This window comes from Mesorhizobium sp. B2-5-11, assembly GCF_006440835.1.
Lineage (GTDB): Bacteria > Pseudomonadota > Alphaproteobacteria > Rhizobiales > Rhizobiaceae > Mesorhizobium.
Genome location: NZ_VFUK01000012.1, coordinates 57,672 through 115,342, shown reverse-complemented (window position 1 = coordinate 115,342; position 57,671 = coordinate 57,672). Strand labels below are relative to the sequence as shown.

The 57,671-nt window shown below is 60.5% G+C and carries 48 protein-coding genes (2 of these 48 cut by a window edge); 21 read left to right on the top strand and 27 right to left on the bottom strand.

Annotated features, from left to right (window positions below; all coding sequences use genetic code 11):
* The 3 genes in view from FJ490_RS27715 to FJ490_RS27705 are tightly spaced (at most 3 nt apart) and all read left to right on the top strand, a layout consistent with a single transcriptional unit that may run on beyond the window.
* Nucleotides 1-14, top strand: partial view of a DegT/DnrJ/EryC1/StrS aminotransferase family protein gene (locus tag FJ490_RS27715; protein ID WP_140513507.1) — the final stretch only. The gene continues 1,162 nt to the left of window position 1, outside the view; the window shows 14 of its 1,176 coding nt (coding positions 1,163-1,176); its start codon lies off the left edge, out of view; the stop codon is at nucleotides 12-14.
* Nucleotides 11-1,021, top strand: a complete 1,011-nt coding sequence (locus FJ490_RS27710; RefSeq protein WP_140728636.1) for a thiamine pyrophosphate-dependent dehydrogenase E1 component subunit alpha — start codon at nucleotides 11-13, stop codon at nucleotides 1,019-1,021. Before FJ490_RS27715 ends, FJ490_RS27710 begins: the two co-directional genes overlap by 4 nt.
* A 3-nt stretch (nucleotides 1,022-1,024) precedes the next feature.
* A complete protein-coding gene (locus FJ490_RS27705; RefSeq protein ID WP_140498448.1) occupies nucleotides 1,025-1,957 on the top strand; it encodes a transketolase C-terminal domain-containing protein in 933 nt (310 codons plus the stop codon).
* On the opposite strand, the gene FJ490_RS33370 is transcribed toward FJ490_RS27705, so the two are convergent.
* Nucleotides 1,874-2,521, bottom strand: a complete 648-nt coding sequence (locus FJ490_RS33370; protein ID WP_246676604.1) for a hypothetical protein — start codon at nucleotides 2,519-2,521, stop codon at nucleotides 1,874-1,876. The genes FJ490_RS27705 and FJ490_RS33370 overlap by 84 nt on opposite strands.
* Between FJ490_RS33370 and FJ490_RS33365 the strand changes: the two genes are divergently transcribed.
* The 3 genes from FJ490_RS33365 to FJ490_RS27690 all read left to right on the top strand — a co-directional run bounded on the left by FJ490_RS33365 (nucleotide 2,468) and on the right by FJ490_RS27690 (nucleotide 5,398).
* Nucleotides 2,468-3,058, top strand: a complete 591-nt coding sequence (locus tag FJ490_RS33365; protein WP_246676717.1) for a hypothetical protein — start codon at nucleotides 2,468-2,470, stop codon at nucleotides 3,056-3,058. The genes FJ490_RS33370 and FJ490_RS33365 overlap by 54 nt on opposite strands.
* 326 nt (nucleotides 3,059-3,384) lie before the next feature.
* Nucleotides 3,385-4,569 carry an acyltransferase gene (locus FJ490_RS27695; protein ID WP_140498450.1) on the top strand — a complete coding sequence of 395 codons (1,185 nt, stop codon included), beginning with the start codon at nucleotides 3,385-3,387 and terminating at the stop codon, nucleotides 4,567-4,569.
* Nucleotides 4,570-4,666: 97 nt separating this feature from the next.
* Nucleotides 4,667-5,398, top strand: a complete 732-nt coding sequence (locus FJ490_RS27690) for a cysteine hydrolase (protein WP_140498451.1) — start codon at nucleotides 4,667-4,669, stop codon at nucleotides 5,396-5,398.
* Between the two features lie 128 nt (nucleotides 5,399-5,526).
* On the opposite strand, the gene FJ490_RS27685 is transcribed toward FJ490_RS27690, so the two are convergent.
* The 5 genes from FJ490_RS27685 to FJ490_RS27665 form a co-directional block, all read right to left on the bottom strand.
* Entirely contained in the window at nucleotides 5,527-6,288 is a 762-nt protein-coding gene (locus tag FJ490_RS27685) for a Crp/Fnr family transcriptional regulator (RefSeq protein WP_140498452.1), read from the bottom strand.
* Between the two features lie 131 nt (nucleotides 6,289-6,419).
* Nucleotides 6,420-7,199 carry a response regulator transcription factor gene (locus tag FJ490_RS27680; protein ID WP_140498453.1) on the bottom strand — a complete coding sequence of 260 codons (780 nt, stop codon included), beginning with the start codon at nucleotides 7,197-7,199 and terminating at the stop codon, nucleotides 6,420-6,422.
* A gap of 440 nt (nucleotides 7,200-7,639) precedes the next feature.
* Entirely contained in the window at nucleotides 7,640-9,289 is a 1,650-nt protein-coding gene (locus FJ490_RS27675) for a GMC family oxidoreductase (RefSeq protein WP_140625472.1), read from the bottom strand.
* Nucleotides 9,290-9,433: 144 nt separating this feature from the next.
* The gene (locus FJ490_RS27670; RefSeq protein WP_318012505.1) at nucleotides 9,434-9,913 is read right to left on the bottom strand and encodes a MucR family transcriptional regulator; all 480 of its coding nucleotides are present in this window, start codon (nucleotides 9,911-9,913) and stop codon (nucleotides 9,434-9,436) included.
* 485 nt (nucleotides 9,914-10,398) lie between these two features.
* Entirely contained in the window at nucleotides 10,399-10,593 is a 195-nt protein-coding gene (locus FJ490_RS27665) for a hypothetical protein (protein WP_140498455.1), read from the bottom strand.
* Between the two features lie 687 nt (nucleotides 10,594-11,280).
* Here FJ490_RS27665 and FJ490_RS27660 point away from each other — a divergent pair.
* The 4 genes from FJ490_RS27660 to FJ490_RS27645 all read left to right on the top strand — a co-directional run bounded on the left by FJ490_RS27660 (nucleotide 11,281) and on the right by FJ490_RS27645 (nucleotide 15,437).
* Complete coding sequence (locus FJ490_RS27660; protein WP_140498456.1) at nucleotides 11,281-13,287, top strand: DUF4838 domain-containing protein; 2,007 nt, start codon at nucleotides 11,281-11,283, stop codon at nucleotides 13,285-13,287.
* Between the two features lie 757 nt (nucleotides 13,288-14,044).
* Complete coding sequence (locus FJ490_RS27655) at nucleotides 14,045-14,374, top strand: DUF768 domain-containing protein (RefSeq protein WP_140498457.1); 330 nt, start codon at nucleotides 14,045-14,047, stop codon at nucleotides 14,372-14,374.
* A 79-nt stretch (nucleotides 14,375-14,453) separates the two neighbouring features.
* Nucleotides 14,454-14,954 carry a metallophosphoesterase family protein gene (locus tag FJ490_RS27650; RefSeq protein WP_140498549.1) on the top strand — a complete coding sequence of 167 codons (501 nt, stop codon included), beginning with the start codon at nucleotides 14,454-14,456 and terminating at the stop codon, nucleotides 14,952-14,954.
* Nucleotides 14,955-15,131: 177 nt separating this feature from the next.
* A complete protein-coding gene (locus FJ490_RS27645) occupies nucleotides 15,132-15,437 on the top strand; it encodes a hypothetical protein (RefSeq protein ID WP_140498458.1) in 306 nt (101 codons plus the stop codon).
* 134 nt (nucleotides 15,438-15,571) lie between these two features.
* Here FJ490_RS27645 and FJ490_RS27640 read toward each other — a convergent pair whose 3' ends face one another.
* The 8 genes from FJ490_RS27640 to FJ490_RS27605 all read right to left on the bottom strand — a co-directional run bounded on the left by FJ490_RS27640 (nucleotide 15,572) and on the right by FJ490_RS27605 (nucleotide 24,152).
* Nucleotides 15,572-16,756, bottom strand: a complete 1,185-nt coding sequence (locus FJ490_RS27640) for an FAD-dependent monooxygenase (protein WP_140561295.1) — start codon at nucleotides 16,754-16,756, stop codon at nucleotides 15,572-15,574.
* Entirely contained in the window at nucleotides 16,753-17,475 is a 723-nt protein-coding gene (locus FJ490_RS27635) for a class I SAM-dependent methyltransferase (protein WP_140525311.1), read from the bottom strand. Before FJ490_RS27635 ends, FJ490_RS27640 begins: the two co-directional genes overlap by 4 nt.
* Nucleotides 17,476-18,561 carry a type III polyketide synthase gene (locus FJ490_RS27630; protein ID WP_140513489.1) on the bottom strand — a complete coding sequence of 362 codons (1,086 nt, stop codon included), beginning with the start codon at nucleotides 18,559-18,561 and terminating at the stop codon, nucleotides 17,476-17,478.
* A 446-nt stretch (nucleotides 18,562-19,007) separates the two neighbouring features.
* On the bottom strand, nucleotides 19,008-20,195 hold the full coding sequence (locus tag FJ490_RS27625; RefSeq protein ID WP_140525310.1) for an extracellular solute-binding protein: 1,188 nt from the start codon (nucleotides 20,193-20,195) through the stop codon (nucleotides 19,008-19,010).
* 34 nt (nucleotides 20,196-20,229) lie between these two features.
* On the bottom strand, nucleotides 20,230-20,991 hold the full coding sequence (locus FJ490_RS27620; protein WP_140525309.1) for a glucosamine-6-phosphate deaminase: 762 nt from the start codon (nucleotides 20,989-20,991) through the stop codon (nucleotides 20,230-20,232).
* A gap of 2 nt (nucleotides 20,992-20,993) precedes the next feature.
* Complete coding sequence (locus FJ490_RS27615) at nucleotides 20,994-22,046, bottom strand: LacI family DNA-binding transcriptional regulator (protein WP_224519138.1); 1,053 nt, start codon at nucleotides 22,044-22,046, stop codon at nucleotides 20,994-20,996.
* A gap of 211 nt (nucleotides 22,047-22,257) precedes the next feature.
* Nucleotides 22,258-23,442 carry a mannonate dehydratase gene (gene uxuA / locus FJ490_RS27610; protein ID WP_140561305.1) on the bottom strand — a complete coding sequence of 395 codons (1,185 nt, stop codon included), beginning with the start codon at nucleotides 23,440-23,442 and terminating at the stop codon, nucleotides 22,258-22,260.
* A gap of 35 nt (nucleotides 23,443-23,477) precedes the next feature.
* Nucleotides 23,478-24,152, bottom strand: a complete 675-nt coding sequence (locus tag FJ490_RS27605; protein ID WP_140686375.1) for a GntR family transcriptional regulator — start codon at nucleotides 24,150-24,152, stop codon at nucleotides 23,478-23,480.
* A gap of 229 nt (nucleotides 24,153-24,381) precedes the next feature.
* Here FJ490_RS27605 and uxaC point away from each other — a divergent pair, with 229 nt between their 5' ends.
* The 6 genes from uxaC (at nucleotide 24,382) to FJ490_RS27580 (ending at nucleotide 30,189) form a co-directional block, all read left to right on the top strand.
* Nucleotides 24,382-25,782, top strand: coding sequence for a glucuronate isomerase (gene uxaC / locus FJ490_RS27600; RefSeq protein WP_140728634.1), 1,401 nt, complete (start codon nucleotides 24,382-24,384; stop codon nucleotides 25,780-25,782).
* Nucleotides 25,783-25,784: 2 nt separating this feature from the next.
* Nucleotides 25,785-25,958 carry a hypothetical protein gene (locus tag FJ490_RS32865; protein ID WP_181165373.1) on the top strand — a complete coding sequence of 58 codons (174 nt, stop codon included), beginning with the start codon at nucleotides 25,785-25,787 and terminating at the stop codon, nucleotides 25,956-25,958.
* A gap of 158 nt (nucleotides 25,959-26,116) precedes the next feature.
* Nucleotides 26,117-27,292, top strand: a complete 1,176-nt coding sequence (locus tag FJ490_RS27595) for an extracellular solute-binding protein (RefSeq protein ID WP_140498552.1) — start codon at nucleotides 26,117-26,119, stop codon at nucleotides 27,290-27,292.
* 77 nt (nucleotides 27,293-27,369) lie between these two features.
* Nucleotides 27,370-28,437, top strand: a complete 1,068-nt coding sequence (locus tag FJ490_RS27590) for an ABC transporter ATP-binding protein (RefSeq protein WP_140498466.1) — start codon at nucleotides 27,370-27,372, stop codon at nucleotides 28,435-28,437.
* Between the two features lie 8 nt (nucleotides 28,438-28,445).
* The gene (locus FJ490_RS27585; RefSeq protein ID WP_140498467.1) at nucleotides 28,446-29,342 is read left to right on the top strand and encodes a sugar ABC transporter permease; all 897 of its coding nucleotides are present in this window, start codon (nucleotides 28,446-28,448) and stop codon (nucleotides 29,340-29,342) included.
* 1 nt (nucleotide 29,343) lies between these two features.
* Nucleotides 29,344-30,189 (top strand): ABC transporter permease subunit, encoded by an 846-nt coding sequence (locus tag FJ490_RS27580; RefSeq protein WP_140513473.1) that lies wholly within the window; start codon nucleotides 29,344-29,346, stop codon nucleotides 30,187-30,189.
* 88 nt (nucleotides 30,190-30,277) lie between these two features.
* On the opposite strand, the gene FJ490_RS27575 is transcribed toward FJ490_RS27580, so the two are convergent.
* The 5 genes from FJ490_RS27575 to FJ490_RS27555 all read right to left on the bottom strand — a co-directional run bounded on the left by FJ490_RS27575 (nucleotide 30,278) and on the right by FJ490_RS27555 (nucleotide 35,969).
* The gene (locus FJ490_RS27575; RefSeq protein WP_140728633.1) at nucleotides 30,278-31,294 is read right to left on the bottom strand and encodes a Gfo/Idh/MocA family oxidoreductase; all 1,017 of its coding nucleotides are present in this window, start codon (nucleotides 31,292-31,294) and stop codon (nucleotides 30,278-30,280) included.
* A complete protein-coding gene (locus FJ490_RS27570) occupies nucleotides 31,291-32,313 on the bottom strand; it encodes a Gfo/Idh/MocA family oxidoreductase (protein WP_140666420.1) in 1,023 nt (340 codons plus the stop codon). The genes FJ490_RS27575 and FJ490_RS27570 overlap by 4 nt, the downstream gene beginning before the upstream one ends.
* Before the next feature lie 7 nt (nucleotides 32,314-32,320).
* Entirely contained in the window at nucleotides 32,321-33,505 is a 1,185-nt protein-coding gene (locus FJ490_RS27565) for an extracellular solute-binding protein (RefSeq protein ID WP_140558028.1), read from the bottom strand.
* A 221-nt stretch (nucleotides 33,506-33,726) separates the two neighbouring features.
* Nucleotides 33,727-34,920 carry an extracellular solute-binding protein gene (locus FJ490_RS27560; protein ID WP_140513465.1) on the bottom strand — a complete coding sequence of 398 codons (1,194 nt, stop codon included), beginning with the start codon at nucleotides 34,918-34,920 and terminating at the stop codon, nucleotides 33,727-33,729.
* Nucleotides 34,917-35,969, bottom strand: coding sequence for an N-acetylglucosamine-6-phosphate deacetylase (locus tag FJ490_RS27555; RefSeq protein WP_140513463.1), 1,053 nt, complete (start codon nucleotides 35,967-35,969; stop codon nucleotides 34,917-34,919). Before FJ490_RS27555 ends, FJ490_RS27560 begins: the two co-directional genes overlap by 4 nt.
* A 111-nt stretch (nucleotides 35,970-36,080) precedes the next feature.
* On the opposite strand from FJ490_RS27555, the gene FJ490_RS27550 reads away from it, so the two are divergent.
* Nucleotides 36,081-37,322 carry an ROK family transcriptional regulator gene (locus tag FJ490_RS27550; RefSeq protein WP_181165372.1) on the top strand — a complete coding sequence of 414 codons (1,242 nt, stop codon included), beginning with the start codon at nucleotides 36,081-36,083 and terminating at the stop codon, nucleotides 37,320-37,322.
* Between the two features lie 1,108 nt (nucleotides 37,323-38,430).
* Here the strand turns inward: FJ490_RS27550 and FJ490_RS27545 are convergent.
* The 4 genes from FJ490_RS27545 to FJ490_RS27530 form a co-directional block, all read right to left on the bottom strand.
* Complete coding sequence (locus FJ490_RS27545; RefSeq protein ID WP_140672083.1) at nucleotides 38,431-39,129, bottom strand: ABC transporter ATP-binding protein; 699 nt, start codon at nucleotides 39,127-39,129, stop codon at nucleotides 38,431-38,433.
* A complete protein-coding gene (locus FJ490_RS27540; RefSeq protein WP_140672085.1) occupies nucleotides 39,126-40,961 on the bottom strand; it encodes a branched-chain amino acid ABC transporter ATP-binding protein/permease in 1,836 nt (611 codons plus the stop codon). Before FJ490_RS27540 ends, FJ490_RS27545 begins: the two co-directional genes overlap by 4 nt.
* Nucleotides 40,962-40,972: 11 nt before the next feature.
* Nucleotides 40,973-41,848 (bottom strand): branched-chain amino acid ABC transporter permease, encoded by an 876-nt coding sequence (locus tag FJ490_RS27535; RefSeq protein WP_140525296.1) that lies wholly within the window; start codon nucleotides 41,846-41,848, stop codon nucleotides 40,973-40,975.
* A 185-nt stretch (nucleotides 41,849-42,033) separates the two neighbouring features.
* Nucleotides 42,034-43,386 (bottom strand): substrate-binding protein, encoded by a 1,353-nt coding sequence (locus tag FJ490_RS27530; RefSeq protein ID WP_140673400.1) that lies wholly within the window; start codon nucleotides 43,384-43,386, stop codon nucleotides 42,034-42,036.
* A gap of 223 nt (nucleotides 43,387-43,609) precedes the next feature.
* On the opposite strand from FJ490_RS27530, the gene FJ490_RS27525 reads away from it, so the two are divergent.
* On the top strand, nucleotides 43,610-44,347 hold the full coding sequence (locus FJ490_RS27525) for a Crp/Fnr family transcriptional regulator (protein ID WP_140498481.1): 738 nt from the start codon (nucleotides 43,610-43,612) through the stop codon (nucleotides 44,345-44,347).
* Nucleotides 44,348-44,571: 224 nt separating this feature from the next.
* Nucleotides 44,572-44,844 (top strand): hypothetical protein, encoded by a 273-nt coding sequence (locus FJ490_RS27520; protein WP_140498482.1) that lies wholly within the window; start codon nucleotides 44,572-44,574, stop codon nucleotides 44,842-44,844.
* Between the two features lie 267 nt (nucleotides 44,845-45,111).
* Here the strand turns inward: FJ490_RS27520 and FJ490_RS27515 are convergent, their stop codons facing one another.
* Together FJ490_RS27515 and FJ490_RS27510 are read right to left on the bottom strand one after the other, a co-directional pair.
* Nucleotides 45,112-45,798, bottom strand: a complete 687-nt coding sequence (locus tag FJ490_RS27515; RefSeq protein WP_140525295.1) for a Crp/Fnr family transcriptional regulator — start codon at nucleotides 45,796-45,798, stop codon at nucleotides 45,112-45,114.
* Between the two features lie 47 nt (nucleotides 45,799-45,845).
* Nucleotides 45,846-49,598 carry an adenylate/guanylate cyclase domain-containing protein gene (locus tag FJ490_RS27510; RefSeq protein ID WP_181165371.1) on the bottom strand — a complete coding sequence of 1,251 codons (3,753 nt, stop codon included), beginning with the start codon at nucleotides 49,596-49,598 and terminating at the stop codon, nucleotides 45,846-45,848.
* Nucleotides 49,599-50,014: 416 nt separating this feature from the next.
* On the opposite strand from FJ490_RS27510, the gene FJ490_RS27505 reads away from it, so the two are divergent.
* Together FJ490_RS27505 and FJ490_RS27500 are read left to right on the top strand one after the other, a co-directional pair.
* Entirely contained in the window at nucleotides 50,015-54,142 is a 4,128-nt protein-coding gene (locus FJ490_RS27505) for a GMC oxidoreductase (RefSeq protein ID WP_140728631.1), read from the top strand.
* Nucleotides 54,139-55,842 (top strand): alkaline phosphatase D family protein, encoded by a 1,704-nt coding sequence (locus tag FJ490_RS27500; protein ID WP_140728630.1) that lies wholly within the window; start codon nucleotides 54,139-54,141, stop codon nucleotides 55,840-55,842. The genes FJ490_RS27505 and FJ490_RS27500 overlap by 4 nt, the downstream gene beginning before the upstream one ends.
* A 285-nt stretch (nucleotides 55,843-56,127) precedes the next feature.
* Here the strand turns inward: FJ490_RS27500 and proX are convergent, their stop codons facing one another.
* Both proX and FJ490_RS27490 read right to left on the bottom strand, forming a co-directional pair.
* The gene (gene proX / locus FJ490_RS27495; RefSeq protein ID WP_224619704.1) at nucleotides 56,128-57,180 is read right to left on the bottom strand and encodes a glycine betaine/L-proline ABC transporter substrate-binding protein ProX; all 1,053 of its coding nucleotides are present in this window, start codon (nucleotides 57,178-57,180) and stop codon (nucleotides 56,128-56,130) included.
* Between the two features lie 56 nt (nucleotides 57,181-57,236).
* Nucleotides 57,237-57,671, bottom strand: the 3' portion of a protein-coding gene (locus FJ490_RS27490; protein WP_140728629.1) for a proline/glycine betaine ABC transporter permease. The gene runs 504 nt beyond the window's last position; 435 of the gene's 939 nt are visible here — the last part of the coding sequence; its start codon lies off the right edge, out of view; it ends in the stop codon at nucleotides 57,237-57,239.

Here is a 57,671-nt window from a genome sequence, read left to right as displayed (position 1 = left end):
TCGAGGCAGCATGACAAAGGAACGCGCGATCAGGAAGGATGAAACCGTTCCAGCGTCTTCTCTGGCAGAGCTGCAGATAGTGACGTCGTCAGCAGCGCGGAACCTCACCCTTGCCCCTACAGAGCGTGGTTTGCTCGGATTCGAACTGCCAGCCGCGGTTCGATTTTATCAGCAGATGATGCTCATCCGGCTCGTGGAGGAGCGCTTGCTCGATCTTTTTTCCCAAGGTCTCCTGTTCGGCACGACGCACACGTCCATTGGACAGGAAGCCAATGCGGTTGGCGTGATAAACGCTCTTGACCGGGACCGCGACATTGTCTGGAGCAACCACCGCTGCCACGGTCATTTCATTGCCTATTCGGGCGAAGTCGAGGGCCTGATAGCCGAGATCATGGGGCGTGTAACCGGCATTTGCGGCGGACGCGGCGGCAGCCAGCACCTGTGCTTCCGCAACTTCCACTCCAATGGCATCCAAGGAGGCATCGCACCCGTCGCAGTTGGTAGTGCGCTGGCGCGAAAGGACGAGGGCGCCGTCGCAGTGGTGTTCCTCGGCGACGGCACGATGGGCGAGGGAGCCGTATACGAGAGCCTGAACCTTGCGTCTGTTTTCGCCGCCCCGGTGGTCTTTGTGATCGAGGACAACGAGATCGCGCAGACGACGCCCAAGCATCTGACCGTCTCCGGTTCGATCGTCGCCAGGGCCGAGCCGTTCGGCGTCCGCACATTCGCCTATGACGGCAACGATCCGATCGCGATATATGAGCTCGCCCAAGAAGCCGTAGGCTATGTACGCGCCGAATCCCGCCCTTGCTGGCTCTACTTGCGAACCGAGCGGATCGGCCCCCACAGCAAGGGAGATGATACGAGGCCGGCGGAGCGTCTTGAGCAAGCTCGAGCCAGAGATCCCATACCCCCGATGCGCCGGCGCGTTGCCAACGCCGATGAGATCGACGCCTACTGCCTGAATGTCGTGGACCGCGCGGTCGAATCCGCCGCCGCGGCCGCCTTGGCGCGGGGCTGATCCATGCGTGTCGTCGAATCTATCAACCGCGCGCTACACGATCTCATGGGAGCCGATCTCCGTCTGGTGATTTTGGGTGAGGATGTCCTTGACCCCTACGGTGGCGCCTTCAAAGTCACCAAGGGTCTTTCGTCAGCCTATAAGGACCGTGTCTGGACCACGCCGATCAGCGAAGGCGGCATTGTTGGCATGGCGGCAGGCATGGCCATCAAAGGCCGGCCTGTGATCGTCGAACTCATGTTCGGAGACTTCATAGCCCTTGCTGCCGACCAGATCATCAATCACGTCGCCAAGTTCCGTTGGATGTACAACGACCAGGTTGAGGTCCCCGTCATCATCCGCGCTCCCATGGGCGGACGGCGCGGCTATGGGCCGACGCACTCGCAAAGCCTGGAAAAGCATTTTTGCGGCGTGCCCGGGCTGACGGTGCTTGCCACTCACGAGTATGCCGATCCTGGTACGCTTCTGCATCGGGCCTTCGCGTCGCGATCCCCTCACCTGATCATCGAAAACAAGGTGATGTATTCCAGGCCCGTGCTCGGACCCGACGCGCTTCCACGCCCGGCGGATGCAGATGTCGTGATCCTGACATATGGAGGTTGCGTCGAGCACGCTGTCGCGGCCGCAAAGAAACTCGCGCAAGAGGAGGAAATCGCGACCACCGTGGTGGCCGTCGAACAGCTGTCGCCCTTCCCTGGCGATGAGGTCCGAAGCCAGGTCGGCAACTGCACGCGTGTGGTCGCGGTGGAGGAAGGCTCTCCCGGCTGGGGCTTCGCGTCGGAGTGTGCGCGCGCGCTGATCGGCCGGGTCAGGCACTTCAGCGCATTGACCGGGCCCGATCACCCCATTCCCTCAAGCCGCGACTGGGAGGACGATCTGCTGCCGGGTGTGAACGCCATCCAGGCGGCCTGCATCGAGCTGTTCCAGAAAGGCTAAGCGTACATGACCGTGCTTGTCGAAGCCCCGCGGGTTAACGCCAACGAGGACAATCTCCAGCTCATCGAGATTCGGGTCGCACAAGGTGAAAGGGTCGAACAAGGCACCATTCTTTTCGTGCTTGAGACCACCAAGGCCGCAGTCGAGGTAGATGCTCCGGAGGCAGGAACTGTCGGCCTGCTGGACATCAAGGTCGGTGACTTCGTTCCTGTCGGCGCAACGCTTTGCAAAATCATCGACGAAAATTCGAATGTCGTTGTCGGGGAGACCAGCGCGGCCGATGTCGGGGCCAGCGAAGTCGCGATAACGGCTAAAGCCCGCAAGGCCGCATCCGAGCTCGGGGTCAACCTTGCGGACGTCATTCCGTCCAATGGCCGCATTGGCGAAGCCGAGGTGCGCGCTGCTGCCGGTCGCCGATCCGCCGCCAAGAGAGCCGAACCGGGCGAGCCGAGTTCCGTCGCTTTCTCCAGGCGGGCCGTCATCATCGGCGGCGGCGGCCACGCCGCCTGTTTGATCGATGCTCTCGATGGTGCCGGATACGATATCCTGGGCTGCACCGATCAAGCGTTGCCCGCCGGCCACCACGTCTGCGGCGGTATTTCGGTGATCGGCACGGAAGACTGCCTGGAGCGTTTGCTTGCGGAGGGCACGCGCTATGCTTTCATCGGCATCGGAGGCGCCCAGTCAAGCCAGGTGAGGCGGGCAATGTATGAACGCGCCACCGCAATGGGCTTCGTTCTGCCGCCTGTGATCCATCCTTCCGCGATCGTCTCCAAGGCGACCAGGATTGGACATGGCTGCCATATTTTGGCCGGCGCGAGCATCGGTCCGCGCTGTGCGATCGGTAACAACGTCATCGTCAATCAGGGGACTATAGTCTGCCACGACAGCGTCGTTCAGGACAATGCGCACCTGACACCAGGCGCTATCATAGCCGGCGGAGTGGGCATCGGAGCCTTGACCGTCGTGGGAATGGGCGCAACGGTGCTCCTGGGCGTCCAGATCGGCGCCGACTGCCTGATCCACAACGGCGCGCACATCAGCGCCAATGTCGCAGACAACACCATCGTCGACGCGCAGGGCCGCCGCCATCTCCGCTAATGCATGTCGCCCAAGGCGATCTCCGGCTCGAGAAAGCGACATGGCGGGGCGGTTCGACGGGGCGGCTCTCGTGGCTGCGGCCGAGGGTTCGCCAATTCCGATCGGTGTCAGTCAAGCCGTACTTCGGTTGCGGTCCAGCGATCGCCCGCAATCAGCATCGGGCCTGGGTTAAATCAGTCCCGCAATGCGGCTGTTAGTCATCCGGTGGAGTTTTTCTGCGGCAGCCCACTACTTTTGGGCGGGGGTGTCCTTCGAATTCCCGAGCATTGCGAGACCTGGGATGGTGTACGGTGAAATGGTCTGCGGGATCCAACTTGAAGGCTCAGATGACCGTTGCACATCTCCATCCTCAGAACTCATCGGGTCCGCAGCATTTTCCCGTCGAAGCGTCAGCGAAGCCGGCTGGCGACAATTCGTTCAATGTAGCCGCGCATGGGTTGCGCGGCATTGCTTCTCTTATGGTCTTCTTCGCTCACCTCCTGGGCGGCACGGCGGAGCACGTCTACGCCTCCAATTCGGCCTATGTCGACCGCATTACGCCCTTCTGGAATTTCGGCACCTTCGGAGTCTGCCTTTTCTTCGTAATCAGTGGCTTCGTCATCCTGCCCAGTGCGATACGCTATAGTCCCGCTCAGTTTGCTGCCCGACGGTTCCTGCGCCTCTACCCTCTGTTTTTCGCGCTAAGCCTGCTTTTCATCTTGCTGAACGCAACCACCAACTTTTATCCCGAAACCAACAATCTCACAGCGGTTCTGGCAGGACTGACATTCCTGAACCTTGCAACCCATACCGAGCAATTGACGCCGAACGCGTGGAGCCTGACCTTCGAGGTCTGGTTCTATGTGTTTACGGCAGCGTTCGTTTTCCTGACGGTTCGTCGCCCAACCAGACTCGGCACAATTGCGCTCGGTCTTCTCGCGGCGCTCTTTATCGCCCGGTACCCGATCGCCTTGTATTTTCTTGCCGGCGGGCTGATCCGCCTTGCCTACGATCGATTTGAATGGGTAAACCGGGGCCGCCATCGGCTTGCCGAGAGCGGGGCGCTGGCAGCTTGCGTCTTTCTCGCCAGCCGCGGCCATTACGACTATCACTGGTCCGATTTCCAAAATGCCGAGCTTCCCTTGCTCATGGTCGCGACGGGGCTCTACTTCTGCCTTGCAGTGTCGCGGAACAGCTTGACGGCACTACTCCTTGGCAATCGGCTGCTTCGATACTTCGGAACGGTGAGCTACAGCCTGTATCTGGTGCATCCCTACACGTATCTTCTGACACGCTCGCTGTTTTCCCGCGCCCATCTTTTTTCCGGCAATGTTGTCCTATCGATGAGCGCCTTCATTTTGGCGGCGGCGGCGATCACCTGGGTGCTGACGCATTTCGCGAACCGAACGCTTGAGCTGTGGCCCTATGAGTTTGTCTATCATCAGAAGATCTATCGCTCGGCCTCGCAGCCAAGCGCGATGCGGCTTTGGCTGGCGTCAAATGCCAAACGTGCGGCATGGCTAAGGGGGTAGGATCGCCGTTGCGCGGCGGCCTGCGGCTTTTGAGGCGGATAGATAGCAGACTGGTCGTAACCACTGTTGTTAGGCTGCAAGCAGGGATGAGGACGAAATGCATCCATTTGTCATCGACGCCAAGCCTCAACCTATTTCAATTGATCCCGCTGACGCTGCCGTACTCGTCGTGGACATGCAGAATGACTTCGGCTCCAACGGTGGAATGTTCGACAGAGCCGGAATCGATATCTCCGGGATTCAACGGGCTGTAGGCCCTACTGCCAGCGTAATAGCTGCCGCTCGCGAATTGAGCATGCCCATCGTCTACCTGAAGATGGGATATCATCGCGACCTCTCGGACCTTGGAACGTCGGACGCCCCCAACCGTATTCGACATCTCCAGATCTTCGGGGTGGGCGCGAACATGACAGCCCCGGATGGCAGCGAGAGCCGGATTCTGATCCGCGACACCTGGGGAACAGAGGTCGTCAACGGCCTCAAGCCACAGGCAGGGGATGTCGTCCTCTATAAAACGCGATTCAGCGGTTTCTACGAAACCGAACTCGATTCTGTTCTGAAATCCGCAGGCGTCAAACACCTCATCGTGACAGGATGCACGACCAGCGTGTGTGTGGAATCGACAATTCGGGATGCCTTCTTCAGGGACTATCGCTGCATACTGCTGACGGATTGCACCAGCGAGCCCATCGCTTGGGACGCCCCAAGGAGCAATCATGATGCCTCGATCACGCTCGTTCAGATACTCTTTGGATGGACATCGACGTCCGACCAATTCCTGAAGTCGGTCGCAGAGCGAGTTCACGGTCGTCTTGAACTAGCCGAATGAGCAGGCGAAGCTGCCTATCAGTCGCCTTGGAGCACCGCGGCTGCCGCTCAGGGCCAGCGTAGATCAAGCCCAAACACAACCGACGTCCCGACCACTCTCGAAAGGTGCCCCGACGCATCGCCTACGATTTAGTCGTCCGACTTTGCCACAAGATCGGCGATACGGGATACATCAGGCACGTAAAGCTCTTTGGCGTGGCGCAGCACGAGTCCGATGTTTTGCAGGTAGCTCAACTCGCGTGCCACCGCCTCGCGGTGGGTGCCAATGCGGTGGGCCAGATCCGTATGGGTCGGGATAGGAGAAATCCTCGCCGAACCGTCGGCTCCGATGTCTTCAGCGCATAAGCGCAGCAACTCCTTATGCACCCGGGACCGAACGTTGAGCGTCGAAAGCTCAACGATGTGCTCGACAAGCACCTGCTGACGTTCCACCAACAATTGTACAACCGCATGCAGGGCTTCAGGATCCTGCTTGACTATGTCCAGAAAGGCACGACTGCCGATCGAAGCGATAGTGCATGGTCCCGCCGCTTCGACCGAATATGGCATCTGGATGTCGCCGCTCAAGGCAATTCCGTTAACAAGCGAGCCACGATGCGCAGGGGGGAGCGACACAATCTTGCCATTGCGGGTATAAACGAGCGCTCGAAGCTCGCCCTCGAGCAGAAAAAAAAGCCGGTCGACACTTTCGCCGGCCGGGACCAGGACGTCCCCTTCATTGAGATGCAACCAACGACAGCGGCGGTCTATCTCGATCAGCGTGGACGACTTAACATTGCTGAAATGCTCGATATTTTTCAAATCCGGCCCGTGCATATGGTTGGCATCAGCTACGGAGGTGATCTCCCCGTCAGTCTGCGGGCCTGGATATCGAACGGGCGGTTGTTTCATGCTGGGTAGCGCCCCCTTGCAAAGGTTCGCAGCCGCTTCCGTTGCGGCTGCTCCCCAAACTCAAGCAAATCACATCTACTAAAACGGTCCGTCAAGAACCATTACTCGTTGAGTGAGGCGGCACCCATATTTCAATTCCGTATGGCAATCCCTTCATACGGCGTTGTGTTGAGTATGTAGGCAACTTCGGTACGGTTTCTCGCACGAAGTTTTTTCATGACATTCCGAATGTGTACCTTGACCGTACTTTCACACATGTTGAGCTCGTACGCGATGACCTTGTTCGCCTTTCCTCGACGCAATGCCTCGATGACAGACATCTGACGCGAGGTAAAAGTGTTGTCTCCGTGCGGCTGCTGCTTGGTCGCGGACTGACCGTCGGTGACGGCGCGTCCTGAATGAAAGAGAACACTGGGCGGGACGAAAGTTCCGCCCGCCGCGACAAGCTGGATGGCCTTGGCGGCCACCTGCAACCTGACGCTGGTGGGAATATAGCCACGCGCGCCGTTTTCGACCACTTTGAGAATGTCCTCAAAGTTCTCGATATCCGATAGGATGACCACCCCTACCTCGGGCCTGGTCGCTTTCAGATGGCCTATCTGGGAAAGATGATAGTCCGCCTGGGAGTTCGACCACATCACACACATCAGGACCGTCGAAACTCTCTGCGTTTCTTCGGGATCCGCCATGTCGAACGCTTCGACCGACGCGTAATGCTGGATATGAAATGATGGCTCGATGATTTCGAGGCTTCTGCTGAAGCAGTCACACATCAAAGGCCGGCCATCGATGATTGCAATCTCGATTCCCTCTCCCGAGGACGGTGAGAGACGATTGACGTCGAGAATAGATGGATATTGATCAAGATCAGTTTTGTCCGTCCGATCATTCGCAGGCAAAAAACTTGTCATGACTCACCCCCGCGCAAATCTCGCCCCAACGGAGATTTCGCTTTTAAACCCATACCTTAACACTTTAGTAATAGCTTGTGGACCGGAGGTGGTGGTGTGACAAAACGCACAGCGCGGCCAAAATTTCGGTTTCCTCAAGCAATCAAAGTGAAAAAGTCGTGATTGCAGTATTATAGTTGGCTTCGAAGTCCATGCGCTTACCAATAGGGGGTAGCTACGGAAGTAGCGGTCATCCAGAATCGTTACGACAAAGAGCTGAACAGGGGTGGCTATGTGAGCCGTTGGTCAGACCTTCGCTCAAAACGCGCACACTTTCTCGGCAAAGCGTAAAATTACATTCAGGAGCCGGCATATTCCATATGGCGGACCTGCGGCATGAGACGTCGCAGCCTGCTCCCTTTCCTCGTCGATTGACCGCTTTGGCGAAGGTGGAGGCGAGCTTATTCGAGGCTTTGCCGCAAGTGCTGGCCCAGTCTGATAGCGAGCGCGACAATGGTGAGAGTGGGCATGTCGTTGCCTCCGGTCGGGAAGACCGAGCTGCCGGCGACGAACAGATTTGCGAGGCCGTGCACCTGGCACGAACTATCGACCACGCCGGTTCGCGGGTCGTCGCTCATCCTCGTCGTGCCCATGTGGTGTCGAACCCAGTGATATGGAATGTCTCGCTCCCCCGCCGGGTTTTTGTCCTGGCCTGGATGAATGGCGCTTCTATGCCCCAGCCGCTTCATCTCTTCAGTGATGATCGCCTGGACACGTTCAAGCGTCCGTCGGACGAGAGGCCCCACGTTCCATTGCAGCTTCACACGGGGCAGACTGAACTCGTCGAGCCTTGTATCGAGCGTGACGCGGCTTGCCGGATCCGGTTCTTGTTCCAGTATCGTGTCAAAATGAAAATGCCTTGCACGCCGACGTGAGTGCCAGATCCGTTCGAAACCTGCCGATATTGCTCCCGCCGGATGCATCAGGATAGTTCGGCCGCATTTGATAAGGTCGCGATGCAGCCGGCCTCTCCGCAGCCAGAAGGCAAGATACTGCAAAGCTTCGGAACCATCCATATGATTGACGCAAGGCCCAGGCTTGATCCATGTGCGGGAATCGAGGAGGCGCTCGCTTGCACGTATTTCGGGCCGCAGCGCCAGTCCGAATGCATCATTGGTGCCGCGGTTTTCAGGCGACAATCCGGTCGTGCGGGTCCAGGGCACGTGGAGGTCTATCATGTTGTCGGGCTGGCTGACTTGCAGGCTTCCCCATTTTACCCGGGGATGCTCCATGAAATAGCGGCCAACCAGGTCATACTGGTTTCCTATGCCATTCGGCGCCTGTCGGTTTGAGACAAGGAGCAGGCGCGCGTTTTCGATACCGCCGCAGGCCAGCACGAAAAATCGCGCAGCAATCTGGAATCGTTTGTTCGGCGTACTCGCTACCTCGATGGAGCGAACCCGCCTTCCGCAGTCGTCGGTGTCGAGCCGCAGCGCCGTGGCATGCAGCACGACCTGGACGTTTTTTGCGTCCTGAAGCTTCTTGCGAAGCGTTGCTCCGAGATCCGGAGTGGGACTGAGAAAGCAGCGTTCCGAAAAGAGCGGCCCGTTTTCAGGCATGACCGCGGAAGTCGGCCAATCGGTCAGCAGGTCGTCGATTCCGAGCAGGCGGGCTGCGGTCTCATAATGGGGTAGTAATGATTTATGGGCGACGGGCCAACCACTCAGGGGTATCCAGGGCCGATGCTCGAAATCGCCATGGTCCAACATCTTGCACCATCCGCCCCAACCAGCCTTGCCTGTGCTCCCGCCGAACTGACGAAGGCGGCAAAGATCAAGAGCTTCGTAAGGTTGACCCACGGACAGCCCGCGCGACAGCCGTTGGCGCCAGTGCTCGTACGTCATGCCACCGCTTTCGATGACGCATATGCGATGCCGCGTGCCTTCTAGTTGTGATGCTATCGCCAGGCCGGCGGCACCCGCTCCCACGATGCACACATCCGCCTCCAGGCGCATGCCTTGCGGAAACGCGTTGCAATCTTCAATCATGGCGTCGATCGGGCATGGTGTCGATCGGGACCAGCAATTGCACGCCTGTGAGAGCGTGGCCATTTGCGCCTTGCCCCCAGCCCCATTTGACTGTTGGTCCCGCTGGCATCGGGCGGGCACGTCAAATTTGTGATCCGAAGAAAACAAATGTCACGATACGAGCAACGGCGCGAGGACTGCCGGAGCCTCGCCCTGTGCTCCATTCGGTTAGCCTCTGGAAGTTCGGCCACTGGCATTCCGTTGTCCAAGCCTGATCCTCTTGGCTGCCTCCGAGCGCAACGCAGTTAAATTTGGCGCCACAATCGGATAATCCGGCGGCAAGCCCCATTTCTGGCGATATTGCGCTGGCGTCATGCCGATGGATGTAAGATACCGCTTCAAGGATTTCATGCGGCGCCCGTCCTCCAGGTTGACGATGAAGTCAGGGGTCACCGACTTGCGGATCGGCACGGCTGGAACAGGTTTCGGTTCGGGCTGGTGATCGCCCACGGCAAGCTTTTGCAAGGCACGGCCGACATTCTGGATCAGGTCAACCAGATCGGAAGGCGACGTCCGGTTTTTCCTGACATAGGCCGAAACAATATCAGCGGTTAGCTCAATGTGGTCGGCGGGGTCAGAGTCCATGAGTCCGCTCATTGCCTGAAGAAGGCTATCTTCCGTGGCCGAGGCGCGGAGCACGTTCTGCATCGCTCATTGAAGGATTGCCCACCGTCACAGGAGAATGCTCCTGATGCCCCGCTCCTTGCATGGCCCAATGCCATCCCCAGGTGCCGTTTGTGTCAATTGTCCCTTGGCGGCAGCCGATCCATCCAAAAGTGGTACCGCTTGGCAATCCCGATCCCGTGATGGCAGCGGCGAAACCGGCAACACCGGCGGCACAGCTAAGCCGGCAAGACCGCACTGATCCGATGCCGGCGCGCACATGTCGCGTACCGGTATCGACCGTCAAATCGATATCCAGCGCCGCCTCGCTGCGACGGCTCGACTTGTTCGCGACGGCTCGACTTGTTCAAGGCTGTCGTGTCTGGAGCTTCATGGCGCGCTTAAAGTCGCGATTGTCCACGCGGACAGCGCAAGACATCTCCAAGCCCGTAAGCCTTGAACAATGCTTGCGCCTTGCACTGCGCATGTGCGCTTGGACCTGAGCGGCGCGGCTTGACGAACCGCTCTTTCTACCACTCCGAGCCGGTATAGCCCGCAGCTTCCTTCCACAATGCGAGTGCGATGCTTGGCGAGCGGCCTTTCACTTCAATGTCTTTGCCGCGGTACTTTCCAGCCGCAATCCACACTGTCTTTGAACGCTGATAGATGTTGATGTCGAGGGCGCTGGCTAGAGCTTCCCAGTCCCTGCGTCTCGAAAAATCCATCCGACCCCCATCTCTCCATAATGTGGAGCAGTAACGAACATGGCGGATGAGAGTTCCCAGATCGTGAGGACTTCACCATTGGTTTGCGCAAATGGGTCGCACAGCGGTGAAAACTGCCTCCGCTGGCTACGCCAGCGGAGTATTGAATTGGGCGATATCCCCAGGCTGGAGCTATTTGGCCGCCTTTGCCGTCCTCTCCGCACCCACCAGACTTGCCAGCGGTTTTCACCAGATCCGCAGGTGCCATCCGATCGGGCCGGCCTCGGACGACCCGACCTTTGTCCGGAATCGGCAAAACGACGAGATGAAGAAGCCACTGAAGCACTCAGTGAGACTGTCAAAAGAATGTGTTCGATCATGATAAGCCTCCAAAAGAGGGCATTGCTTGTCCCGTGGAGATGGATAGTTTTTTCGAGAAAAATCGCGGATATCTCGATTAATTCTTTGAGCCCTTTAAATGAGATAGGACTCTGTGTGCACGTACCTACTATACAAAGAGAACCCTTACACACTGATCTTCGCCTTGGCCCCGAACTGCAGACTGGCGAGCAATGGATCGGCATGCGGGCAAGGGAAACGTGACGGCTGAAGCATGCAAAGCTTACTTGATACAAATTGTTGTGAACGCCCGTCCTCGTAAAAAGGGTCTACATTCTTGGATGCGCGCGCATAAGTGAGGTCTTTGGCATGGGGCCGTTATCGCGAAGGACGTTTGCACAGGGAACGGTTCTGGGCCTGTTACACTGGCTTGGCTTTACCAACCCTGGCAATGCGGCCACTCAATCTTCAGCTGGCGTAACGCTTATCGCCGGCGGCAGACCTGCGGCAACGCTCGTTATTTCGGATCAGCCGAGTGGCTCTGTTCACTACGCCGCCACGGAACTCGGCTGGCACATAGAAAAAGCGACCGGCATCCAACCTACCATCACAACTGAAAACCATGTCTCGCCGGCTGGCTTGCGTAACGCCGCCCATATTTTTCTGGGCGACACCCGGTTCGCCCGGGCAGCCGGAATCACATTCGGCGCATTGGCGCGTGAAACCTGTATCATCCGAACCGTCGGCAACCATCTGTGCATCGCCGGCCTCGATCATCCCGGCAGTGCACTCGACCAAAACACGTCCGCGGGCACCCTCTTCGGCGTGTACGAGCTCCTTGATCGCTATTTCGGTGTCCGATGGCTATGGCCAGGTGAACTGGGAACGTTTGTCCCAAAGGCACAGTCCTTGGTGATCCCCGCGCTTGATTACGTCGTTACGCCCCGGTTCATGCAGCGTCGCGTGCGCGCTGGGGCTGGCTTCACGAGCGAAGAACATCCCGAAATGGGTTTCACCGCAGCAGCGGCGAAAGAATATATGAAAGCCCAGGCCACGTTCCTGCGTCGCCACCGAATGGGCCGCAGAGTACCCACGAACTACGGTCACGCTTTCGTCGACTGGTGGCAGCGGTATGGCACCGAGCATCCCGAATGGTTTCAATTGGTCAGAGGCAAACGGGGCCCGGTGAGGCTGGGCGCTCGCTTCTCGATGTGCATTTCCAATCCGGGCTTGCGAGAAGAGATCGTCTCGCAATGGCGTGAGCATCGGAGCGCCTCTGCGGGACAGCCAACTTTCGTCAATGCGGTCGAGAACGACATCCCGGGGCAGTGCGAGTGCGAAATATGCAAAGCGCTGGATGGCCCAGAGCCGCCTGACTATCGAAAGTTCATTCCGTCGAAGTCGAAGATCGCCAGCAAGCCTTTCGTATCGGACCGCTATGCGCGTTCATGGCAAGCCATTCAGCGGATAGCCGCGAAAGACGACCCTAACGCGGTCGTGGTGGGATACGCCTATATGAATTACTTCGCGGCACCGACATCGGGAATCAAGTTGAACCCGAATATCCTGATCGGGTTTTGCCCATCGGCCTGGTACTATCCACGCAGCGGCGAAGAGCAGGACTGGATAAAAGACCAGTGGCGCGGATGGGCGGCAACGACTGCCCAGGTGTTCATGCGCACCAACTATTTCCTGGATGGCTACTGCATGCCGCACATATTCGCCGGCCAGTTCGCCGACGAGTTTCAGAACGCGGCGCGAAACGGGATGGTCGGAACCGATTTTGACTCGCTGACAGGCCATTGGGCGACGCAAGGTCCAAATCTCTATTTGTTGATGCGCCTGCAGACACATCCTGAGACTGCCGTGGAGTCATTGTTGTCGGAATATTATTCAGCCTTCGGACCTGCGGCCGACGACGTCAAAAGCTATTTTGATTATTGGCAGGCGTATACTTCGAACGCTCGCGCCCAGCTGCGGGAGGGGTTCGAGGCTCTTGGAGCATCTCGTTGGCGAAGCTGGGCGAAGGCGGCGCACGCTGTCTATCCAGAGGAGAGTTTCGCGCCGGCGGAAGCCTTGCTTGACAGGGCGGCAGCCTCCGCAATCCAAGATCCGGAAGCCTCGATGCGGGTGAAGTTTCTTGAGCTGGGATTGCAGCATGCGAAGCTGTGCTCGCGAGCGGCCAGCAAGCTCACGCTCGGCGATCCGCAATCCGCCTATGAGCGCGGAAAGCCGGAACTGGAAGCGTTGCTGCAATTTCGGCGATCATATGAGCATATGTGGATATCCAACATGAATCACTGCGCGTGGGTGGAGAGCCAGAGTTGGATCCTGCCGGGCTTTGCGATTCAATCTCCGGACCTTGATCCGGAATGATCCATCTATTTTGAAAGAAGATTTGCGGGAAGCTAGCTGGCCAAGCCGCGCGATATCGCGCCCTGGCCAGCTAGGGAGAGGTGGTCGGCGTTGTGCCAGGCACTGCCGACTGTGCTCGGTGCAGTTGCGGGAGCGCTTCTGTCCATGAACGGGGGGACTGCGTCAAGACAGGCGACAGACACGACAATCACCTCGCAATTTTTCCTCAATCGCCGGAGAGGACACGTCGTGCTGCGCGGAAGTCGGTGCCTGGCTCTGGTTTCCCGATGTGAGGCCGAGACTTGCCGGACTGCATTTTTCCTGTCGGCTTTGAGCTGTGTTACGTTGCCCTTGAACCGGTGGATCGGACCGAGGGGACTAGGGTCCGAAACCCGATTTTCATCCTGTTTGGCTGACACCTCCCATTGTTTTGGGAGCTGTGAACCACCTGGGCATTTCGCGATTCGAAGGCGAACCTTCAACCGCGCCCTAGAGTATTGTTAGGCCCAGGTACTTCCCACCTCCCTTTATAGAACGCGGGAAGTCTGTAACCTATGACTGCAAATTGTAAGCTGACAGTTTGGGGCTACTCCGTTCGGATACCGTGTGTTGCCGACGGCAAGGGCCGCGGCACCGATGGCAGCGGCAATGGCCATGCTCAACCGGCGCGTTCATCGGATCCCCGGTACCCAAGGTCAACGTCACAAGAGTCCGCAAAGTGTAGCCAGGAACATGGAACAACCGCTCTCAGCAGCAGTTGTCCGGTTCAGGAGGCAATATGAGCGCGACGATCGAGTTCTTTCGAACCTGGCTGCAGGAGAATGTCGGAAACCTGGCGACCGACACGCAAGTCAGCGTCGCGGTGTTGGCCCAGCAATTCGAGCAGGATGCGGACGCCGCAGGATACGGGCGCGAGGTTCGCGAAGAAGATATCGGCAACATAGAGGACGCCATCCAGCAGGCCCTCGACAAGGCGAACGCAGCCAACGGCCGGCAACCAGTTCCGGAGGAAGATGGCTCGCTTACGCCGATTATCGAAGGTCTTGAGGCTGCGGAGCCTGAACACTCAGCGTCTGCCGCCGGTGACGGCCGTAAGGAAGGAAGCTGACGAGCGCGTACAGCCGAATACCGGATCGTTAGTCCGGCGTATCGGGCTGGGTCGATCAGCGAGGGAAGTCGCGCGCAGGATGATCTTCTTCACGAGCGATACTCATTTCAACGATCCACGCATCCTGCGAATTGATCGGCGGCCGTTCGGCTCGCTGGCAACGCATGACGCGGCGCTGATGAGCCTCTGGAACGAGACCGTCGGCTCGGACGACGAGATCTGGCATCTGGGTGATTTTGCCCGCCCGAAGGCCGGCATCGAAAACATCCTGTCGCAGCTCAATGGGCGCAAGCACCTGATCATCGGCAACAATGACGGAAGCGATGCAACGCTCGCATCTGGCTGGGCCAGCATCCAGCACTATGCGGAACTGGTGGTGGACGGTACCCTCCTCGTCCTGTGCCATTATCCGTTTCGGACCTGGAATCAGATGGGCAAGGGATCGGTGAATTTGCACGGCCATTCGCATGGCAAGCTGAAGCCGCTTACTCGCCAGCGTGATGTCGGCGTTGACGTGTGGAATTTCCGGCCGGTTTCCCTGCCGATCCTGCTCAGCAAGCACAACCGTCGATCAGGCTGAGCGTGGCCCGTCGCCACTGACCGCAGTCGTCCTTTATACAGTTCTGGATGTGCTTCGCTCAGCATCAAAGCCGGACAAGAATGAAGATCGATCACGATTTTCCGTTACAGGAACAACAAGGACGGCGCTCCGTTGGGAAAGTGATCGCAACAAGCGATTTAACCAATGGAGGCACTTATGATGAAAACGATCTTGGTCGCATCCGCCCTGTCCTTAGCGCTCGCCACATCCGCCCTGGCCCAAACGAGCGGCTCGGGCAATGCCGGCGGTACCGCAGGCGGCGGCATGAACAACAGCGGCACGAGCGTCAACGGCTCCGGCAGCACCACGGGGACCGTCACAACTGATCCGAATGCGACGAACTCGACCACGACAACACCAAACGGCATGAATGACCGTTGCAAGGACACTGCGGGCAATGACGTCGACACCAATACCGCCAGCGGCACTGCCACCTCGCCGTCCCAAAATTGCAACAAATAGTTCCGCCAGCAGAATTCAGCTCAGGCCCGGCGATGACCGGGCCTGAGACATCATGTCGAATCGCAAGGCTGGGGCTATCGAAAGACGGAGTGCATGACCGCTATAGCGTCTTGGAGCACAAAGTCTTGAGCCTCTCAGTCGCACGCGATCGGCAGCGGTTTCGTCTTGCCGGTCAATCTGGCTCCCAGCGTCAGGCTGTTCGGGAAACCGCTGACGAACGTGTTCATCGCGGCAGCGGACATGGGATGGGAGGCAAGGCGCGCCAACAAGGCAGCCACGCGAATGCGGGTTGCAAATTGGCTGTTCCAGCCCTTCGAATAGCGGCGTCCAACAGCAATCCTTGCCGCTCGGTCCCAACGGGCGAACCTAGCCAGTTCATTGGCCAACAACCAGCCTGACTGCAAGGCCATCGAGATGCCTTCAGCGATGATGGGATGGGACTCACCGGCGAGGTTGCCCACCCGAAATATGTCGTTGGCAAAACATGGGCGTATGCCAGGCCGTATGGGACCTGCGGCGAGCCATTCGCCATCGAGCGTGGCATTCACGATCGTGGAGGCGACACGGGGACACGAAGCAAGGATATGCGCATGAACAGCTTGGGCTGCCGACGAGGCGTTGCCTTTTTTGCGTAGCCTGATCAAGGCGTCGCGGCGTATGCAGCACGACAGCGACATCCTGTTCCGGTCGGCCCAGACCATGCCGCCATAGCCGCCCGGAAATGCCAGCAGGGGCATGAGGTCGCGGTCGAGCTCAGCGCCGGTGAAATGAGCCTTGAATCCGAAAAGATCGTGCGGCGCGTTGGTTTTCGGCAGGTTCGTCGGAAGCCTTCCTTGTTCCCACGAGCCATGCGCGGCAATAACGACCGGCGCAACGAGAACTCCCTGATCGTGCTTGCTTTCGATCCGAACCATAGCGTTGTCACCATCGGTGGTGATCTCCGCCGCCCGCCAAGGCTGGAACACGTCGGCTCCGGCATCGCGAGCCGCATCCAAAAGCATGCCATCCAGAACGTCGCGCCCGAGCGCGCGTCCAAATGCATCTCCCGCGGCCCGCGGCATGCCCGCATCCGTGCCGGGACCCGATGCAAAAAGTGCAACCCGCTTGACCTCCGGACCGGCTTTGGCGCGAACCGCGGCGCCTCCGCCCAATCTATCCAATAGATCCAGATTGACCGCGGACATGAATTCCCCGCAAACTTTGCGGCGCGGGAATTCACTTCGCTCGACGATAGCAACGGCGCGCCCCTGGCCGCTCAAAGCCAGGGCCACCGAAGAACCACTTGGCCCGGCGCCTATGACGATGGCGTCGTACATCATGGCAAACCTTCCGAAGCGCGGTCGACGGCAAGGAAGGCATGGGTAAACGGTCCAATTCTGCGTTCTGCACACTGGCGCCTGAAATCCGGGGGCCATAGGCTGGAAAGCTCATGACCCGCAAAACCGGCGCGGACGCTTGCCGGCGCATCGTGCAAAGTCACCTCGTTCGCGCCAATGATATGCAGAAGCGAGCAGGCTCTTAAGGCAATGGCGTTTCGGCTCGGCTCGGTGGCGAGAAACACTGGCGCCAGAGGGCGAAGCGCCAAAAACAGGCGTTTCAGGGCTGCGTCCGGAAAATGGTGCAGAAACAAGTTGGCCGATACCACATCGAAGGCGCCGGCTCGGGGGCTTTGGATCCATTCGAAGACATCATCGATGATGGTTTCGACCCGCCAACCAAGTGCGTAGAAATCAGCGAACCGCCTGTCTGAAATGAGGTTGAACTGGTCAAGCATGACCAGGTCGACATCTGTCCAGCGCCGGGCGAGGCGCTTTGCGACGGAAAGCATGAATGCTCCATCGCCGGAACCAATTTCCAAAAATCTGGTCGGGCTTTTGCGCACGCTTGCCTTCAACAGGCTGGCCATGATCGCGCTCTGAAACATCAGTGCGTTTATCCAGGCGAGATCACGCCGCGAACCGACGGCCCTTGGATCGTCGGGAGGCAAATTGTCGAGCAGTTCCCGCTCGATCCGACGATGGTCGAGATCATTGGCCATTCAGGTATCGCCGGCTGTGTGGAACATCATCGTCTCGGTCGTCAGGCCAGGTCCGAATGCCATGGCACAACCCACACGGTCTTCCTTTGTGGCCTCGCGCAGCATTCGCTCGAGTACGAACATGACGGTAGCAGAGGACATGTTTCCGTTTTCACGAAGGACCTCGCGGGAGGTCGACAACGCGTCGGAACGGAGATTCAGCGCGCGCTCCACTGCGTCGAGAACGGAGCGGCCGCCCGGGTGGACGGCCCAAAGGTCGACGTCTGAAACGCTCCTGTTTCCCAGAATGCTGCCTATGTCTGTGCCGAGTGCATGGTGGATTGCGGCGGGAACCTCTCCCGACAACACCATGTCGAAACCGTCGTCATGTATGTTCCAGGTCATGAGGTCGCGGCTGCCGCCATCGACGAGCGCGTGAAAACTATCCAGTCCTATGCCAAAAGGACTGGCGCTTACCGACGCAGCCGAGCAGCCATCGCCCCACAGGCAGAACGAGAGCAGCTTTTCAAGGTCGGAGGTCTCCTTGAGGTGAAGCGTACAGAGTTCGATGCTGACCACCAGAACCCGGGCCTCGGGTTCCGACCGGATGATGTGTCGTGCCTGCTTGAGTGCGTTGATCGCTGCATAGCAACCCATGAAGCCGAGGATTGTGCGCTCGATGGAGGTCGGCAGGTTGCACCGGGCAATTATTTCCAGATCCAGGCCGGGGGCGGAAAACCCCGTGCAGGTGGTGACGATCAAATGTGTGATACGGCTCCTGTCCTGACCATGAAGGAGCTTCTCCACGGCCTGTTCAGCCAGAGCGGGCGCTGTGGCCGCGAACATCTCCATGCGCTTTGCCGTGCCTGGAAACGCGCCGCGTTTGAAAACACCCTCCAAATCGACACTTGGGCCTTCAGGATCATCGGCGGGCGCAAAGCACGAATAACGATGCTCTATTCCGCATCTGTCCGCCATGCGATCAAAGATCGCCCGGCGACGGGGATTTGCCGTCAACTGGGAACCGGCAAATTGAAGAAAGAAGCGGTGAACGCCATTCTCCGGAACGGCTGCCGCAATCCGGTTGATGAAAGCTTGAGCGGGCATCTTTTCCTCGGCCTACAGCTTTAGGCTGGTGTACCGCGGGCGGTGACTACGAACCCGACCGGGTCGGGACCAGCCCCTGAGAGGTGGTAAACACCCTCATAAACGTTCGGGACAGATGAAAGCTTCCCTCGTCCTCGACGATTTCCAAGGTGCCGGCCAATGGCGGCACCAAGCGCAATTGGAGGCATCCTCGGCGGCGCAGGCGGGCGAGCGTCGAATGTGGCACCGTACGCAACGGATGCCGCATTCGCATCAGGATGGATGGCACCGCGGCCGCCATATAGCCAGACGAGTCATCCATTCCTTGACCGGCCAAGGCCTTGGCCAGTCGACCGCGATCTCGGTCGGACCGGCGGGTTCCCCGGACCACCAGGGATCGTCAAGGCGGCTTAGCTATCATGGCAGCGGGGACAAACCGCTGTCGAATGGCCGTGCGCGGAGATACCCTATTTGGCGTTTTTGGCCCCGCCGATCTCCTTGTCCCACTTCTCGAACATGGCAACCAGCGGTTTGGCGTCGAGCGGCGGTTCGATCGGGTTGTCGGCGATCATCGCGGCATATTCGGGCCGGCCGAAACGCTTGATCGTGTCCTGGCTGTCCTGCGGCGCCATCTCTATCGGCACGTCCCTGATCGACGGGCCGGGGTACATGTAGCCGTGATCGTACATGAATGCCTGCTGCTCGGGCTCAAGGATGAAGGCGATCAGTTGCAGGAGAACGCCGAGCTTTTCGTCGGAAACGCCCTTTGGGATAGCCACATAGTTGGCGTCGCTGACCCAGTGGAAGCCCTTCAGGGTCGCAATCTTGTAGTCTTCGGGAACGATGCCGAGATAGCGCGGATTGATGTCCCATCCGGTGGTCGTGGCGATGATGTCGCGCGTGCCGTCACCCAGTTCCTTCATGGTGACGGTCGTGCCGGAGGGATAATAGTCGATGCAGTCGTTCAGTTCCTTGAGATAGGCCCAGGTCTTCTCCCAGCCGTCGATAGGATCCAGCGGATCCTTGTCGCCGAGCAGGTAGGGAAGGCCCATGACGAAGGTTCGGCCGGGGCCGGAATTCGCCGGGCGCGCATACATGAACTTTCCCGGATGCGCCTTGCACCAGGCAAGCAACTCTTCAGCGGTCCCAGGAAGGTCCTTGACCCGATCCGGCGCATATTCCAGGAGCGGGCCTGACGGATACCAGCTATCGACGAAGGCTTGGCCCTTCGCCATCTGCTGCATGGCATAGGCGCCCGGTAGGTAGCGCTCGTCGAGCTTGGGGAACATATCGGCGTAGTCGGGCAGGATCTGGGTCCACAATCCCTGGTCGATGCCCGCGGCAAGAGCGTCGTTACCGGTGAGCACGAAATCGATGTCCAACCGGCCTGCCGCCTGCTGGGCCTTGAGCTTGGCGGCAAGTTCGGGCGCGGGCGCCTGCGTGTAAACGAACTTCGAAATCAGTTCCGGATGGGTCTCGGCGAACTTTTCAAGCGCCCGCTGGCTGAGTTGCAGGTCGCCGGCAACGTCGACCACATTGATGACCAGCGGTTCCTTCGGCTTCGGGAACTCCTTGGCAAGCACGAAAACCGGCCTTGCCGCCGCGGCAACGCCAGCACCCAGGATCGTTAGAAGGGCATTGCGTCGGGTTGTCATTGGTGTCTCCTCCCTTTCTAGGTTGCGTGGACGGTTATTCGCCCACGGTGTCCGGCACTTCGCGAAGCAGAGCAGCCGATTGCGGATCGAGAAACAGGTGGCAGTCGGCATGCCTGCGCAAGATACCGGCCGGCACCATCGGCGAGATCGGCGCTTCGACCGTATCGCGCACCGCCTCGGCCTTGCGGCGGTCCGGCACCGCCAGCACGATCAGACCGCTTTTCATGATCTGGTTGACGGTCATGGAGATCGCCCTGTGCGGAACGTCTTCCAGCGTCGGAAACCAGCCTTCGCCGAACTGCTGGCGGCGGCAGCGGTCGTCCAGCGTTACCAGGTGGAACGGTGCGGTCGTCTCGAAGTCCGCGGGCGGATCGTTGAAGGCGAGGTGGCCGTTCTCGCCAATGCCCGCGAATGTCACATCGATGGGGTGACGCTCAATCAACGCATTGATGCGCGCCACCTCGGCACCTGGATCCGGCACGTCCCCGTCGATGAAATGAAAGGCCCCGAGCGACGGCAGCAACGCGGTGAAGCGCTCCTTGAGATAGCGCCGAAAACTGGCCGGATGCGTATCCGGCATGGCGACATATTCATCGAGGTGAAAGCCGGTGACGCGCGACCAGTCGATGTCATCCCGCTTCACCAGCGCGGCAAGTACCTCGAACTGGCTGGCTCCGGTGGCGACGACGATATTGGCCGCCCCGCGCGCCTCGATCGCGGCGCGGATCGACTGCGCCCCCAGTTCAGCGGCAGCGGCGCCCAGCAGCTTTTTGTCCGGTTTCACGTAAATTCGCATGATCACTCCGTGGTTGTAAGTCGATCGAGCCCCGCCGTTTCTCGCTGCGAGCACGGGGCCTGGGTTGTCGCCCTGATGACGAATTCGGTGACGAGATTGATGCGCTTGTGCGCGAGCGGCTTGCCTTGCAGCATAGCGACGAGAAGCTCGACCGCCTGCCTGCCGGCCTCCGCGCAATGGGTTGCGATGGACGTCAGGGGCGGGAAAAGGGTCGGCGCCAGTATGCCGTCGCAGCCGATCACGCTGTAGTCGCCCGGCACCGACAGGCCGCGCGCGGCAAGCCCGGCCATGATGCCTTGCGCCATGACATCGTCGAATGCGAGTACGGCGGTCGCGCCCGTCAGGACGAGTTCATCGACGCAGGCCTGGCCGGCCTCGAAGCTTGGCCGCGAGGTCGGAACCCGTACGATCTCAACCCCAAGCTCGGCGGCCCTCCTGGTCACGGTGCCGTAGCGCTGGCTGTTCGACCAGGAGAATGCCGGCCCGGCAACATAGGCGATCGATCTATGGCCCAGCGAAACCAGATGCTCCAGCGCCTGCCCATAGCTTGGCCCGCTATCGACCAGAAGCCGTACCATGCCGGGAATGTCGCGGTTGACGAGGACGCAAGGCCGCCTCCGCGCATGTTCAAGGATCTGTTTCGTGTGCAGGCGCGAAGAGGCGATGATGAAACCTTCTACCTGCGCTGACAGCTTGGTCAGGAGAATGTCTTCCACTTCCGGCGTCTCGTCAGAATCGCCGATAAACGTCGCATAGCCACATTCGCGGGCCGTCGCCTGCCCCCCACGCATCATCGCCGCGAAGAACGGGTTGGTGATATCGGGCACGATTAGCGCGATGTTGCCCATCCGGCCGGTGCTTAGTGCGCGCGCGGCATGATTGGGGACATAGCCGAGCCGCGCGGCGACCGAGTGAACCCGCGCGACCGTCTCGCGACTGAGAAGTTCCGGCCGGCTGAAAGCACGCGAAACGGTAGCCGAAGAGACGTTGGCGGCGTCCGCCACCTCGCTCAGCGTCGGTGTTGAAGATGAATTGTTCCGCCTTCGGTCAGGCATGCGCGTCCCCATGCAAGCGCTTGCATGAAAGCGCTTGCACGAAGTCGTGTCAAGGGTTGATTGGCCTAGAACAGGTCGGATAGTCGGGCTGTCCCCCGAGGCACTCCTCCACAGGCGGAAACCGACCTAATGCCGATCGACGTCAGACATAGGTCAGGATCGGCGCAGGCGGACCGAAGCCGCGCCGATCACGGTAGGCATTGCCGCGCCGTCAACCCTTCGACTGGAGCGCGTGGATCACGCCGCGCAGTTCCGCCAGACCGCGCAGGCGACCTATCGCCGGATAGCCCGGATTCACCGTTTTTGTGAGATCATCCAGCATGCGGTGGCCGTGGTCGGAGCGGAAGACGATGGTGTCGTGCGGTTCCCGTTTGCCGTCTTCGGCCAACAATTCGCGCAGTACCGCAACCATGTCCACGTCGCCGTCCAGATGCGCCGCTTCATGGAAGGTGCGGCCATCGCCTTCGCGCTTGGTCGCCCGCAAATGTGCGAAGGGGATGCGCGACGCGAAGTGCTTCGCCATCGCCGGAAGATCGTTGTCGGCGCGCACGCCAAGGCTTCCGGTGCAAAAGCACATGCCGACGGCCGGCGACGGAACTGCCTCGAAGAGCGCGTTGTAGTCGGCGGCGGTCGAGGCCACCCGCGGCAGACCAAAGAGCGAGCGGGGCGGATCGTCCGGATGCAGCGCAAGCCGGACGCCGCTGCTCTCTGCGGCGGGCGCGATCGCCGCCAGGAATTCGGTGAGATGGTGGCGCAGCCGGGCGGCATCGATGCCCGCATAACGCTCCAGCCGGTCGCGAAATTGCGGGACCGTCAACGGCTCCGTGGTCGAGCCCGGCAGCGCACTGGCGATGTTGGCGACGAGGGTCGCGGCCTCCTCTTCGCTCATCGCCTCGAAAACAGCTTTCGCCCGCTCGCGGTCCTCGTTCGAATAATCGGCTTCGGCTCCCCTGCGCTGCAGGATGTGCAGGTCGAAGGCTGCGAACCGGTCCTGGTCGAAACGCATCGCGGTCGCGCCGCTTGGCAGTTCGTAATCGAGATCGGTGCGGGTCCAGTCCACCAGGGGCATGAAATTGAAACAGATGATATGGATGCCGTTGGCCGCAACCGCTTCCATGCTGGCGATCCAGGCCTCGATCTCGGCTTTCGCCTCGCCGCCGTGGCGCTTGACAGCGTCAGGGACCGGTATGCTTTCAACGACCGACCAGACAAGCGGCGAGCGGTCGGACGGCGTATCCTCGATCATCGCCTTGCGCGTCGCCACCTCCGCCTTCGTCCAGGCACGCCCGATCGGGACTTCGTGCAACGCCGATACGATATCGGTGGCGCCGGCCTGACGCACGGCATCGAGCGGAACCCCCGCATCCGGCCCAAACCATCTCCATGCCTCGCGCATTCGTCATTTCTCCAACTATTTCAGGGCTGGTCGGCTCAAATAAACCAGTCGGGGTAGGCGTCGCGCAGTTGCTCGACATCGGGAATGACAGCGCCCAGATGGATTCGCATGGCCTCGCAGGCAGCCTTAACGTCATGCGCCGCTATAGCGTTGCGGATGACCGTATGCTCGCCAATCACATGGTCCATGCGGCCGAGCGCGGGCAGCGTCATGCGTCGCGCCCGGTCGATCTGCACCTTGACCGGCTTCAGATAGTTCCAGATGCCGGAATAGCTGGCTATTCCGGCAATCGCCTCGTGAAAGGCCTCGTCGGCCTCGTGAAAGCCGTTCATGTCCTGTCGTTCGGCAAGGAACCGCTGCCGCGCCAATATGTCGTCGAGCTTTCCCACATCGTTGCCGTTTGCGCATTGCGCGGCCTTTTCGACCGTGGCGCCTTCCAGCGCCTTACGGATGACGACGGCTTCGGGAATGAGCGAGATCGGTATCGGCGCGACGAAGGTTCCCGACTGAGGATAGATATTGACCAGCCCGTCTTCGACCAGGCGAATCAACGCCTCGCGCACCGGCGTGCGGCTGACACCGAAACGCTCGGTCAGCACCTTTTCATTCAAGGCGTTGCCGGGCTTAAGCTGCATGGATACGATCGCCTCGTGCAGTTCGCGGTATACTGCGGACGCAGCCGTCGTACGCACGATGCCCGGCCGACGCATCTTCGTTCGAACGGGGGCGGCGTCGCGGTCGGAGCCCGCAATGCCCGCATGCGCCTTTGCTAATGTCATTTCTCAATCCCCGATCTTCAATCAGTTGACATATTAATATATTATTCCTTACTGTTCGCCAATATCGGAACGCCGCTTCATCCCAAATTATGATCGCGCGCATTCAATCGCCCCTCCCTTCCGAACGCCGCTTTCGCGGCTCGACCGCAAGGATTTTGCAATGCCGCTTCATCCCGACAGGCTTTTTTCGCCTGACCCTACCGTCCGTTCCATCGCCAGGCGCCTCTATGAAGGCGTGCGTGCCTTGCCGATCATCTCCCCGCACGGCCATACCGAGCCGGATTGGTATGCGTATGACCTGCCGTTCCCGGATCCGGCCACGCTGTTCGTCAACCCCGACCACTACATTTTGCGCATGTTCTATTCCCAGGGAATGCGCATGGAAGATTTCGGCGTCCCGCGGCTGGATGGGGGGCCGATCGAAACCGATCCTCGCAAGATCTGGCGCCGCTTCGCCGAGAACTACGCCCTTTTCCGCGGCACGCCGACGCGGCTGTGGTTCGAGCATTCGCTGGCAACGGTCTTCGGAATCGAAGAGCGGCTCGGCGCGAAGAATGCCGACCTTCTTTATGACCGCATCGCCGAACAGCTCGAGCGGCCGGAGATGCGCCCGCGCGCGCTCTACAAGCGTTTCAACATCGAAGCCATCTCAACGACGGACACCGCCACCGATGCGCTTGCCGCGCATGATGCGATCAAGGCTTCCGGATGGGACGGCCGGGTTGTGCCAGCCTACCGGCCAGACGCCGTCGTCGACCCTTCGCGCAAGGGTTTCCATGCCGAGGTGGAGCGGTTCCTGGCGTTGGCCGGAACGCCGGCCAGCTATCCCGGCTATCTTGAGGCGCACCGAATCCGCCGTGCATATTTCAAGCAGCGCGGCGCGACGTCCACCGACCACGGCCATCCGAATGCCCGCACCGCCGACCTGTCGAAGGCGGAAGCAACGGCTCTGTTCAACCGGGTGCTGAAGGCCGATGTTTCGCCCGAGGATGCCGACCTGTTCCGCGCGCAAATGCTGACCGAAATGGCGCGCATGAGCGTCGAGGACGGCCTGGTCATGCAAATCCATCCCGGCTCTTTCCGCAACCACAACCCGCAGATTTTCGCCGAGTTCGGCTTCGACAAGGGCGCAGACATTCCCACCGGCACCGAGTATGTCCACGACCTCAAGCCGCTCCTCGACGCGTTCGGCAACGACACGCGCCTGACATTGATCCTGTTCACACTGGACGAGACGGCCTATGGGCGCGAGCTTGCGCCGCTTGCCGGGCATTATCCGGCGCTGCGCCTCGGCCCGCCCTGGTGGTTTTTCGACAGCCCCGAAGGCATGTACCGGTTTCGCAAGCTTACCACGGAGACAGCCGGCTTCTATAACACTGTGGGCTTCAACGACGACACCCGTGCCTTCTGTTCGATCCCCGCGCGGCACGACATGGCGCGCCGCGTCGACTGCAATTTTCTCGCGGAATTGGTGGCTGACCACCGGCTCGACGAGGACGAGGCGCAGGAAGTGGCGCACGATCTCGCCTACCGCCTGGCCAAGAAAGCCTATAGGCTCTGACCATGGCGCAGCGGCTTTTCAATCGGACCTGGGTGACCTGCCGGCCGGGATCGGGCGCGCGGACCGCAAAGATCGGCTTGGCTGCCCAACTGGCCGCCGTCTTCCTGCGGCTGAAGCAGGTCCTCGGCACCGATCTCCCGGCCGAGCCCATTTCGCAAGCCTGGGAACCGTATTGACCGATCTTTTGAACGACGGCGCCGCAGCCGCCGTGGCATGATTGGCGCAGCGGTTCATGCACGGAGCAGAAAGCGGTTGTTTTTGATGACTGGTAGATTAATATATCAAAATTGAAATCCTGCCGGACAAGACAGGACCAGCGGAGGAGATGAAGATGATCAAGATCACTCGGCGACAGGCAGTCGGCGGATTAGCCGGCATGGCGGCGCTTCCGGTTGCGCGCGCGTTTGCCCAGACCGCCAAGCTGCCGACCGCGCCCGTCACCATCAATATCGTCGATGTCGCCGGCAATCTGGCGCTAACCCAGAAGGCGATCGAGAATTACAAGACGGCCAAGCCGGAACTGATCTCGAACATCGTCTTCACCAAGGCGCCCGCCCCCGAGCTTCCCGGCAAGATCAAGGCGCAGCAGGCGGCGAACCGCGTCGATATCGACCTCGTGCTTACCGGAACGGATGCGCTGTCGGCAGGCCTCGAGATGGACCTGTGGGTCAAGCTGCTTCCTGACGATTCGGGCGCCTTGCCGAAGCTGGCCGATATCTATCAGGAGCCGGCAGCGCGCATGCAGACGCTGGCCAAGGACCACGGCGTCGTCGTCACCTACTACCCGTCCGGGCCGCTGCTCGAATACATGCCCGACAAGGTCAAGACGGCGCCGACCACGGCGGAGGAGCTTCTGGCCTGGGCCAAGGAAAATCCGAACCGGTTCCTCTATGCGCGCCCGGCCAATTCCGGCCCCGGCCGCACCTTCCTGATGGGTCTTCCCTATCTGCTCGGCGACAGCGATCCGAAGGATCCGGTCAAGGGCTGGGACAAGACCTGGGCCTATCTTAAGGAACTGCACAAATACATCGAATATTATCCGACCGGCACCGGTGCGCTGATGAAGGAACTCGGCGAAGGCACGCGCGACATGACGGTGTCGACGACTGGCTGGGACATCAACCCGCGCGTTCTCGGCGTCGTGCCGAAGGAAGCCAAGGTTGGGGCGCTGAAAGGCTTCCATTGGGTCGCCGACGCCCATTACATGTGCGTGCCGAAAGGGGTCAGCGACGAAAAACTGGCCGTGCTCAAGGACCTGATGGCATTCCTGCTGACGCCTAAGCAGCAGGCCTATACCTATGACGAGGGCTATTTCTATCCGGGCCCGGCGGTTAAGGATGTCACCCTCGACATGGCGCCGCAGGAAAGCCAGGATGCGATCGCCGAATTCGGCCGCACCGAATATGCCGACCTGATCGCCAACAACCCGATCGAACTGCCGCTGGAGCCAGCTTCGATGGTCACGGCATTCCGAATCTGGGACGAACAGGTCGCCGCCACCGCGAAATGACAAACCTTTGATTGTCAGCGCATAATAGGAACCGGGCATGCCGCCCGGTTCGCCTACAACAATGGGGCTACGAACGGATGCTGCTCGCCTCGTCGAAATTCGACGAACTCCGCCTCGATCATATGAGTCGAAAATTCGGCAGTATGAGCGCGCTGAGTGACGTTTCGCTGACCGTGCGCAAGGGGGAATTCATCGCCCTGCTCGGACCTTCGGGCTGCGGCAAGTCGACCGCACTGAACTGCATCGCCGGACTGCTTTCCACCACGGGCGGCAGCATCTATCTCGACGACAAGCGCATCGACCAGCTTAAGCCGGAAGACCGCGGCTTCGGCATGGTCTTCCAGAACTATGCGCTGTTCCCGCATATGACCGTCAAAGCCAACATCGGCTTCGGCCTGAAGATGCGCGGCACGCCCAAGGCCGAGATCACGCAACGCGTCGACGAGGCGCTGGGGCTGGTGCGGCTGGAAACGCAGGGCCACAAGCTGCCGGGTCAACTGTCAGGCGGTCAGCAGCAGCGGGTGGCCATCGCCCGCGCCATCGTCATCGAGCCGCCGCTGGTGCTGATGGACGAGCCGCTCTCCAACCTCGACGCGAAATTGCGCATCGAGATGCGTGCGGAAATCCGGCGCATCCACAACCAGCTCGGGGCCACCACCCTTTATGTGACGCATGACCAGGACGAGGCCTTGTCGCTTGCCGACCGCATAGTCGTGCTGCGCGATGGCCGAATCCGGCAGGTCGGCGCTCCGCGGGACCTCTATGAGAGCCCGGACCATCTCGACGTCGCCGAATTCATGGGTTACCGCAACCGGCTAACCGGCAAGGTCACCCGGCGCGACGGCGACATTGCCATGGTCGAAGTCGGCGGCGTCAGCCTTTCGGGCAGGCTGCGCGACGATCTCGCGGTTGGCGCGCAAGCCGTGATCGCCGCCAGGCCGGACGATGTCACCGTGAGCGACAAGGGCATCGGGACGCTTGATGCGAAGGTCGAAACCATCGAGTATCGCGGCCGGGAATTCGTCGGCACGGCACGCACCGAGGGCGGCCTCGAGCTGATCTTCCATGCCAGCCAGGCCGCGTCGGTCGGGAACACGGTTTCGCTCTCGATCGATTCTGCCCACGCCCTGATCTACGCGGCCTGAGGACGGCGATGTCGACGCTCGATCATACGCCCTCTCCTTCCCTGCGCCAGCGGCTGGCCTTGCACGGGATCGACGGCGTCACCCTTCTGGTGCTTCCGGCCGCCTTGTTTACGCTGGCGATCTTCGTCTATCCCTTTGTCTACGGCCTGCTCCTGTCCTTCCAGCCGAAGGAAGGGGGGCTCCTCGCCAACTACCAGCGTTTCTTCTCCGACCCGTTCCTTTACAACACCATTGCCACAACGCTGTGGCTGGCGGTGCCGGTCACCGTTATCAGCCTGGCGCTGGCGCTGCCCATCGCCTTTCGCGTTCGCCTGATGACGCACCAGCGTATGCTGACCACCATCCTCGTGCTGCCGGTAACGCTCGGCACGGTGCTGGTGGCGGAAGGCCTGCTCAACTATCTGGGACCGCAGGGCTGGTTCAGCCGCACGCTGATGTTGTTCGGCATCATCAGCAGTCCCGTGAAACTCACCAACAATTACTGGGGTGTTTTCGCGTCGCTGATCATCACCGGTTTCCCGTTCACGTTCCTTTTGACGCTCTCCTATGTGACAGGCATCGATCCGGCACTGGAACAGGCAGCGGCGACCCACGGCGCGCGCTCCTGGCAGCGGTTCCGCTATGTGTTCCTGCCGCTGCTGATCCCCGGCCTGGCCATCGCCTTCCTGCTTTCATTCGTCCAGGCCTTTGCCGTCTTTCCGTCGGCGGTTCTGCTCGGTGCGCCGGCCGGGCCGACCCGGGTCATCTCGATTGCGGCCTACCAGGCCGCCTTCGAGCAATATGACTACTCGATGGCCTCGGCAATCGCGATGATCATGGCCGGTGTGCAGTTGGTCATCGTCGTCGCCATCCTGATGCTGCGCAACCTGTTCTATCGGGGCAGCACCGCAGGCGGAAAGGGCTGACATGATCCGCGACACAACCATCGCCGCCAAGCTCTGGATCACCGCCATCTGGGTGGTGGTGGGTTTCTTCGTACTCAACCTCGCGGCGATGATTGCCACGGTCATCCTGTCGTCCTTCGGCACGCGCTGGCTGGGCACATGGATTCCTGCCGGCTTCACCACCCGCTGGTATTTCGCCGCCTGGGCGGAGTTCCAGCTCCACGATATCCTGATCGTAACCTTCCAGATCGCCTTCACCGTGGTCGCGCTTTCAGGCCTGCTCGGCGTGACGGCGGCCTATGCGCTGGCGCGGCGCGATTTTCCCGGCAAGAAGCTGATCATGCTTCTGTTCCTGCTGCCGCTTCTGGTCCCGCCGATCACCTTCGGCATTCCGCTGGCTACCGTGCTCTACCAATCGGGGGTCGGTGGCACCTTCTGGGGCGTGGTGCTGGCCAATCTCGTGCCGACGGTTCCTTTCGTCATCCTGGTGATGATCCCCTTCATCGAGCAGATCGATCCCAAGATCGAGGCGGCCGCGCGTGTCTTCGGCGCCAACACGTTCCAGCTCTTTCTCCATGTTCTGCTGCCGATGCTGATGCCGGGCATCTTGGCGGCGCTGCTGCTGGTGCTGGTGCGTACCATCGGCATGTTCGAACTGACCTTCCTGACAGCCGGGCCGACCAGCCAGACGCTCGTCGTGGCGCTGTACTATTCGGTCTTCGCCTCGGGCGTTCGCGCGGTGCAGTCGATCGACGCGATGGCGGTGGTGTATATGATAACGACGCTGGTCTGGCTGCTGATCGCATTGCGCTTCGTCAATCCGACGCAGATTGTAGCGCGGGCAAAGCAGCAGCCCGCCTCCGCCTGAAACAGGCTTTTCTTTCCGCCGCATGATGGCGGCGGAAAGCCACTCTCTCCAGGAATCCTGGAGCGTTCGAGGTTCGAAGGAAGCGCTCTTATACGAGTTGGTTGCTGGCCGGATCCGCACGGATGAGAGCTGCGATCAAGCGCTGTGTCTGGAGCGCCTCCTCACCCGTCACGACCGGATCGCGGTCTTGCGAAATCGCATCGGCGAAATCGTCAATCAGCGCACGATGCGCGTCATGGGGGAAGTCCATGATGGCTGCGCCGCTGCCTGTCTTCCCCTCCGCCTCGACGCGCTCTTCGCGCCCGTCGAGCCAGCCGACGCTCAGCGCACCGCCGGTCAGCGTGGCCGTGCCGAGCGAGCCGACAAGCTCCATGGTTTCAGGCGAGCCCGGATAGGCCGCCGTCGTGGCGAGCAGCGAGGCCGGCGAGCCGTTGCCGAGCCGCATCAGGGCGGTGACGTAATCCTCAGCCTCCATCCGGTGCAGGCCGGTCGTCCGCACCTGCGAAGCCACCACCTCGATCTCTCCCAGCAGAGAGCGGAAAAGGTCGATGGCGTGGATGGCCTGCGACAACAGCACGCCGCCCCCGTCCCGCGCGAAGCTGCCGCGGCCGCCGGTATCGTAGTAGGCCTGCGGCCGCCACCACGGAACCCGAAGGCTGGCCGCCTCCACCGTGCCGATGGCGCCGGAAGCCAGCAGTTGGCGCAGCCGCAGGCTGGCCGGCCGGAAACGGTGCTGCAGGACGACGCCGAGGCGCAGGCCGGCCCCGCGGGCCAGCGTGACCAGCTTCTCGGCGCGCGCCAGCGTCGTTTCGAGCGGCTTTTCGACGAGCACGTGCTTGCCGGCGGCAAGGGCCAGTTCGGCCACCGCCAGATGCGCGTTGGCCGGCGTCAGCACCAGCACCGCCTGAACCTCGGGATCGGTAATCGCGGCCGCAATATCGGTCGTCACGGGAAAGGAAAACTGGTCGGCAAAGGCTTCTGCCGTCGCCTGGCTGCGGCTGGCCGCCCATTTCACCTCGATCCTGCCCGCAAGATCGACGAGGCTCTTCGCATGCGGCAACGCCGCCGGACCCAAGCCGATCATGGCGATACGTAGCCTGCTCATCGCGCGTTCCTTTCCTGCCCCGTCACGACGACCGCCGCCGCCTGCGCCTCGAGCGCCAGCCGGCAGACCGTGAAGACATGCTCCTGCGTCATCGCCGTTTCGGTACGCTCGCGCACGTCGGCAAGCAGGCGCTCGAAATAGGATATCTTTTCGCCCGACGCATCGAAATGGCGCGTGCCCTTGCCATCGACGAGGAATACGTGGTCCGCGCCAGGTTTGCCGGCTATGTCGACATATTTCCTAAGCTCGATCGTGCCCTTGGTGCCGAGCAGGATCAGCCGTCCATCCCCCCAGGTCGGCAGCCCGTCGGCGGTGAACCAGTCGACGCGGATATAACCGCTCGCTTTGTCTCCCCGCAGGAGGATGTCGCCGAAATCCTGAAATGCCGGAATGTCAGAAGCGCCAAAATGGCCGACCGCACTTGAAACGACATTCGCGTCGGCGCAGCCAGTATAGAACAGGAACTGATCAATTTGGTGCGAGGCGATATCGACCAGGATGCCGCCGTAATTCACGGGATCGAAAAACCACGCCGGGCGTAGCGCACGGTTGAGCCGGTGCGGCCCCAGGCCCGTCACATGGATGACTTCGCCGATGGCGCCCTCCATCGCCAGCTGCGTCGCCAGCGTCGAGGCTCGGGTCAGGAGGCGCTCCGAAAAGCAGATCGAAAAGATGCGTCCCGTCTCACGCACGGTCTGCCGCACGGCGGCAAGCTGCTCGAACGTGGTCAGGCCGGGCTTGTCCGCAAGCACGTCCTTGCCATGCCGCATGGCCTCGACGGCAATGGCGGCCCGATCGGAGGGGACAGCCGCGGTAACGACGAGGTCGATGGCGGGATCCTCGATCAGGCGCCGTCGTTCGACCGGCGCGATCCGTGGAAAACGCTCGGCGATGCCGGCGGCAACCTTGGGATCGGTCGTCGCGGGATCGTAGCCGGCGCACTCGGCGCCGGCATCCAGAAGCCCACCGATCAGGTCATAGACGTGACGATGATCGATGCCGATCACGGCAAATCGCATTGGTCCGCTATTTCATCTTGTTGGCACCGACCTCGCGGTCCCATTTCTCGAAGGCGGCGACCAGTGCTTCCGGCTTTAACGGCGCTTCGACCGGGAACTTCCTGATCAGCTCTTCATATTGTGGGCGGCCGAACTCTGCGATGGCGTCCTGGCTTTCCTGCGGCGCGGCGCTGAGCGGTACGCCCTTGACCGCCGGGCCGGGATAGAAATAGCCCTTGTCGTAGGTGTAGGCCTGCTGCGCGGGTTCGAGCATGAAGGCCATGAGCTTGACCAGAACCGCGACCTTTTCCTCGGCGACGCCCTTGGGAATGCACATGAACTGCGTATCGGGCACCCAATGCGTGCCTTCGAGCGCAAACGTCTCGATCTCCTTCGGCACTATGCCCAACACGCGCGGGTTGATGTCCCAGCCGAAGGTGGAAACGATCATGTCGCGGGTGCCCTCGGCCAGCTCCTTCATCGTCACGGTGGTGCCGGAGGGATAGTAATCGATGCCTTCATCCAGCGCCTTCAGATAGGCCCAGGTCTTCTCCCAGCCATTGATGGGATCGGAAGGATTTTTGTCGCCGAGGATGTAGGGCATGGCCATCAGGAAGGTCCAGCCCGGTCCCGAATTGACCGGCCGCGCATAACAGAATTTGCCGGGATTGGCCTTCACCCACGCCAGCAGTTCGTCGGTGTTCCTGGGAATGGTCTTGACCCTGTCCGGCGCATATTCGAAGAGTGGGCCCGACGGCGAATAGACGACGGCGACACCTTCGTTCTGGCCGAAGTTCTTCTGCATCATCAAGGCGCTGTCGAGATAGACGTCCTCAGCCTTGGGCAGCACAGTGGGATATTTCGTCCACACGTCGATCCACAGGCCCTGGGTGATGCCGTCCGACATGGCACCCGGACCCGTCAGCACCAGGTCGATGTCGACCCGGTTGGCCGCCTGCTGCGCGGCGAGCTTGGCCGGCAGTTCGGGGGACGGCGCGCGCGAGAACGTGATCTTGGAGACGAGCCCCGGATTTTCCTTGCCGAATTTCTCGATTGCCGCCTGGGTAAGCTGCAGATTGCCCGCGACGTCAATGATGTTGAGCGCCACCGGCGAAGTGGGCAGGGCAAGCTCGTCGGCGAATGACCTGCCAAAGGGCAGCGCTGCAAACCCCGCCAATGCGCCGAGCGCCTGGCGGCGTGAAATCGTGAACATCGTCGTCCTCCTCATTTATTTTCTTGAAAGAGCGATATCTCCGCACTTTCATCCCGGCTCTCCCAGATGAATGATATATTAGTCTATTAGTATCGAATGCAACACAAATGACGCCCCGCTGCGCTGAAGGTCCCGTCGCGGACAGGCCGCGTCAGGCCAGTGCCTGGCATGCTGCACTATCCTAGTGCCAGCCCTCGACGCGGCCGGCCTTTGGCGAAGCATCAGGATTTCTTTGCGCCGACCAATTCGTCCCACTTTCGGAAGGCGGCGATCATCTTTTCCGGCGGCAGCGGCAGTTCGATGGGGTTATCGGCGATGAGGCTGGCATACTCGTCCCTGCCGAAACGTTTGACGATGTCCTGGCTGTGCTGCGGCGCCATGGAGACAGGCACGTTCTTCACCGCCGGGCCGGGGTAGAGATAGCCCTCATCGTAGGAATAAGCCTGCGCTTCGGGCGTAAGCAAAAATGCCATCAGATCAAGCACCACGGCGAGCTTGTCGTCGGAAATGCCTTTCGGAACGCACATGAAAAAGGCGTCCGAAACCCAATGGAAGCCCTTGAGCGTGCCGATCCTTGCCGATTCCGGCACGATGCCGAGGGCGCGCGGATTGATGTCCCATCCCGTGGTCGAAATGATGATGTCGCGGCTGCCTTCCCCGAATTCCTTCATGGTGACGCCGGTGCCCGCGGGATAATAGTCGATATACTGGCCGATCTCTGCCAGATAACCCCACGTCTTCTCCCAGCCGTCGACGGGATCCTGCGGATCCTTGTCGCCGAGCAGGTAGGGGAGACCCATCATGAATGTGCGGCCAGGGCCGGAATTGGTGGGCCGCGCATACATGAAGCGGCCCGGATTGGCCTTGGCCCAGGCTAGCAGCTCCTCGACCGAGCCGGGAACCTCCTTCACCCGCTCAGGGGCGTATTCGATCAGCGGGCCGGAAGGATAGTAGTTGACGACAACGCCATATCCCGCGCCCTGCTTCTTGTGCAGGGCCAGTGCGGCCGGTTCGTAATTGTCCTCGATTTTGGGAAACTTGTCGTTGAAATCAGGCAGAATCTTGATCCATGTGCCGTTGGCTAGGCCTGCCGCCAGACCGTCGGAGCCGGTCAGCACCATGTCGATATCGACGCGGTTGGCTTCTTGCTGCGCGCGCAGCTTTCCGGCAAGCTCGGTCACCGGCGCCTTGGTGAAGACGATCCGTTCGGTGCGCTCGGGATATTTCTTGGCGTAGTTTTCGAAGGCCGGCTGCGAAAGCGCCAGCGCGCCGCCCACGTCCATCACCGAAATGACGACCGGCGATGCCGGCAATTTGGGTGACTGCGCCCAGGCCCGCGTCGTGCCGGCGAGGAATGTACCGCCAATGCCGCCAAGGATGGTGCGGCGATTCACCTTGAGTTCACGAGCAGTCATGGTTGTCTTCCTTCCCATTTTGTCGTTTGCCGGTCGTATTCGCGTTCTTCTTCTCCGACGCGCGCATGGGTGATGGTCATGTCGGGCGCCCACTCGATCTCGCTGGCGGGCACGCGAAGGCCATGCGCGTCCAGCACCGGCTGCAGCAGCGCCATCACATTTGCCGAGGCCATATCGACAGCCTGTGCGAAACCGGCGATGCCCCAGCGCACCAGGTTGCGCACGGCGTCGTCCAGTCGCAGCGCCGACCCGGCGAGCCCGATGCCGCCAGGAACGCGGACCGAGCCATCGGCGCGGCTCTCGACCCGCATTCCGGCAAATTCGTAAGACCCGTGCGGCGCACCGGCCGCCGAAACGGCATCGGTAACCAGGACCGACCGGTCCAGCCCTTTTGCCCGGACCAGCGATTTCAACGCGCCTGGCGGAACGTGAATCCCGTCGGCGATGAATGTCGCGGCGAGACGGTCTTCGGCCAGTTGGGCAAACAGGGTATTGTCCAGTTTCGGCAAGGTTTGCGGCAGCCCGTTGCCGAGATGGGTGGAAAGGACAGCGCCAGCCGCCGCGGCCTGCGCCACGAGCTCAAAACCGCAAGCCGAGTGGCCGATCGAAACAAGAATGTTGTGCCGGTTCATGGCCCGTATGAAAGCAATGCCACCTTCCACTTCGGGAGCCAGCGTCGTCAAAAGGATCGGGCGCTTGAGCAGCGACTGCAGACGCTCAATGAGCGCAGGATCCGCAGCGGTCATCGCCGAGGCGGGATGGCATCCGGAATAACCCGGGGCGGGATTGAGGAACGGACCTTCCAGATGATAGCCGGGGCACATGAGGGGACCGAGGCGGCTTTCGGAGACAGCCTTGTCGAGAGCGCTGAACCGCGCCGACAATTCGTCCGGCCTTGCCGTGATGATCGTCGGCAGGCACGCTGTCACGCCGCACGCCAGGAGGGCCTCCAGCGCTTCGTCGAGTTCCGCCGCCGTCAGGGTCCCCGAGTTGAAATCGACGCCGGCGAAGCCATTGACCTGCATGTCGACCAGACCGGGAGTAATCATGTTGCGGCCGATCGCCAAGATTCCTTACGCGGAGAGTACACGGCTTGATACCGCTTGCAAGCCATTTTTGAATAGTGTTATCCAGAAATGCGAAAGGAAAAGAATCCGGGCATGTTGACGCTCTACACCGCGGATTTCGAGGACGCCCGCCAACGCGACTGCGCACGCGTCATCGCCAGCCTGCACGAAGGCGGCGGCAAATCCCGCGCCGCACTTGCCGCCGAGTTGGACATGACCTCGATGGCGATCTCGCGCGCCATCGCCGACCTCGTCGGCAGGGGCATCATCGAGCAAAGCGTCGGCCAGGTGAGCGGCCGTGGCCGCCCACCGGCGCAAATCGTTTTGAACCCCGGTTGCGCGGGCGCGACCGTCCTTCTTGTTTCCAGCCAGGAACTGGTTGGCGTCCTTGTCGATTTCCGCGGAAGTGTCCTCGCCCGGCAAACCGCCCATGTTCCGTCCGACGCCGATTCGGCCCGCATGACCGCGACGATGCGTGACCTTGTCGCCGGTCTGCTCGGCAGCTGCCCGTCTGGCATGCGTCATGTCGGAACGTCCGTTGCCGTTTCCGGCATCGTGGACGTGAAGACCCGGACGTGGATATTGACCTCGCGATGGCCGAACGTTCGCGATTTCGACGTCGGCAAGGCGCTCGATGGCATCACGCCGCGCGTGTTCCTGTTTCGCCAACTGGATGTCGAATTGAGCGCCCGATACGCCGTGCCGGGCATGGAACGACTGGAAGGCGCCTTCATTCTTCATTGGGGTTGGGGCATCGGCCTGGCCTATCGCGGCAGCGACGATGCGCCGATGCGCCAGGGCGGCCCCTTCGGCGAAATCGGCCATTGGCGTTTCAACGTGCTCAAGGATCGCCCCTGCGGATGCGGCAACCGGGGCTGTCTCGAAACAGCAGCTTCGCTGTCAGCCCTGTTGCCGGTCATACGGGAGATATATCCGTGGGCTTCAGGGGAGGAGGAACTCCTCTCCAGCCAAATCGAGACGATGGAGCTGACGGATATTCCCGAAATCCGGGTCGCCGTCGATCTTATGGCGCGCGCGCTGGGGAACGCCTGCAGGCTGCTTTTCCCCGAGAAGGTGTTCATCACCGGCCCGTTTACCTGCAATGCCGGACTCTACGAACTTCTACGCTCCCGCTTCGAGGCGGAAGGATTGATCGGCACCTTGCGCCTGCCGACCCTGATCTCCGATCGCTCCAGCCTGGACTACGTCGTCCAAGGCGCCGCGCAACCGCTTCATGAAATCGCCGTTTGCGTGCTGCTCGGCACGCCGCAGGGGAAACCGAATGGCGCAGGGCGGAGCCGGCGGAATGGAAAGCGGCAAAGGCCGATGCCCTGACGCGAAGCATCTGAATGATTGACGCTGCGGGTTCAGAGATCCGGGAGCAATCTCGATGCCCCACACCTCTCACGTCCTGTGGAGAATGCTGCGACGCCGCTCGGGCGAAGCTCACTGCCTCGCGGAGGTTTTTCGAGCCGGTTCTCACTAACGAGCCGCACAGCGAAACAGCCGCATTTAGCATGTCGCCAGCGTTTTCTTCTTTAGGCCAGGAGCGCATTCCCGCGCCGTTCCATCTCTGCCGGATCGAGGTCCTCCCTCCACGACGGGAGCACCCAGACGTGGCCGAAGGGATCGCGCACGGTGGCGGAACTGGCGCCATAGAACATATTCGTGGGTGGCTGATCTCTTCCGCGCCAGCCTTGACCGCGCGCCGCAGCAAGGTCGCGTTATCATCAGTGAAGATGTGAAGGCCAGCTGTGCAGCGACCAAGTGTCCGCGGCTCGCCGTATAGTCTCTCGTCCGGATCCCCGATCATGATCACGGCTCCGCAGATCAAAATCTCGGCGTGCATGATTTTGCCGTCTGGATGGGCAATTCGGAACAGTTCCATCGCTCCGAATGCCCGCTCATAGAACGCGATCCCATCCGACGCCCCGTTGACATAGATGTGAGGGACAATCGCGTTTCGATATCTCTCTGGTCGTTCAGTCATCTCGGTGTCCTCGCGCCAAATATCAGAGCGCTCGCTTGCGGTGCACAAGCCGGCGAAACACTCTTTACAAGACCCGGCGGAAGGCTCGCCTCAGTTCGCCCACCGCACCGCCGGAGACCATCAACCGTGCGTCGACACGATCCGTTCCGGGTTCCACGCGATCATCTGCTCGATTGCCGCCGAAGCCGGCGCCGGCTCGACTTGAAATTCCTCGAAAATCGAACGGTGCCTTTCTTTTCCAACACGGCAGGTCGGCAAAAATCCAGGCCGACTCCAACCTGGAGACTGTCCTGATATTTCCGGCGATCAGCGGCTGGTGCGCCAGAAGGAGATACGGTCCTGCAAGCGATAGCCCTGGATAATCGCCGGCATGAACCACGGATTGCCGCGATAGAGCGGGATGGCCGAAGGCGGTCGGAAGTCGAACGCATCCGTGACTGCTCGCCAATGCCTCTAGACGCCAAGATGGTGCAGCAGCAGCCCAGGCTGTGTCTTGAGCTCGGCGGCCGGGCCCTCATGGGCGATATGGCCGTTGTTGATGATATAAACGCGGCTCGCGAGCGCCAGCGTCGCGGCGATGTTCTGTTCCACCAGCACGATTGTCTGCCCTGCCTGGGCCAGTTCGCGGCAGGCGCGCACCAGATCGTGCACAATGACTGGAGCAAGTCCTTCGAAGGGTTCATCAAGCAGAAGGATCTTCGGGTTGCGCACCAATGCACGGGCTATGGCCAACATCTGCTGTTCGCCACCCGAGAGATCCGTGCCCCGGCTGGTGCGCCGTTCCTTCAGCCGTGGGAACATCGTGTAGATACGTTCCAGCGGCCAGCGGTCGTCGGCGGTCAATCCGGCCAGAATGATGTTTTCCTCGACGCTCAGGCTGCCGAAGATGCGCCGATTCTCGTGCACGAGCTGCATGCCTTCCCGAGCGATGCTGTGCGCCTTCCTGCCAACCAGCTCAACCCCGTCGAGCTCAACCGAGCCGGCTCGTGGCGTCACCACGCCCATCAGGCTCTTCAGCGTCGTCGACTTGCCCGCGCCGTTGCGCCCGAGCAGCGCCACGACCTCGTTTTTCTCGACCCTCAATGAGACGTCGAACAGAATGTGACTGTCGCCATAATAGCTGTTCAACGCCCTGACTTCGAGCAGGCTCATGCCACCTCTCCATGTACCCCGCCGAGGTAGGCTTCCTGCACCTTTGCGTTGGTCTTGATCTCAGCGGGCATGCCTTCGACCAGTACCCTGCCCTCCTGCAGGACGGTCACTTTCTCGACCAGCTCGAAGAGCGAATCCATGTCGTGGTCGATGATGATCATCGTGCGTCCACGCGCGATTGACTTGAGCAGCGCCACGGTCTCGACGCGCTCGCGCGGGCTCATGCCGGCAAGCGGCTCGTCAAGCAGGAGCAGGCTCGGCGACGTCGCCAGCGCAAGGCCGATTTCCAGCCGCCGCTTCTCGCCATAGGCCAGTTCCGAAACGGGCCGATCGAGCCGCGCCGTAAGGTTCACCAGCGCCGCCGTTCGCTCGACCTGCTCATTGAGACCGGGAACGCTGTGGATACTCTTGAACAGGTCAAGCCGGAACTTTCCACGCGCCTCGCCCAGCGCGGCAATCATCAGGTTCCGCCGCACCGTCAGGCGGTCGAACAGCTGGTTGATCTGGTAGCTCTTGGTGAGCCCGAGCTGGCACACCTCGGACACGCCCATGCCCGTAATGTCGCGGCCGGCCAGCATGATGCGGCCGGAGGTCGGCGCGATCTCGCAGGTGAGCATCTTGAAGAACGTCGTCTTGCCCGCGCCGTTGGGTCCAATGATGCCCCGTATCTCCCCATGATCGACACTGAAGTCGATGTCGCTGTTGGCTGTGATGCCGCCATAGCGTTTGGTTAGGCCCTGCACCTGCAGGATCGGTCCGGATGCTGGCGCAGTGCCATGCCGGCGCGCCGGCATCGGTTCGACGACCGTCACGACGTGCGGCGCACTCTCGACCGCGGTATTGGCCCGTTCGATGCGCTTGCGGCCGCCGGTCAACCCATAGAGATCGACGATCGCACCGACGATGCCGCGCCGCAGGAAACAGACCAGCAGCACGAAAACGATGCCGAGCACCAACTTCCATGTGGCGCCGAGATGCAATGTGTTCTGGAAAAAGTCGCTCAGATACAGCCACACCGTCGCGCCCACCAGCGGCCCGAACAGTGTGCCGGCACCGCCGATCGCCGTCTGCATCACGACCTGGCCGGACGTGTCGAACATGAAAGCGTCCGGCGGCATGAAGCCCTGTATGACGCCCAACAGGCCGCCGGCAAAGCCGGCATAGATCGCCGCAACCACGAAGGCCGTGAGCTTGTAGCCGTGTATGTCGTGGCCGAGCGCCGCGGCGCGGAGCGGATTGTCGCGGATCGCCGAAAGGATCGCGCCAACCGGCGAGCGTACGATGCGAAGTGCGACGACAATGCCGACGAAATACCAGAACGCCAGGAAGGTATACATCGTCCAGTCGGTGTTGAATTCGAGTACCGTGAAGCCGAGGTTGACGACCGGGGTTGGCACGCCAGGCAAGCCGTTCTCCCCGCCTGTGAATGCCGAGAGCGGATTGAACTCGACAAAGAAGAAGACTTCGGCGATCGCCACCGTGATCATGGCGAAATAGATGCCGGTGCGTCTCAGGGCGATCAGGCCGATCACATAGCCGACGACACCCGACACGACGGCGCCCATGACGATGGCAGCCATGACATAGGAGAAGCCGGTTTCAGTCAGGAGATAGGCGGCGAACATCCCGCCGGTACCGTAGAAGGCCGACTGGCCGAAGGACAGCAATCCCGTGTAGCCGAACAGGATGTCGAAGCCGATCCCGAACAGGCCCCATATAAGGATACGATTGATCGTGCTGGGCGAAAAGCCGAGATGGGGCAGCACGAACGGCGCCAGGACGAGCGCCAGCGCCGTCAGAAGCTCGACAAGGAAGGGATGTTTGATGTTCATGGCGACCGCATCTACTCGCGCCCTGCCGTGCCGAGCAGCCCGTGCGGGCGAAGCACCAGCACCAGAGTCATCGCCACGAACAGCATGACATAGGAATAACCGGGATTGAACATCGAGGTGATGCTGATGATTTCGCCGGCGATGAGGCCGCCGAGGATCGCGCCCGGAAAGGAACCGACGCCGCCGATCACCACGACCACGAAGGTCTGGACCAGTATGGCTTCCCCGACATCGGGCGCGATCGACACCACGGGTGCGTTGACGATGCCGGCGAAGCCGGCCGCCATGGCTCCGATGCCGAAGACGAGCATGAAGATCTTGTAGACGTCGATTCCAAGCGAATCGACCATTACCGAATCCTCGATGCCTGCTCGCACGATCATCCCGATGCGGGTGCGATAGAGCACGACATAGAGCATCAGCAGAGCCAGGGCGACGATGCCGAGGAGCGCCAATCGGTAGGTGGGATAGACCATGAAGCCCAGATGGGTGATGCCGACCAGCGAGGCGGGCGGCGGCACCGTGCGCGAGAGGCTGCCGAAGAAGAAGCGGATCGTCTCGACGAAAACGATGCCGAGCCCGAACGTAACGAGAAGCTGGTCCTCAAGCGGCCGCATGTAGAAATGGCGAATGATCAGCCGCTCGATCAACACGCCGATGATCATCACGAACAGCGATCCGGCCGCCACCGCGGCGAGGAATGAACCTGTGTAGGTGTAGGCGAGCCAGCCGGCATAGCCTCCGAGCATGAACATCGCGCCATGGGCAAGGTTCAGGACGCCGAGCGTCCCGTAGATGATGGTCAGCCCGGAGGAGATCAGCGCCAGAAGCGCGCCGAGCACGAGCCCATTGAAGCACTGCGAGATGAAATTTGCCCAGTTGATCACTCTGTGCCCACCTTAATCATGAAAAATATGCCCTGCCCTCGCGCCAGCAAGGGTTTGGTTGACAAGTCGCGAACAATCGACATTCCACCGACCGCCGGGAGACGAACCGTCTGAGTCCAGCCAGAGCCAGTCCCGGTGCGAGCGCCTTCTCCACCCGTGGCGGGCGGAGAAGGCGCTGCGGGATATCAGGTGTAGCTGCCCAGGTTGCAGCCGAACTCGTCAGGCTTCTGCATCAGCGGCGCGCCATCGACCACCTCGACCACGTTCCAGTAGTCGTCGTCGCTCTTCATGTCCTTGGGGTCCTTACCCTGGACGAGTACGACCGGTCGCACGCACTGATGGTCTTCCGGCCGATAGTGAACGTCGCCGACGAGTGAAGGGATGGTCTCACCCTTCTCGTATTGCTTGATGACGTCCGGCGGATAGAAGCTACCGGCCTGCGACACCATGCGCGCCCAATGAGCGAAGCTGACATAGGCATTTTCGGCGCCCCATTCCGGCCGATAACCGAACTTTTTCTGGAACGCGTCCACGAACTGCTTGGCGAGCGGATACTTGTCCTGCAGGGTCCACCAGAAATCGGTAGCGGCAAAAACGCCGGCTGTCAGTTCGGGGCCTACTTCCTTGGCAAGGAAGGGGATCTGGTAGGGGATGACCATCTTCATGCTCGGAGTCAGGCCGAACTGCTTGGCCTGCTGGATCGACAGCACCGCGTCGCGGCCCCAGTTGACGTTGACAATGAATTCGGCGCCCGAATTGGCGATGTTGGTCAGATACTGGCTGAAATCCTGGGTGCCTAGCGGCGAGACCTGGTCCGTCACCATCTCCCATCCACCCTGAGAGGTCAGGTAGTCGTTCACCGACTTGGTGACGGTGTGACCGTAAGTGTAGTCCGGCGTCATGAATGCCGCCTTCTTTCCCTTTCCGTAGGTCTTCAGAAGGATCGGGCCGATCGCGTTGGCTGCGGTCTGGCCGTAGAAGTTCTGGCGGAAGCCGTAGCGGACACAGTCCTTGCCTGTTGTGTCGTTTGAGCCGGAGATGCCCGCGACGTAGAGGATCTTCTCGCGCTGCGCGAATTTGTTGAGCGCAACCGCGACCGCCGATGAAGTCGAGCCAGTCATCAGGATGATGTTGTTTTGGTGGATGAAATTCTGCTCGAGCTCGACGGCCTGGTTCGGCTTGGCCGCGCTGTCGGCGGACAACAGCTCGACCTTCTTGCCGAGCAACCCCTTGTCGACTTTCGGCGCCAACGCCTTCATCAACTCATGGCCGTTGTTGATGTGGTCGACCGCCAGCTGCCAGCCCTTAAGTTCATCAGCACCCTGCACGGCATAGGCACCGGTGAGGGGCACCGCGGCTCCGATGTAGACGGTGTCGCCCGCCGACCCGGCCGGCCAGGTGCCTATCGCGGGCTTGTCGTCGGCTGCAAAAGCCGCAAAGCTGGATAAGGGCAGAACGGCACTACCGAGAAGACCTGCGCCCGCGTGCAGCATGGTGCGGCGGGATATATTGGAAGTATTTTGATCGTCGAGCGGCATCAGCTGTTCCTCCTTAGCGTGGAGCCGTCGGACGGCTCTCATTTGTTGTTCCCGCAAACCGGTTTTTTCCAGCGAAACGCTGAAAATGGCCTATTTGCATGGGCATTCGCAGTGGCGTAGGCCTGCCAGTCAATACAACTTTCGTTTGATAATTCTGTTCATTGATCTGGATTAATAAGCATAGGAAAGTTTCGTTGAAGGTCATGAACATTTGGAGCATGGCATGCCGCTGACCGGCCACCCGATCGTGACCCGACTGACACGTGCAATGAAGCTGGATTCGCTAGACATCAAACGTCTTGAGGCAATCTTCGAGCGCGATCTTACCATTCGGAAACGGGAGGAACTCGTCGTTCACGGCTCCGAGTTCCGAAACCTGTGCTTTGTTAAAGACGGCTACGCGATCCGCTACAGGTTGCTGCGCAGCGGCAGGCGGCAAATCCTGAAGCTCATCCTGCCCGGTGATGTCATTGGATTCCCGGTCAGCTTTTTCGATCGATCCACTTGTTCGGTCGTTGCCGTGAGCGAACTGACCTACGCCGTCTGCTCGTTCGACGCGTACATTCGTCTCTGCTACGAGCAGCCCCAATTCGGTCTGGTGTTAAGTTGGCTCGCCGCCCAAGAGGCAGCGACTTATGCGGAACACATCGTCAATCTAGGTCGGCGCACTCCGATTGAAAGGTTGGCGCACCTTTTGCTGGAGATTCACGCGCGTCTCCTGGAAGTCGAACGCGCCGACGAAGCAAGTTTCGATCTGCCGTTTTCACAGGAAATCATGGCGGACGCGCTCGGGTTGAGCGTGCCCCATCTCAATCGCATCATTCAGCAATTGCGCGCCGAACAGCTTATCACCAGCAACGCGCGCTTCATCGACTTGACTGATCTTGCGGGCCTTCGAAGACTGGCTCAGTACCAGCCGATGTCCCTCGTTCCGATCCCGGTGCTGAAGCAGCGGGAATGAAAAGCGTCCCGTCGATCATATTAGCACCCTGCGTGAATTCCTTCACATACAAATCTCACCCGCGGCGTACAAGAGATGACAGAGCAGGCAATTTAGTCTCTCTTTCGGACAGATCATAAAGAAAATAGCAAAGATCAAGCCCGAAGAGGAAGTTGGTTTTTAAACTAAGCCAATTTCGTTCTCATCACGAATTTTGTGATGCCATCAACCAAAGGGAGAGAAACATGTATAAGATCATTACAGCTGCGTCTGCATTCTTCATCCTCACGGTGCCTTCGTTCGCGATCGACTCGACCTTCGTCCACAGTCTGCGAGCCGACAATGGTGACTTCGAAGCCCCGGGTGACTTGAAGGGTCAACATTCATTGGCTTCAGAAGAAGCGGTGTATGGCTTCCCGACCGGGTCGATCGGATTGCCTGGTGGCGCTTCGAACTCCAAGTGCATGGGGGTCAGCCCACACCAGTACGATCCTGTCAGCCCGGACTGCCGGAATTGATCCAGATAAGAGCGGTGGCTAGCGCCACCGCTCTGCCTCCTTGAGCGGGTACCGACTGACCGACGGACTATTAAGAAAAGCCCGACCATAGATCGCGCGACAGCCGTGGCAGGTCCAATCGCCTGGGACGGCGTCAGGATGCTGAACGGAGGTTCCCAGTTCGTCACCACGACAGGTGGAGGACTATCCCTTCATGCCGATCCGGTCTTCGTTGCGCAATCTAATTTCGCGGCTCTGATGCACGCGCGCCGATTGCGAATGGCGACATCAGTCATCGTCCTGTGACTCGGCGATGTGACGAAGCGCACCGGCGTTCCTTATGCGCAGGCCACCACGCTTGATTGCGATGATCGAACGGTTGCGCCAATCGTTAAGTGTCTTGTTGACGGACTCGCGCGTGGCGCCCAGGAACTCCCCCAGTTCGGACTGGGAGATCGGTATCCAACCTGAGCCATCCGCCATAACGCCGGCCAAAAAGACCAGTCGTTTTGCCAGCCTGGCCTCAATGCCGAAGAAAGCCTGATCGCCAAGTTCGCCGCTGACCCAACGCAGCCGTGCGCACAAAAGCTCAATCATGGCGCGTGCCAGAGGTGGGTTTTTTTCGATGCGATCGAAGAGCTGCTTCCGACCGAGCGAGGCCAGATCGCAAACGGTCAGGCAAGTGGCGGTTGCGGTGCGCGGGCGCCCGTCGAGCGCGCCGATCTCTCCGACCAAGCTGTGCGAAAGCTCGATATTGGCCACCAGCTTCCGGCCTCCCGGCGAATACATCGAGATCTCCACCGTCCCGCTCATCACCCCGTAAATACGATCGGATGGATCTTCCTGGACGAAGAGAATCTGGCCCGCCGCGTGGCGTTCAACCTTGCAGCCGCCGAAAAGAAGATCGAACAGGCGCGGATCGATCCGTGCAAGGCGCGGGAGATCATTTCTTTCGTTCGCGCCGCCAAAAGCCATGTCGCCCCCAAGTTACCGATCGGATAACTCCAACGCAGGAGAGTATCTTAGATCTTGTCTTGCCGGCGCCTCAGCTCGGCCGCAATGATCGACTGATCCCTGCGTAACGAGAGGCGCCGCGCAGCCGCGAGTGCTTGCCGCCAAGTAGAGACGGCGCGGTCACCGCGCCCGTCCAGCCAATGGGCCACGCCGACCCACAGCCCATACTGAGCAGTGCCGACAGGAAACGCGCGGCGGTAACGCTTGAGCTCATGCAGCGCTTGGCGCTCCCAGTGGCGCCACTGGTCGTACTCGCGCGAGAGGCCTACCTCCCTGCCGCGCAGAAGCACTTCGCACACGCCGGCAATGCCGGGCAGTGTGCTGTGCACAGTCGGGCGACGCATCTCGCGCAGCAGGCGTAGCGTCTCGACCACAGCCCGAAGGCTCTCAGCATGGAGCCCGACCCGTGCAAGCGCGAGCGCAAGCGACCCTTTGGCGGAGACCAAGTCGGCGAGATCGGCGGATCCGACCATAGCGGACGTGGTCAGCCGAAGGATGTCGACCGCTTCACGGGGGCTATCCGTGTGGAGCACACACAACGACTTGCATCGGAGCGCCCAAATCTCTTGCTGGAGGTTTCCGCTGTTCTGCGCGCGGGAGAGCAGCGCCTGGGCGGTGTACTCCAGCGCACCCGATTCACCGCGGTAGTACATTGACCAGAAGCGCATGGCCTGGGCGTTGCACCAACTTAGTTGATCGCCCGCCTTTAGACACAGCTCTTGAGACTGATCCAGACGACGATCTACCATCAGCCAGTCGCAGCGGCCGATGCGCCAGAGCGCATCGAGATTACACAGGTGGGCATGGACCGCTGGATCGGCGAGCGCAGTCACCACCCGTTCTGCCCTTGCCATGAAGTAGTTGCAAGCGCGCCGGCGCCCCAGAATTCCCAGCCCGCATGCCAGTTGGGCGGACGCGATCACCATCTCCATGGTGAGCCCCGTGCGCTCCGCATGGGCGACAGCCGCGACGGTGTGGGAAAACGCTCGCGAAAAGCGAAGCTCGAAATAGTCCACGACCGCCGCCTGGTTAAGGCAGCGAGCTAGTTCTCGCTCCCAGGAGTCCAGCACACCACCCTGAGTTGACCATAGCGAAGGAGGGAACACCTGTTGGAACGCGAGCCGCATTCCACCCCCAAGCAGCCGCATCAAAAGGGCTGCCGAGGAACGTGGAACCGGCGTGCCCGCCAAGGTGAGGGCGCGCCTCACCGAAATGCCCTGAGCATGGAGGTCGCCACGACTGTAATGGGCCTCGCCGAGCTGCCTGCGCCAACGCACCGACTGAAGTCTTTGCTCAGCACTCCAAGGCTGCTTCGACTCGTATCTCAAGCAGATTTCCAGAAACGCCTCGACCTCTCGAAACGCACCGACCTGCAGCGCCTTGATTGCTGCCAAATTGGCATATCCAACTGCCTTGAAATTGTTTCCGGCGGCCTCAAAATGCTGAACGAGGGCCGCGACATCCGCGCCCATGGCGGCCGACTGGCTCGACTCGATCCAAGCGGCCAGAGCTGCATGAAGTCGCTGTCGCACTTCACTGGGAATTGAGCCATAAACGACGTCTCGGATTTGATCATGACGGAACTCGTAGTTCCCTGATCCAGTGCCCTGACGCACGAGATGCGCCGCCACGAGCGACTCGACAGCTGCACCCACACCGTCGTGATCCAACTCGCCCTCGAGCAACGTCGCCAGGGCCTCGCCGGTAAATGAACGCCCGATCACGGCCGCAGCCCTGAGAACGTGCTGGACTGGGGTCTCCAATCGATCAACGCGCTCCCGAATGACCCGATCGACACCTTCGAAATATCGAAGGCTCTCGAGCGGGCGGATCGGACACCACAAACCATCGCGTATGGCGATGAGCCCCTGGCTCTTTAATGTCAGCGCTATCTCCTCGGCGAAAAACGGATTGCCACCGGCTAAGGCCGAGACCCGGCGCGCCAGTTCGCCATGTGGGGGCACATCTCCGAGCGTGCGGGCGACCAGTTCGCAAATCGACGCCTCGCTGAGTTCCTCGAGATCCAGGATACGACACAGGCGCGCGGGATCGTCAGGTTCCGTTCCGGATGTATTCCTTCTTGTGGCCTCGGCTCGCCTTCGTAGGTTTTTTAACTCCTCCGGAACTTCGTCCGAGCGTACGCACAGGACCAGAAGCAACGAGGACAGAGATGAGAGAACCCACTCGACGAGGCGCCACGATGCCGAATCCAGCCACTGACTGTCCTCCAGGACCAATGCCAGCGGGCGCGGTGCCAAGTTATCCATGAGATCACCCAAAAGACGCATGGTGGCATCAGCGCGATGAGGTCCCTCCAGATGTCGCGTTCCGTCGTTTTGGGGAATTTCGATGCTCAGAACATCACCTAGCAAGGGCAGTCGCCCAACGAGCGACGAGTTGCCTTGAACCCGTTGTGTGACGACATCAAGCACCGCAAATCCATCGCTGTCGGACGGTAGGCCGAGAAGGGACACAAGCACCCGCCGCCATGGCAGGAGCGATGTCCGGCGATCGTCACGTTCGGCGCGCGCGGTCAAAACCTCGATTGCGGTTGAGCGCAGTTCGTCCGTGAAAGCTCTGATCAAAGCGGTTTTTCCAATGCCCGACTCACCCAAGACAACGAGCAAACGCCTGCCTCCACGGCGGGTCTCCTCGAACGTACGTTTCAGGAACTCCAGCTCGCTCTGCCGACCGATCAGCGGACTAAGAGGTTGGACCGGGGCGCGCGGATCCATGGGACAAAATACCGTTGCCATGTCCCCAAGTCCGTCCAGTTGCAACGTGCCGTGTTCTTCGAACCAAAACGCCGTCCGGCTGGCTCGCTCTGTTGGTGCATCGCAGAGAACGTTTGCCGATGCCGCCGTCATAAGCCGCGCCGCCCGATTCACGGGGGCGCCGATCACCATCAGCTGGCGCCGACGTGCGCTTCCGACAACACTAAAAAGCGCATCGCCGGTAGCCACGCCCATCGACGCGGAGAGGCCCAAGCGTTGGGCCGTCAGACGGATCGCGCGAGCAGCATCGACGGCACGGCAAGGATCGTCGCGGTGGAAACTGCCTCGCGCTCCGAACGTCGCAAAGAAAATCAGACCTTTGTCGTCAAAGAGCAACTCGCCGGCCGGCCCACCGCGCGAACGCAGATCCTCCTGGAGGGTCGCGCATAGCAATTGATAGCGCGCAAGCGCCTGAGGTTGACGATGGTCAAGTCCGGCAATTCGCGCGAAAAGGGCGGTGATCGGCCTAATCTCCGCCAGGGCGTCTAAGCGGGCGGTCGTTGGACGACCTTCTTCGGAACGGATGGCAATGGCGCTGTCCGCGGCAACTGAGCGCAAGTCGGCTTCGGACAGCAGGTCCCTGAGCTGCAAAGGCAAAAACCTTGCCAGCCAGCCCGGAGGCGGAGAAGCCAGCGTAGGCCGACTGCGCCGCGATTGAGACGGCTGCGCAAGGGCCAAGTTGGCTTTGTCGGAAAGCACATATTCCCATCGGCGCGCAGCCGCTTGGGACTGAGCGGCCTGCATGATGGCATCTCCCCCTGCAAAGAGCGTCCACACCGGCTGACCGCCCAAAGCCGCCGCCCAGAGGGGCCCCGCCCCTACTCCAACATGCAGCGCGGGTGCGATTTCAGCTGTTCCGTTCTCCAAACGCTCGTTCCGGCCGCCGCAGATTGCCTTGGCACAGGCTGTCGCCGCTCGCACCGCGCTTTCAAGTCCGCGGACATCCGCCGACCAATAGGCCAGCAGTTCGTCGCCGGCGAGGTACAAAATCTCGCCTCCACGATTGTATACTTGCTCTACGCATCGCGCGTAGGAGTGACTAAGCAGGCTCGGGATTCTTTCAAGTCCTTCTTGCCCCCGTCGTGCTAGTTGCTCGACCAAGGCCGTGTATCTGGACACATCGACAAACACCACTGCAGCCGGGAATTCGACGGCTACTGGGCCATCCGCTCGAAGTGCGTGAATTCTACCGAGTAATTCCAGCGGCAGAAAACTCTCAAGTAGCTCGCAAGCACCCTCCATGGGTTCCTTCCCGCAGCCGTGCCCATGGTTTCAGGGCAGAGAAAGGCACCGCCGACCGCGCACTTCCTAAAGGGAATGAATATCGCTCCGATAGATTGCGTGACTTCCTGACGTTACACCAAATTTCGTATATGATTGATATCTAAATTAGGGAGGACGCATTGCCTGTACACATCAAGGCAGCGCCGGAGCCGCCACGTGCGACGGCTTGGCTCTCGCACCGACTCGAGACATTGGTCCACGATCTTCCGCAGATCGCCGATACGGAAAGGGCAACCGTCAGGGGCGGATATGACTTTGATGTTGTCATCGTTGGCAGCGGCTATGGCGGCTCGGTGGCTGCCGCCGAATTGAGCGCCTGCAAGGATGTGCAAGGCCAATCTTTAAAAATCTGCGTACTGGAACGCGGCAAGGAGTACCTGGCCGGAATGTTCCCTTCGCGATTGGCCGATCTGGGCGGCCACGTCCGCTTTGCCACCCCCTTTGCGAAACGCCAACGCGGCGTGTTCGATGGTCTTTACGACTTGCGCTGCAGCGACGACGCGGTAGCTCTCGTCGCGTGTGGCTTGGGTGGAGGCTCATTAATCAACGCCGGCGTGATGGAGATGCCGCTGCTGGAGATTTTCCGGGAAGCACGCTGGCCCACCAAAATCCGCAGAGATACGACGCTCGCAGAGACAGCTGAACGGCTGCGTGATTGGTTGGGAGCCAAGCCGATACGTGTCACCAAGCCTTTCTTGGCCAAGTCCGAAGCAATTAGAAATTTGGCTGGTGGCAAAGCACGACCCGCTCACATAACCGTCGCTTCCGATTGCCACACCAACCACGCCGGGGTCGCGATGAGCGAATGTCGCCGTTGCGGCGACTGCGCCACTGGTTGCAACTACAATGCCAAAGAATCCCTCGACCTGAACTTGTTGCGGCTAGCTCGACAAAGCCTGGTACAGATCGTCACTGGCGCCACCGTCTTGCGCGTTTTGCGCGCGGGCGAAGGATGGCAGTTGGACGTCAATCACACCGACGGCCATCTACGCGATAACCAGCGGAAGCCGTTCGCGCTGCTGGCGAGGCGCGTGATCCTTGCAGCAGGCACATTCGGCTCGACGGAAATTTTGATGCGCTCGCAAATCCGCGGGATAAAGTTCTCCGATCAGCTGGGAAGCAAGTTCTCCGCCAATGGTGACATGCTCGTCGTTGCCCATGATTTGGCGGCACGGGTGAATGGCGTCGCTGACGAAACCGAGAATCCGGCCCCAAACATCAAGAGCGAGGATTGCGGTCGCGCGGTCGGCCCGACGATAACCGCAATGATCGATCTGCGCGACGGCAACGCGGCTACTGACCTGGTGATCCAGGATCTTGCCGTACCGGGACCGCTGCGCCGCCTGTTTGAGGAAAGCGCCACCACATTCGATGTGCTCAATCGCGTCGCCGATGGCGACTGGGCGAAGCATGAGCCGAATCCTTCACGGGCAGACGATGCAGCCGTCAATCCAGCCGCCATCACCAACTCCCTGGTGTTGGCTATGATCGGCCGCGACGACGCGGAGGGAGCACTGGCGCTAGGGCCCTCGATGCAAAACAGCGCCGATGAGAAGCAAGACGATCCTGAAAAAATGCTCGCCGACGGGATGCTCACAGTGCGCTGGCCGGAGTTGCGACTGGACCCCCGACTCGAGAACCATCATGCGCGCCTTGGCGCCTTGCTTCGAGAGTCTGGATTGGGCGGACGGCTGGTGAACAACCTGTTGTGGCGACCTTTGTCCGACAGGCTCGAAGCCGTGTTCGGTCGCCAGCGCGGCCCGCTGCTGACGGTGCATCCTCTCGGGGGCTGCGCCATGGGTGACGACGTTCGCCAAGGCGTGACCGATCATTGCGGCCGCGTGTTCGATGCCGCCGCGGTCGGCCTCAGACGCACTCACGAAGGGTTGATCGTGCTCGATGGCTCGGTCGTGCCCACGTCTCTGGGTATCAATCCCGCCTTGACCATAGCCGTTCTGGCATTGCGAGCGATCACCGAGCTCAAGGAGGAATGGCAACTCAGTGGCGGCCGTTTGATCAACGCCCCCTTGCCTGGGAACTCTCGTGGCGAAACGCGGCCGATCTATTCCACGCCGCGGACGAACCCTGCGCCTAAGCCTACCAGCATCGAACTGACCGAACAGGTGCGCGGCAAGGTCCCTCTGGCGATGCGCGGCAGCGGTGTGAAACCACACATGGTCGAACTGACGCTAACCACCAAGCCGGTGGTGCTCACCGATCTCTACGCGCTGCAAACGTCCCGTGGACGGTGTTTGCCGATTGCCCATGGTCGGCTGCGCATTCTGCGTGCAGGAAAGGAGTTCGACCCCATTGCAGATCAGGCCTATGAAAGCCATGTTGCGCTCGAGGCGGAGATCTCGGGATCGCTCCACCTGTTCGATCTGGAAGAATCGCGCCCCGTGCCCCGAATGCTGCGCGCTATCCTTGCGTGGGCGCTCAACCGCGGGATGCGCGACTTTGCTTACCGCTTGGTCCGCCAGGGCCAGGAATGGTTGCGTCTCACGCCGCCTAGCGGAGGGGCATCCCATCTCAGACTGCTCGACATTCTGCACCTGTGCTCGCGTGCGGGCGGGGTCCGCCTGATCGAATACGATTTGCACATCGACAAGGTTGTCGAGCCGGAAGATCTCGGCACGGGCGTGAGGTTCGACAGCTCTCTGTTCACGCAGAAGAAAATCAGAGCGGTTAAGCGCCTCACCTATGCGCGCGGCGCCAGCCCTTGGCAGCAATTGATGGAGATGTCGGTCGAAGTTTTCCCGCAGATGAGCAAGACCGTCATTGGCAAGAAGCTACCGTCGCTAGAGCTAAACAAACGATACCTGGCGCGGCAATCGGTGCCTCTGCTGCGGATAGTGGGGCAGCAAGACCGTGTCGCGGCACTGGCAGATCTGGCCTCTTTCATACTCTACGGTTTTCGCGTCGTGCTTCAGATACATGCACTGAGTTTTCGCCGCCCCGACCCGCCATCTGCGCGTGAACCACAACGGTTGCCCGGGGCGGTGCCGGGCTTACCAGCGCCTCAAATCGACTGGTTGACCTTGAAAAGTGAGCTCAGCCCGCCGATCCGCATTCGCCTGGCCCGCTATGACGGCAGTATCGAGAAGGGCATCCCGAAACGCCCCGTCTTGCTCATCCATGGTTACAGTGCGAGCGGCACCACATTTGCTCATGCTGCCGTACCCGGCAACCTCGCTCAATCGCTGTGTGATGCTGGGCGCGATGTCTGGGTGCTCGATATGCGATCGAGTTCAGGCCTGACTACCGCCACAGGCGGTTGGTCTTTTGAGGAGATGGCGGAGAATGACATTCCGATCGCCGTCCAACACGTGCTGGCTGCGACAGGGCAGGAAAGGCTCGATGTCGTCTGCCATTGCATGGGCGCGGCAATGTTCAGCATGGCAGTGCTTGGCGAGCATGATCGAAGGAATTTGCACAATAAGATCGGGCGCGTGGTGTTTTCGCAAGTCGGCCCGGCAATGCTGTTGAGTTCGGCAAATGTGCTCGCCGCATATGTGATGCGATATGTACGTTATTTTCTTCAACTTGAAGACTATGTGTTCAGTCCGCATGGGGATATCTCGCTCGCCGGTCAATTGCTCGACAGAGCGCTCTCGGCAATGTGGCTGCCGTCCGACGAGTATCGGCGCGAGAATCCCCTCTGGCCCCCAGGCAAAGCGACGCCTTGGGTCGGCACAAGACATCGGATGGACGCGCTCTATGCACGCACCTTCTCGCTCAACAATCTCTCTGATCTCGTACTCGACCACATCGACGATTTCTTCGGCCCGCTCAGCGTCGAGACAGTCTCGCAGGTCATACATTTTGCTGGCTTCAACACCGTGACCGATCGCGCCGGCATAAATCGCTATGTGCTGCCGGACCGGGTGAGGGATCGACTGAAGTTCCCGATGATGTCGATCCATGGAGCGGAAAACGGTTTGGTCGCCCCCTCAACGCTAAGACTGATGCGAAATATGCTCAAAGGGGCCGGCGTGCCGCATTTGAACTCATCTCTGCATGCGGTCGAGGCGGTGCAATCGGAGGAAGAAATCAGGGATCTTATTGACAAAAGCGGCCAGTTCCTGGCGCTCGGCCAACCGTCCTACCTGACCTGGTGCATTGCCGGCCACGGTCATCAGGATTGCCTGATCGGCAAAGACGCCTCGTCGATCTGCGGCGTTATAGCGAAATACCTCGGAATGCCGGATATCTCCGATATGCCGGGGCCCTTGGAGGAAAAGCCATGACGCTCCCCTTTGAAGCCAGGGCGCCCGTCTTCGGGGTGCGCGTAGGGATCGAGGCGGGCAAGATCCTGGTGCAAGCGGCCGATAGCGGAGGGCGGGGCTTGCCTCATGGAGCCTTCATTGTTCCCGTCTACGCAAAGGGCGATCGCCTGCACATGATCGATCCGCCGGCTACGAGCCCTGGCGACGAGAAAGGACAGAGAGGCGACAGCCTCTATGATAGTCTCCTCCCGTACTATATGAAGCAACCCGCATCTCCCTATGTATTTGAAGTTCCGCTCCGCAAGTGGCCTGAAGCGCAGCAGGTATTGGTCTTGCTGCTGTACATTCAGGCGCAGGGTATTGGCGGCTTGGCTCGGTTACCGAAACTGGCCGACGCGGCGCGATCACCACCTGAAATCCCCGACAAAGGTTCGCATGCCGAGTACGCGCTGAAGAGAGCCGCCGAGGCTATTCGGTATGCGCTCGAGACTGACACATTGGATGATTTGCGAGGTGGACTGATCGTCGGCAGGCCTGGAAGATCACACAGAAGCTACCGCCACAAGAGCGCTGTCCGCGCGGTATCGAACCTTTCATTCGCTCTCGCAAGTTGCCAATACCCCAGTGATTTCCTCGACCACATGCCCGACGGTCAGCATGCGACACGAGGGCCCGCGGATGCGTCTCTGCTCGCGCTCAGCGATCTACTGGGCAAACCCGGCGCTCCGACGTTGCTGCTGCTGGCCGGCGACCAGGTATATGTCGACGCCACGGCAGGGCTTTTCGACCCCAAGGTGGTCGATGACCAATTCCGAATACCCTACGAACGCCGGGGCCAGAGCCGCGGTGTGAAGGCGGCGACGCAGCGCTTGGACATGGCGGTCGAAATGATGCTCGACGATCATGAGATTCGCGACAATTGGGCAAAAGACCCCGACCCGGCGATGCGCAAGACTGATATCGTCATAAAGCCTGGGAAGCTGGCTTACTTCAGGTACGAACGTGGCAAGACCGGGGTGCTGGAAAAGCGCCTGCCGGGACACATCTGGCGAGACGATTTTACCCACAACGGTATGCCATTCTTCCTTTGCGACACGCGCACCGAACGTGAAGGACGGACGGTTTCGAACTGGTGCGAAGCGCGGATCATGGGTTCAACGCAATTCGCCAAACTTTGTGAATGGCTTACCAAGCCTGAACACGCCGAAGTGCCCAAATTTGTTCTCACATCCTCGGCAGTGCTGCCGCGGCGGCGGGAGGTGGCCGAGGCCCCCACTTGTGCCTTGCGTTCGGACGCGTGGGATGGATACCCGTCTTCCTTACATAGGCTGCTCAGGTTCGTGTGCAACAAGGAAATAAAGGGACTGGTATTCCTGTCGGGTGACGAGCACGTGAGCAGCCTGGTCACCGCTCGTGTAACAAACAGCAAAACCGACAAGCAGAGCATCCTGCATTGTATCCACAGTTCGGCGCTGTACGCGCCATATCCGTTTGCGAACGGAACTGCCGACAATTTCCAGGCCAATGAGACTTTCTGCTTTCCCGATCCCGATCCTGAGCAGGGGCCGTATTGTTGCGAGGTGCAGACAAGTTTCGCCCCTGGCGACGGTTTCGCGCTTGTAACGACATGCCGCCGCCGTTCGCATTGGCGTCTGGATGTCAAGTTCCACGACAGCGGGGGGCTCAAGGAGAACGGAACCTTCACGCGCGACCTAGAGTAATAGCTGCGCGTGAAATAAGGCTTCACTCAGTTTTTCTCACTATACCAAGCGGCCCGCGCTCGATCAGGCGCGGCGGCAGCTATTTATCTCGAGATAATCGTCTCTGAGGCCGTATGTCCAAACGATCGCCTGCCCTTTGCATGAGCCTGGTGTAGCTGCTCCGCATAAGGAACGTCGCCATGAAGCGAAAACGCTTGGCCGGCAATCGGTCTCCTCAATCGACAATGGTGGCGGACAGGGTCCGCCACCATTGTGATAACAAGCCACGATAGAGGCCTGCCCGGATTATTTCCCGGCGGCAGCCGCATTCTTTACCCAGCCATCGAACTCCGACTGATTTGCGGCAATCCAGTCGTTGGCGATCTTCTTGATCTCGGCGTCGGTCTTGTTGCCGGCCCCCAGATCGCCTTCCCACTGGCTCCAGATGTCCAGCGACCATTTCGCTTGTTCGATGAATTTCTTGGCCGCCGGATTGTCAGCCAGGAACTTCTTGTTGGCGAGCGTGCGCCAGTTCCATGGGCCAACCGCCATGCGGCATGGGTTCTGCCCCCCCGCACAGCCAACCACGTCCTTGACCTCGTGCGTCTTCGGTTTCGATACGCCCTCGGGAAGAGCGTCATGCGGGATCGGCAGCCACACCACGTCCTTGCCGGGCTTCAGCCGATAGACGATCCAGGATGGGCTCCAGGTGTAAAGAAGGATCGGCTCTCCTCGGTCGGCCCGTGCAAAGACCTCGCCGATCAGCGGCTCGTATTTGGCGCGGATGGAGCGCACCGTATCGCTCAAACCGAACTCCTTGACCTGGAAATCGACGACGTCACCGCACTTCCAAGCGGGATCGCAATTCACCAGATTGGCTTTTCCGTCACCGTCGGTGTCGAACAAGGCCGCGATCTTCGGGTCCTTCAGTTGCGAAACATTGGTGATGTTGTTGGCTTCGGCCGTCTTCTTGTCGATCATGTAGCCGTTGATGCCGCCGCCCGCGATCGTGCCTTCATTGATCAGTTCGACCGTATCCGAGATCTGTGCGATGGCGGGCTCGGCCTGCGGCCAGTTGATGTCGCCGGTCATGTCGAGGTCGTCCTGCGAAATGGCCTGCAGGATCGCCGACATGTTCATGGTCGACAACTTTACGTCGTAACCGAGTTTCTCGAGGCCCGCTATCAGGACCTGGTCCTGAATATAGTTGGCGCCCAGGCTGTCGGAGGACGTGAAACGAATGGTCTTGCCTTCGCCAGGCTTATCCTGCGCAAAACTCTGCCCACCCATCATGGTTGCTGCAACAGCCATGGCGCAGGCCAGTCTCAGCCCTTTGCGGTATCGATAATTCGCCGACATGTATTCTCCCCTTGTTGTGATATTTGTTGCGTCGTTCCGCCTGATCGAGACGGTGTTCAAACCTGCTGGTGGTTCGTTTCGAAACTCCCCGCTTCCTCACTACTGGGACGCAGCAACTGAGCCAGGGCGGCCCGGATGCCCCGGGTCGGTCCGGCCTTGTCCTGGTTGGCCAGACCCTGCGTGATGCGATCGAGGATCATGGCTAGCAGGACGATGGCGATGCCGCCGACGGCAGCCATGCCGACATCGAGACGTCCCAGCCCCTGCAGGACCACAAGTCCGAGCCCTTCAGCCCCGATCATGGATACGATCACCGACATGACCATGGCCATCAGCACCGTCTGATTGAGGCCGCCCAGAATGGTTGGCAAGGCCAATGGAAATTGGACTTCCCAGAGAAGTTGGCGATCGGTGGCACCGAAAGCCCGCCCCGCCTCGACCATCTCCTTGTCGACAAGACGAATCCCGAGATTGGTGAAGCGGATCAGCGG

Excerpts from the sequence above, each read along its gene's own strand:
- FJ490_RS27580 (WP_140513473.1), top strand. The coding sequence starts at position 29,344 with ATGATCCGCGACACAACCATCGCCGCCAAGCTCTGGATCACCGCCATC.
- FJ490_RS27675 (WP_140625472.1), bottom strand. The coding sequence starts at position 9,289 with ATGGCCACGCTCTCACAGGCGTGCAATTGCTGGTCCCGATCGACACCA.
- FJ490_RS27640 (WP_140561295.1), bottom strand. The coding sequence starts at position 16,756 with ATGATGTACGACGCCATCGTCATAGGCGCCGGGCCAAGTGGTTCTTCG.
- FJ490_RS27635 (WP_140525311.1), bottom strand. The coding sequence starts at position 17,475 with ATGGCCAATGATCTCGACCATCGTCGGATCGAGCGGGAACTGCTCGAC.
- FJ490_RS27530 (WP_140673400.1), bottom strand. The coding sequence starts at position 43,386 with ATGCCGCTCGACGATCAAAATACTTCCAATATATCCCGCCGCACCATG.
- FJ490_RS27615 (WP_224519138.1), bottom strand. The coding sequence starts at position 22,046 with ATGCCTGACCGAAGGCGGAACAATTCATCTTCAACACCGACGCTGAGC.
- FJ490_RS27645 (WP_140498458.1), top strand. The coding sequence starts at position 15,132 with ATGATGAAAACGATCTTGGTCGCATCCGCCCTGTCCTTAGCGCTCGCC.
- FJ490_RS27625 (WP_140525310.1), bottom strand. The coding sequence starts at position 20,195 with ATGACAACCCGACGCAATGCCCTTCTAACGATCCTGGGTGCTGGCGTT.
- FJ490_RS27605 (WP_140686375.1), bottom strand. The coding sequence starts at position 24,152 with ATGCGTCGGCCGGGCATCGTGCGTACGACGGCTGCGTCCGCAGTATAC.
- FJ490_RS27520 (WP_140498482.1), top strand. The coding sequence starts at position 44,572 with ATGTATAAGATCATTACAGCTGCGTCTGCATTCTTCATCCTCACGGTG.
- FJ490_RS27565 (WP_140558028.1), bottom strand. The coding sequence starts at position 33,505 with ATGTTCACGATTTCACGCCGCCAGGCGCTCGGCGCATTGGCGGGGTTT.
- uxaC (WP_140728634.1), top strand. The coding sequence starts at position 24,382 with ATGCCGCTTCATCCCGACAGGCTTTTTTCGCCTGACCCTACCGTCCGT.
- FJ490_RS27560 (WP_140513465.1), bottom strand. The coding sequence starts at position 34,920 with ATGACTGCTCGTGAACTCAAGGTGAATCGCCGCACCATCCTTGGCGGC.
- FJ490_RS27620 (WP_140525309.1), bottom strand. The coding sequence starts at position 20,991 with ATGCGAATTTACGTGAAACCGGACAAAAAGCTGCTGGGCGCCGCTGCC.
- FJ490_RS27555 (WP_140513463.1), bottom strand. The coding sequence starts at position 35,969 with ATGATTACTCCCGGTCTGGTCGACATGCAGGTCAATGGCTTCGCCGGC.
- FJ490_RS27545 (WP_140672083.1), bottom strand. The coding sequence starts at position 39,129 with ATGAGCCTGCTCGAAGTCAGGGCGTTGAACAGCTATTATGGCGACAGT.
- FJ490_RS27690 (WP_140498451.1), top strand. The coding sequence starts at position 4,667 with ATGCATCCATTTGTCATCGACGCCAAGCCTCAACCTATTTCAATTGAT.
- FJ490_RS27660 (WP_140498456.1), top strand. The coding sequence starts at position 11,281 with ATGGGGCCGTTATCGCGAAGGACGTTTGCACAGGGAACGGTTCTGGGC.
- FJ490_RS27705 (WP_140498448.1), top strand. The coding sequence starts at position 1,025 with ATGCGTGTCGTCGAATCTATCAACCGCGCGCTACACGATCTCATGGGA.
- FJ490_RS27500 (WP_140728630.1), top strand. The coding sequence starts at position 54,139 with ATGACGCTCCCCTTTGAAGCCAGGGCGCCCGTCTTCGGGGTGCGCGTA.
- FJ490_RS27685 (WP_140498452.1), bottom strand. The coding sequence starts at position 6,288 with ATGAAACAACCGCCCGTTCGATATCCAGGCCCGCAGACTGACGGGGAG.
- FJ490_RS27575 (WP_140728633.1), bottom strand. The coding sequence starts at position 31,294 with ATGAGCAGGCTACGTATCGCCATGATCGGCTTGGGTCCGGCGGCGTTG.
- FJ490_RS27665 (WP_140498455.1), bottom strand. The coding sequence starts at position 10,593 with ATGGATTTTTCGAGACGCAGGGACTGGGAAGCTCTAGCCAGCGCCCTC.
- FJ490_RS27650 (WP_140498549.1), top strand. The coding sequence starts at position 14,454 with ATGATCTTCTTCACGAGCGATACTCATTTCAACGATCCACGCATCCTG.
- FJ490_RS27710 (WP_140728636.1), top strand. The coding sequence starts at position 11 with ATGACAAAGGAACGCGCGATCAGGAAGGATGAAACCGTTCCAGCGTCT.
- FJ490_RS27695 (WP_140498450.1), top strand. The coding sequence starts at position 3,385 with ATGACCGTTGCACATCTCCATCCTCAGAACTCATCGGGTCCGCAGCAT.
- FJ490_RS27670 (WP_318012505.1), bottom strand. The coding sequence starts at position 9,913 with ATGCAGAACGTGCTCCGCGCCTCGGCCACGGAAGATAGCCTTCTTCAG.
- FJ490_RS27540 (WP_140672085.1), bottom strand. The coding sequence starts at position 40,961 with ATGAACATCAAACATCCCTTCCTTGTCGAGCTTCTGACGGCGCTGGCG.
- FJ490_RS27570 (WP_140666420.1), bottom strand. The coding sequence starts at position 32,313 with ATGCGATTTGCCGTGATCGGCATCGATCATCGTCACGTCTATGACCTG.
- FJ490_RS32865 (WP_181165373.1), top strand. The coding sequence starts at position 25,785 with ATGGCGCAGCGGCTTTTCAATCGGACCTGGGTGACCTGCCGGCCGGGA.
- uxuA (WP_140561305.1), bottom strand. The coding sequence starts at position 23,442 with ATGCGCGAGGCATGGAGATGGTTTGGGCCGGATGCGGGGGTTCCGCTC.
- FJ490_RS27655 (WP_140498457.1), top strand. The coding sequence starts at position 14,045 with ATGAGCGCGACGATCGAGTTCTTTCGAACCTGGCTGCAGGAGAATGTC.
- FJ490_RS27585 (WP_140498467.1), top strand. The coding sequence starts at position 28,446 with ATGTCGACGCTCGATCATACGCCCTCTCCTTCCCTGCGCCAGCGGCTG.
- FJ490_RS27515 (WP_140525295.1), bottom strand. The coding sequence starts at position 45,798 with ATGGCTTTTGGCGGCGCGAACGAAAGAAATGATCTCCCGCGCCTTGCA.
- FJ490_RS27525 (WP_140498481.1), top strand. The coding sequence starts at position 43,610 with ATGCCGCTGACCGGCCACCCGATCGTGACCCGACTGACACGTGCAATG.
- FJ490_RS27550 (WP_181165372.1), top strand. The coding sequence starts at position 36,081 with ATGTTGACGCTCTACACCGCGGATTTCGAGGACGCCCGCCAACGCGAC.
- proX (WP_224619704.1), bottom strand. The coding sequence starts at position 57,180 with ATGTCGGCGAATTATCGATACCGCAAAGGGCTGAGACTGGCCTGCGCC.
- FJ490_RS27630 (WP_140513489.1), bottom strand. The coding sequence starts at position 18,561 with ATGCCCGCTCAAGCTTTCATCAACCGGATTGCGGCAGCCGTTCCGGAG.
- FJ490_RS27680 (WP_140498453.1), bottom strand. The coding sequence starts at position 7,199 with ATGACAAGTTTTTTGCCTGCGAATGATCGGACGGACAAAACTGATCTT.
- FJ490_RS27590 (WP_140498466.1), top strand. The coding sequence starts at position 27,370 with ATGCTGCTCGCCTCGTCGAAATTCGACGAACTCCGCCTCGATCATATG.